This window comes from Plasticicumulans acidivorans (genome assembly GCF_003182095.1).
GTDB classification, from domain to species: domain Bacteria; phylum Pseudomonadota; class Gammaproteobacteria; order Competibacterales; family Competibacteraceae; genus Plasticicumulans; species Plasticicumulans acidivorans.
The window spans coordinates 23,436-81,106 of sequence record NZ_QGTJ01000009.1; the positions used below are offsets into that span (position 1 = coordinate 23,436).

Sequence of the window (57,671 nt, forward strand, 5' to 3'; positions counted from 1 at the left end):
GGCCAGCGTCATCGCCGTGTCCTCGATCATGTCCTCCTGACCGCCGACCATGCCGCGGCGGCCCATCTCGACGAGGATCTCGCGCGCCGGCACGCCGTACTTGGCCTCGGCACGCTTGGCGAACAGCAGGAAGGAGCCGTAGACGCCGGCGTAGCCGAGCGTCAGCGCGTCGCGATCGAGGCGGATCGGGAAGTCCATGATCGGGAACACCAGGTCTTCGGCGACGTCCTGGATCTTGAAGACGTCGACGCCGGTGCCGATGCCCATCAGGTCGCAGACGGCGACCAGCACTTCGAGCGGGGTGTTGCCGGCGCCGGCACCGAGGCCGGCGGCGGCGGCGTCGACGCGGCTGGCGCCGGCTTCGATGGCGGCGATGGAGTTGGCCACGCCCATCGCCAGGTTGTGGTGGCCGTGGAAGCCGAGTTCGGTCTCGGGCTTGAGCGCGGCGCGCACGGCGCCGAGTTTCTCGTGCACGTCGCCGGGCAGCATGTGACCGGCGGAGTCGGTGATGTAGACGCAGTTGGCGCCGTAGCCTTCCATCAGTTTGGCCTGCTTGATCAGGCCCTCGGCGCTGTTCATGTGGCTCATCATCAGGAAGCCGACGGTGTCCATGTCGAGCTTGCGCGCCAGGCCGATGTGCTGCTCGGAGACGTCGGCCTCGGTGCAGTGGGTGGCCACGCGCAGGGTGTGCACGCCGAGCTCATGGGCCATCTTCAGGTGATCGACGGTGCCGATGCCGGGCAGCAGCAGCGCCGAGACCTTGGCCTGCTTGAGTTTGGGGATGACGGCGCCGAGGTATTCCTCGTCGCTGTGCGCCGGGAAGCCGTAGTTGACCGAGCTGCCGCCGAGGCCGTCACCGTGGGTGACTTCGATCAGCGGCACGCCGGCGGCGTCGAGGCCGCAGGCGATGCTCTGCATCTGCTCCAGCGTCATCTGGTGGCGCTTGGGATGCATGCCGTCGCGCAGCGTCATGTCGTGCAGGGTGATGCTCTTGCCGCGAAGGGTGCTCATCGGTTCAGACTCCTGCCAGCGTGGCGCGGTTGGCTTCGAGGATCAGACGCCCGGCGAGGATCTCCTCGGCGAACATCTCGGCGGTGCGCGCGGCGGCGGCGGTCATGATGTCGAGGTTGCCGGAGTACTTGGGCAGGTAGTCGCCGAGGCCCTCGACTTCGAGGAACACGGAAACACGGTTGCCGTCGAACACCGGCCCGTTCTTGATGCGATAGCCCGGCACGTACTTCTGCACCTCGGCGAGCATGGCGTGGATCGAAGCGGTGATCGCCTCGCGATCGGGCTCGGTCTCGGTCAGGCAGTGCACGGTGTCGCGCATGATCAGCGGCGGCTCGGCGGGGTTGAGGATGATGATCGCCTTGCCGACCTTCGCCCCGCCGACCCGCTCGACAGCGCGCGAGGTGGTGCGGGTGAACTCATCGATGTTCTTGCGCGTGCCCGGCCCGGCCGACTTCGAGGCCACCGTGGCCACGATCTCGCCGTAGGCCACCGGCTGCACCCGCGAAATCGCCGCCACCATCGGGATCGTCGCCTGACCGCCGCAGGTGACCATGTTGACGTTCATCTCACCACGGCCGACGTGCTCGATCAGATTGACCGGCGGCACGCAGAACGGCCCGATCGCCGCCGGCGTCAGATCGATCATCAGCACACCGAGCGCATTGAGCTGGCGGCTGTTCTCGGCGTGGACATAGGCCGAGGTGGCATCGAAGGCGATGCGGATATCGTCCTCGCGCACGTGCGGCAGCAGACCGGCGACGCCCTCGGCGGTGGTCTTCATGCCCATGTCGCGGGCGCGTGCCAAGCCCTCGGAGGCCGGATCGATGCCGACCATCCACAGCGGCTCCAGCACCGGGCTGCGCTTTAACTTGTAGAGCAGATCCGTGCCGATGTTGCCCGGACCGATCAGGGCGCATTTGAGTTTGCTCATGCTTTTGTTCTCCCTTGGGGTGAATTCGCTGGATGCGCGGGCGTAAGCCCGGCTCAGGCGCTGGCGAAAGCTGCGCAGACCGAGCCCAGGCCCTCGACGCGGGCGGTGAAGACGTCGCCCGCGTGCACCGCCGCCATCGGCCCGAGCGCACCGGAGAGGATCGTGTCGCCGGCCTGCAGCGGACGGCCGACCTGCGTCATCACCTTCACCAGCCACAGCGCGGCGTTGAGCGGCGAGCCCATGCAGGCGGCGCCGTTGCCGCTGGAGACGGTTTCACCGTGGCAGTCCATCGTCATCGTGCACAGCCGCGGCTCGAAGGCGTGCAGCGGCAGCGGCCGCGAACCGAGCACGTAGAGGCTCGACGAGGCGTTGTCGGCGATGGTGTCGATCAGCCGGATGTCCCAGTCGCGGATGCGCGAACCGACGATCTCCAGCGCCGGCACGGCGTAGTCGATGGCGCGGAACAGATCGGCGACGGTCGGCTGCTCAAGCGCCAGATCACGGCCGAGGACGAAGGCGATTTCGGCTTCGATCTTCGGCTGCATCAGGTCGGCGAGCGCGATTTCCTCGCCTTCGCCGCGCGCCATGTCGGCGAACAGCATGCCGTAGTCCGGCTGGTCGACCCCGAGCTGCTTCTGCACCGCCACCGAGGTCAGGCCGATCTTGCGGCCGACCAGACGGCGGCCGGCATCGAGCGCGCGCTGAGTGTTGATTTCCTGGATGGCGTAGGCGCTGGCGACGTCGCTGGCGGCGAACGCCTCGCGGATCGGCGCACAGGGCTCGCCGCTGCTCGCCGCCAGGTACAGCTGACCGGCGGCTGAGCGGATGATTTCACTGGATGAAGACATCGAAGAACTCCCGGGCGGATGAGGCTTCAGGCGGCGGCCTTGATGCGGCTCGTGGCGAGCTTGCGCAGGTCCTGCTTGATGTCGAGCAGCGCCTCGGCATCGCCCAGCGGCACCGCGGCGGCGATCAGCTGCTTGGCCGGACGCATCTCGCGACCGTTGTCGAAGGTGATGGCACCGACGATGCGCCCGCCGCTGACGCCGAACTGCGTGTAGCGGCCGGTCGACTCGCCGCGCGTCAGCCACTGCTCGGCCTCGACGGCGCCGGCGACCTGGAGGTTGTGGCCGTACTGGTCGGTCCAGTACCACGGCAGGTCCGGTTCGCAGGGCGTGCCGTCGACCATCGCGCGGGCGACACTGGTGGCCTGGTGCTGGGCGTTGCTCCAGGTCTCCTGGCGCACGTAGCGCCCGCTCGCCGGCTGCCACTGGCGGGCGACGTCGCCGGCGGCGTAGATGCCGGGCGCCGAGCTCATGCCGTACTCGTCGACGAGGATGCCGTCGTCGAGCTGCAGCCCGGCCTCTCTGGCCAGCTCGACGTTGAGCTCGACGCCGATGCCGTAGACCACCAGATCACCGTGGAACACGCGGCCGTCGACGCCGGTCAGCGTGATCTCGCCGTCGTCGGCCTTGCTCGCCGAGGCCAGTTCGGCGCCGAACTCGAAGTGCACGCCGTGTGCGGCATGCAGTTCGAGCAGCGACTGCGCCAGATGCAGCGGCGCGGCGCGACCCATCAGCCGCAGGCAGCGCTCGATCACCGTCACCTCGGCACCGAGCGTGCGCGCGCTGGCGGCGACTTCGAGACCGATGACGCCGCCGCCGATCACCAGCAGCCGCTTGCCCGGCAGCAGGCGTTCGCGCAGCGCCAGCGCATCGTCGAGCGAGCGCAGCGAGAGCACGCCATCGCCGAGCGCGTCGAGCAGCGGATAAGCACGGGCGCGGGCGCCGGTGGCGAGCAGCAGCTTGTCGAAGGCGATGCGCTCGCCGTCGGCGAGCGTGAGCACGCGCGCCTGGGCATCGAGGCCGGTGGCGGCGACGCCGAAGCGGCACTCGATGTGGCGATCGGCGTAGAAGCTGGCGTCGAACAGCGTGGTCTTCGCCGTCGCCGGCGTCACCAGCACTTCCTTCGACAGCGGCGGGCGCTCGTAGGGCAGGTGCGGTTCGTCGCCGACCAGCACGATGCGTCCGGCAAAGCCGGCTTCGCGCAGCGTGGCGACGGCGATCGCACCGGCCTGGCCGCCGCCGACGACGACGTAGCACGCTTCGCGTGCCGGATGGGGGGCAGCAGTCATCGTCTTACCCTCCTCTCAGGCCGCGGCCAGCGGTTCGGCGCTGACCATCGCCATGCCGACGATCCACTCGTCGATGGCGCGGTAGCAGTGCATTTGCGCCTGGTAGGCGCCGCAGGCGCGCAGCGCGGCGAAGGCGGCGATCCAGGCGCGGATTTCCTGACCGCCACGGCCGCCCTCGGCGAGGATTTCCGCATCGCTCATGGTCCGGAAGCGCTCCAGATCGGCGTTGACGAAGGTCTCCAGCAGGCTGCGGTCCCACTCCGGGTTGAGCAGCCGTGCCGCACCCTTCTCGCCAGCGGCCAGGCGACGGCCGGTGTCGATGACCTTCTGCTGGCGGCGATCACGGGCCTCCTCGCTCGGATTGCGCCCGGAAATCAGGAACTCCTCGACCTCCGGCGGCGCTTCGCCGAACTGCGGGGTTGGCGGATCGTGCGACAGGCCGCCGGAACCGATGATCAGCACCCGCTCCGGGCGCTGGGCGAGGAAGCGACCGACCTCTTCGCCGAGCTTGAGCACGCGGCGGCACGGCGGCAGCGGCCGCGCGGCGCCGTTGACGAAAATCGGGATCACCGGGTAGCGGGTGACATCACCGGCGAGCAGGCTCAGCGGCTGGGTGAAGCCGTGGTCGGCCTGCATGCGGTAGGAGTACGTGATGTCGAGATCCGCCGCCTGCAGCGCCCGCACCAGCTCCAGCGCGGTGGCTTCGGGGATGTCGAGCGTGCTGGTACCGAAGCCCCAGTCACCGGCGGCGGCGGCGCGCAGGCCGACGCAGAACGGCGGCATCAGGTCGTAGAAGAAACCGTTGAAGTGGTCCGGCGCGAACAGCACGATCAGCTCGGGATCGTAGGCGCGAACCTGCTCGGCGAGCGCGGCGAAGGTGCCGCGCACGTCGGTTTCGATGGTGTCGTCGAGAGGCACGAAGTCCATCATCGGCGTGTGCGAAGCGCAGATCAGTTTGACTGGCATCGGGTATTTCTCCGGTGTCGCCGCTCTGGCGGGCGGCTTTGGTCGGCGCGGGGGCGCTACAGCGTCAGGCCGCCGGCGACATGACGAATGCCGCGGATGCCCAGGCCGCAATCGGCGTTGATGGCCACACCGCTCAGCGTGCGGTTGTTGGCGCGCGAGGCGAGCAGCACGAAGGGGCCGGTAAAGTCCGCCGGGTCCGGGAAAAACTGCAGCGGCAGGATGGCGCTGATCGCCTCGGGGCTGCGCGAATCCATGATCGCCAGATCCTGCTGGCCGAGCGCCGCCGGGCCGCGCAGGTCGCTGGCCATGCCGCTCGGGCCGACCGCGTTGACGCGCACCTTTGGCGCCAGCTCGTAGGCCAGCTCGCGCATCAGGCCGAACACGGCGTGCTTCGAGGCCGTGTACAGCGGGCCGCCGCCGCCCGGGTAGAACGCCGAGTTCGACAGCGTGAAGATGATCGAACCCTGCGAGGCGATCAGCGCCGCCGCCGCCGCCTTGGCGCCGAGCAGACAGCCCTTGACGTTGATGGCGAACAGCTCGTCGAAGCCGGCATCGAGGCGATCGATCGGCGTGGCGGCCAGGCTGGCGCCGTGATCCCACACCGCGGCATTGCCGATGAAGCAGTCGAGCTTGCCGAAGCGCTCGACCATCGCCGCGACGGCGCGTTCGTTGGCGGCGGCGTCGGTGACATCACCTTCGACCACCTCCACCGCCCCACCGAAGTCGGCGCGCAATTGCGCCGACTTCTCCGCGGAACGTTCGAGCACGCCGACGCTGGCGCCTTCGGCGACGAAGCGCTCGACCAGGGCACGGCCGAGGCCGGAGCCGCCGCCGGTGATCAGACAGGCTTCACCCTGCAGCCAGCTCATGCGCCTTCCCCCTGAGCGACTTCGACGTAGACCTCGCCGTCCTCGACGCTGACGGCGAAGGTCTGCAGCGGCTCGGTGGCCGGCAGGCACAGCGCCGCTCCGGTCTTCAGGCAGAAGCGTGCGGTGTGGATCGGGCACTCGACGCTGCAGTCGTCTTCGAGGTAGCCCTCGGAGATCGACGCCGTGGCATGGGTGCACATGTCGGCGACGGCGTAGAACTCGCCGTCGACGTTGAACAGCGCGATCGCTGGCGTGGTATCGACCCGCCGCCCCTCCCCGGGCGGCAGATCGGCGACGGAACACACGTGGACGCGGGCCATGATCAGAACAGGATGCTGAGGTTGGGGGCCTGCAGCACGAACTCGTCGAGCGCGAGTTCGCGGCTGTAGACCTGCCAGCCGGCGCCACCTTCGACACGGCGCAGCGCGTCGTGGCGGGTGCCGACGAAGGTGAAGATGTCGCGCTGCTTGCTGGCCCGGTGGATCAGGTAGTTGCAGCTGGTCTCCACGTGCTCGTCGTCATATTCGAGCACGCGCAGATTGCTGACGAAGTGACGGGTGCGCGACGGCGGTTCTTCGGACCAGGCCATGCCGGTCTCCAGGCGCGCGACGCGGCGTTCGAGCTGGAACTTGCTCTCGTTGAAGATGTAGGTCAGCGGCGGCTGCTTGCTGCGGCGGCGGTCGCGGGTCTGCGCCTGGGTATTGGTCAGCAGCACGTAGCTGATGTCGTCGGACATCAGCTCCAGCCACTCGCGAAAACGCCACTCATCGAGCAGGGCAGCTTCGAGGTAGAGGAACTGCTCGACTTCATAGTGCAGGGCCAGCGGCGCGAGGACGGCCGGCTGCACCGTCGGGCGCAGGGGTTCGAGAACGGTGGCTGGCTCACTCATGGACGAGCTCCTTCTGATAAGCGGCGGACAGGGCGTTGATTTCTTCCCAGCTTTCGGCGGACATCATGTCGGCCCAGTGCTGGTAGAAGCCGCGTGCCGCGGTCTCGGCGAAGGTGTAATTGGTGACGCCGGGGATGCCGTCGTCGCGCCGCTCTTCGAAGCCCAGTCCCATCTGCACGCAGAAGTCGGTCTTGCGCGCCATGTGGCCCTGCAGCACCTTCTGCACCTCGACCCAGTTCTCCGAGTCGTCCTGCTCCAGGAAGCCGGCCGGACCGAAGGCACGGGCGTGGCTCTTGATCAGCGCATCCTTGACCTCGACCGGCGCGTCGCGATCGCAGATGCAGAATGCCCAGACCTCGATCTGGTTCGGCCCGCGCGGGTGCCAGACGCGCAGCGTCTGCGTGCCGTTGAGCCAGGACAGCGTCGGGAACATGGTGTTGTGGCCGGCCAGACGCAGCGCACGGACCTTGCCCAGACGCGCTTCGGCTTCCGCGTAGGTGTCACGGAAGTAGGCCGAGACGACGCCGTCGACCCAGACGTTGGCATCGGGCTTTTCAGTGAAGAAGAAGGCGCTGCCGTGGCCGTTGCCACCGAACTGCACGCCGCCGAGGGCATCGGCCCACACCGGACGCGGCGTCTGCCCGTCGCCGAGCGGCTTGCCGTCGCCCTTGTTGGCGGGGCTGGCCTGCAGCACCTGGATCGCCGAGGCGTGGGTATAGGGAGCGTGGTACTGGTCGCTGCAGAACTGCTCGGCGGCGAACTTCCAGTTGCACTCGATCACCCACTTGTGCACGCCACCGAGCACTTCGGTGCCGCCGTCGCGACGGTCGAGGAAGCCGTCGAGATACCAGGCGATGTCGCCCATGTAGGTTTCGAGATCGGGCGCTTCATTGTCCCAGTTGCCGAACACCAGGCCCTTGTAGGTGGACACGCGCGGCACGCGGGTCAGGCCCCAGCGCGACTTGTCGAGCTTGTTGCGGTAGGCCTGCTCTTCCAGCGGCACCGAGGTCAGGCCGCCATCGAGACCGTAGGCCCAGCCGTGATAGGCGCAGGTGAAGGCCTTGGTGTTGCCGCCGTCGGCATGGCACAGGCGCATGCCGCGATGCCGGCACTGATTGAGGAACGCTTCGATCGAGCCATCTTTCTGGCGCACGACGACGATCGGATCTTCACCCATGTAGGTGGTAAAGAAATCCCCCGCCTTGGGAATCATGCTTTCGTGGGCGAGGAATAACCAGCTGCGCGCAAATACGCGCTCCAGTTCCAGCTGGTAAATATCGGGGTCGGTATAGATTGCCGGTTTGATTTTGCCTTTTTTGGCATCGACCATCGTGCGGACATTAAGTCTGTCGTCCATCGCAGGTCCTCTCTCTGGTTTGATTTTAGTTAAACCACCTCTCGGGTGTGCGCAAATAATGGAAAAAACAGATGTTATCGTGAAATACTTTGTAACTTTCACAATAATAAGGAGGACGTCTTAATCATGGAGCTGAGACATCTGCGCTATTTCGTCGCTGTCGCCGAGGAGCTCAACTTCACCCGCGCCGCGGCGCGGCTGCACACCGCGCAACCCTCGCTGAGCCAGCAGATCCGCGACCTCGAAGCCGAGCTCGGCACGCCGCTGCTGCTGCGTTCCAAGCGTCACGTCGAACTGACGCCGGCCGGCCAGGTGTTTCTCGACGAGGCGCGGCTGGTGCTGGCGCAGGCGCAGCGTGCGATCGTGCTCGCGCGCCACGCCGCCGGGCCGCCGGCCAGCCGCCTCAGCATCGGCTTCGTGCCCTCGGCCGAGGTCAAGGTGTTCCCGCGCGTGCTGCCGATGATGCGGGCGCAGTTCCCGCGCACCGAGCTGAGCTTCCACAGCCTGACCACCGCCGAACAGATCGAGGCACTGCTCAACAAAAGCATCGACATCGCCTTCCTGCGCGGGCCGCTCAGCCACCCGCTGCTCACCAGTGAGGCGGTGATGAACGAGCGCCTGGTCGTGGTGCTGCCGGCCGACAGCCCGCTTGCGGCCTGCGAGCACATCGCGCCGCAGGCCCTGGCCGCGACCGACTTCGTCCACGTCAACGCCGAACAGGCCGGGCAGTCGCTGTATGCCGCGGTGCAGGCCTGGCTGCAGCGCAATCACCTCGAACGGCGCGTCACCCAGGAGGTGCACAACGTGCTGACGCTGCTGTCGGTGATCAGCATGGGCGGCGGCGTCACGCTGCTGCCCGACTACGCCGAGCAGATGGTGTTTCGCAACGTCGTCACCCGCCACCTGAGCGGGGACGAGCCCAGCGTGCCGCTGCTGATGGCCTGGCGGGCCGACGAGGCCTCGCCGGCGGCGACCTTCTTTCGTGAGCTGGTGCGCGAGGTGCAGCGCACGCCCGAGCCCGCCGGCGACCCCGGAAGAACCGTCGAATAATAGGTATCGCGTCTTAAATAAACGTTATTTAGTATTGGATGAAAATATCTTGTGCACTTAGCATGCGCGAACGCCTAATTAACTAAACCGAGCACACCAAGGGAGAATATTGCTGATGTCGCATTCGACCCCTGCGGGAAATTCAACCCAGCCTGAATTACGTTCGCTGTGGTCTGCCATTGCTGATGGCGAAGTCAAATTGCATTACATCGATGTCAAGGGTGTCAAAACCCGTGTCCTCGAATCCGGTAATGGACCGAAAACGCTGATCCTGCTGCACGGTATTGCCGGGCATCTGGAAGCGTACATGCGCAATATCCTGCCGCATGCCGAACATTTCCGCGTCATGGCCATCGACATGCTCGGCCACGGCTTTACCGACAAGCCGGATCGCGACTACGAAGTCATCGATTACGTCGAGCATCTGCACGACCTGATCGACACGCTCGGCCTTGACCGCATCCACCTGTCGGGCGAATCGCTCGGTGGCTGGGTCGCCGCGCGTTTTGCCGCCAAGTATCCGGAGCGCATCGACAAGCTGGTGCTCAACACCGCCGGCGGCATGATCGCCGACCCCAAGGTCATGGAGCGCCTGCGCACGCTGAGCCTCGCCGCCGTGCGCTCGCCGGACCGTGAAGCCACGCGCAAGCGCCTGGAGTTCCTGATGCTCGACCCGAGCATCGTCACCGAGGACCTGGTCGAGTCGCGCTTCGCCGTCTACCGCCAGCCGAGCATCGTCGGCGCGATGGAACGCATCATGTGCCTGCAGGACATGGAGATCCGCCTGCGCAATCTGCTCACCGAAGACGAGCTGGCGAAGATCCAGGCCGACACGCTGGTGCTGTGGACCACGCACGATCCGACCGCCTCGGTCGAAGTCGGCCAGCGCCTCGCCAGCTACGTGTCGAAGTCACGCTTCGTGGTCATGGAAAACTGCGGCCACTGGCCGCAGTACGAGGACCCGGATGCCTTCAACCGCATCCACATCGAGTTCCTGAAGGGCTGAACAGGCCTGCGGAAACGACGTTTAACGGTGGCATAACCCCCTTGGCGCGCCGTCCCGTCCCCTCTCGGGTCCGGCGCGCTTTTTTGCGTGCACCGTTCAGGACGAGACGCTGAAGCCGAGCATCATGCCCGAGGTCAAGTGCTCGCCGATGTGACAGTGCGCCATCCACTCACCGGGGTTGCTGTTGTCGAGCAGGATGTCGACGGTCGAACCGGCCGCGACCTGCACCGTATCCTTCCACTGCGTGTCGGCCGGCGCCTTGCCGTCGACGGTGAGCACCAGGAAGCGCTGGCCGTGGAAGTGGATCGGGTGCTGCATCGGGTGAACGCCGTCCGCCGGATTGACCAGGCGGATCTTCACCGGCTGGCCGCGCTGGAACTGCCAGTGGATCGCCATGTTCTCCTGCCCGGTAGCGAGGTCGCGCAGAATCCAGTGCGTATTGGCCGAGGTGCTGGCGGCATTCATCACCCCCATGCCGTCCTCCCATTCGACCGCCTGCATCGCGTGCCCACCGTGCCCGTGGCCCATCGCGGCATGGTCCATCCCCGCCATCGCACCTGACGTGGTCTCGTGGTTCATCGTCGAGTGATCCATCGCGGCCGGGGCGGCGGCATCACCGCCGTGACCCATCGCGGCATGGTCCATCCCCGCCATCGCGCCTGACGTGGTCTCGTGGTTCATCGCCGAGTGATCCATCGCGGCCGGGGCGGCAGCATCACCGCCGTGGCCCATCGCGGCATGGTCCATCTCCGCCATCGCACCTGACGTGGTCTCGTGGTTCATCGCCGAGTGATCCATCGCGGCCGGGGCGGCAGCATCACCACCGTGGCCCATCGCGGCATGGTCCATCCCCGCCATCGCACCTGACGTGGTTTCGTGGTTCATCGTCGAGTGATCCATGCCGGCGTCGGCCGTGGTTGTGTGCCCCATGGCGGCATGGTCGCCGTTGGCCGGGTCGATACGCAGGTCGAACTGCAGTGTCTTGTCGGGCGGCGTGTCGGCATAACGCGCGCGCAGCGCGGCGGCTTCGTCGAGCACCTCGCGGTTCTGGCGCAGGCTGTCGTCTGCGGCGGTGTCTGGTGCGGCGGCGACTTCGATATGGCCGAGCACGCTGCGGCCTTCCGGCGTGGCATTGGCCAGCTCGTAGCGGCCAGGGTGGTCGAAACGCGCCTCGACGATCATGCGTTCGGCCGGGGCGATGTCGACGCTCGGGATTTCGCGCTCGCTGCCGATGCGGCCGTTGTCACCACCGACCAGCCGCAGCGGCACGCCGAAGTCGAGGCGGAACGGACGCACGTTGGCGACGTTGGTCAGCCAGAAGCGCACGGTCTGTCCGGCCTGCGCCTGCAGCGTCCAGTCGCTCGCGCCGTTGACCAGCAGCTGGTTACCGAAGCGCCCCATCAGCGCATGGTCGGCGACATGTTCCCCGGCCGGCAGTGCGTGGCCGTCGCGCAGCATGATGTCGTCGAGCATCAGCACGGCCTCCTGCGCCACCGGCCGCCAGTAGCTCGCATCACGCGGCACCACCCACAGGTTGCCGTAGAGGCCGGCGTCCTGCTGGGCGTCTTCACGCACGTGCGGGTGGTACCAGTAAAGGCCGGCATCGGGAGCGTGGATGACGTAACGGGCCGAGCCGCCGGGCGCCACCGCCGGCTGACCGACACCGGGCACGCCGTCGTTGCGGTAATCGAGGCGCAGGCCGTGCCAGTGCACCGTGGTCGGCTGCGTAATGGCGTTGTCGAAGTCGATCGTCACCGTCGCGCCCTGCGGCAGCACCAGCAGCGGACCGGGCACGCTGCCGTTGTAGGCGAAGCCGTCGACCTCGGCCGCGCCGATATGCCAGCGGAACGGTGCGGCGCGCAGGTGGTAGTGGTCGCCGTCGGCCAATCGCACCAGCGCCGGCCCCGGCCCGGCGCTGCTCGGTGCGTCGGTGGCGAACACCGGCGCAGACAGCGCCAGCGCGACGGCAAGACTCAAGGGGGTACGCAGCAGCGGATTCATCGACGTGAAGATCTCGACAGGTTCAGGAGGGAACGTCGGGTAGATCGGCGCCGCTGCGGCGGGTTCCCCCGCTAGCCGCGAGGGCTGAACAAGGCCCGCGGCGTGGCGCCGAATTCGCGGCGGAAGGCCGCAATGAAAGCCGATACCGACTCATAACCGGCATCGAGCGCGACGGCGGTGACACTGCGCCCGCGTTCGAGCGCCGGCAGCGCCAGCAGCAGGCGCAGACGCAGGCGCCAGTCACGAAAGCTCAGCCCGGTTTCGGCGCGGAACAGCCGCGCCAGCGTGCGTGCCGAAACCCCGGCGCCCGCCGCCCAGTCTTCCAGCGTACGGCGCTGCTCGGGCTGCGCCTGCAGCGCCTGGCAGATCGTCGCCAGCCGCGCATCGCGCGGCAGCGGCAGTGACAGCGCCATCTCCGGCAGCCCGGCGAGCTGGTCGAGCAGCACGCCGACCAGCCGCCCGGCGGCACCGGCGGCGTCGTAATCGGCGGGCAGCGCACAGGCGGCGCAGATCAGCTCGCGCACCAGCGGCGTGACGCCGAGCACGCGGCAGTGGCGCGGTGCCCCGTCGGTGCATTCGCGGGCGATATAGAGCCCGCGCATCTCCGCCTGAGCGGTGGCGGTCACTTCATGCACCACGCCGGGCGGAATCCACACCGCGCAATGCGGCGGTGCGACGAAGTTGCCGCCTGCCGTGCGCACCTCCAGCACGCCGCTGACGGCATAGGACAACTGCACCCAGTCATGCGCGTGCGGGCGCACCCAGGAGCCGGCCGGCGCTGATTCGGCGCGCGAGTACACGGCGCGCGGCAGACGGCTGAAGGCCGGCAGGATGCGTTCGGGAATGGCGCGTCCGCTTTGCGACATGATTCGGCATTCTAGCGTTAGTCGGTCGCCCGCGGCGGCGGCAGACTGGGCATCCAATCCGGGCCAGCGCGGCCCGCCCCCAATCTGCTGCCGAGGTCCGCCATGCTCCTCACCCATCTGCGCCGCCTGTACCGGGACTGGTTCCTCGGCGGCATGATCGCCGCCGTGATTCTCGCCACGCTGTTGCCGCAGTTCGGCCGCAGCGGCGGCGTGCTGCATGCCGATGTGCTCTGCAACATCGGCATTTTCCTGATCTTCTTCCTGCACGGCATCGGCCTGTCCACGCAGAGCCTGAAGGCCGGCATGCTGCGCTGGCGCCTGCACCTGCTGGTGCAGTTGTTCACCTTCGTGGTCTTTCCGCTGCTGTGGCTCGGCGGACGGCTGCTGTTCGGCGGCTGGCTGCCGAGCGATCTGCTGCTCGGCTTCCTGTACCTGTGCGCGCTGCCGTCGACGATTTCCTCATCGGTGGCAATGACGGCGATGGCGCGCGGCAACGTGCCGGCGGCGATCTTCAACGCCACGCTGTCGAGCCTGCTCGGCATCGTGCTGACGCCGCTGCTGCTGGCGCTGCTCGCCGGCACGCAGGGCGGCAATCTGTCGCTGCTCGACGCCGTGCTCGACATCGCCCGCCTGCTGCTGCTGCCGTTCGCCATCGGTCAGGCGCTGCGTCCGCTGTGCGGTGACTGGTTCGCCAGGCGCAAGCGCTACACCTCGCTGCTCGACCGCTGCGTGATCCTGCTGCTGGTCTACGCCTCGTTCTGCGACTCGGTCGAGGCCGGTCTGTGGACCCGCTACGGCTTCGACACGCTGGCGCTGACGCTGCTCGGTTCGGCACTGATCCTCGCGCTGGTGCTGTGGCTGACTCAGCACCTCGCCCGCCGCTGCGGCTTCAATACCGAGGATGAAATCACCGCCGTGTTCTGCGGCTCGAAAAAGACCCTCGCCTCCGGCGTGCCGATGGCCAAGCTGCTGTTCGGTGCCCATCCGGCGCTGGGCGTCATCGTGCTGCCGATCATGTTCTACCACCCGCTGCAGCTGTTCGTGTGCTCGGTGCTGGCGGAGCGCTACGCCGCGCGCGCGGCGAGCGTCTGAGCCGGTCGCGCGCCGGGAAGTCCGTCGGGCTCACCTCACGGCGCGCGGCCCGACGGCGTTCAGCCGAGGTCGCCGCCTCCGGCCGGCAGGGTCACGCCGGTGATGTAGGAAGCTTCATCGGAGGCCAGAAAGAGGATCACGGCGGCCTGCTCGTCGAGCGTGCCGTAGCGCTTCATCAGACTGCTGGCGAGGGTCTGGTCGACGATCTGCTGATACCACTGCCGTTCCTGTGCGCTCGGCTCGGCCGTGTTGCGCGGGATGCGCCGGGGCGGCGCTTCGGTGCCGCCGGTGGCAACGGCGTTGACGCGGATGCCGCGTTCGGCGGTTTCAAAGGCCAGGCAGGCGGTCAGCGCGTTGACGCCGCCCTTGGCGGCGCCGTAGGGCACGCGGTTGATGCTGCGCGTGGCGATCGAGGAAACATTGACGATCGCCCCCTGCCCCTGCGCCAGCAGATACGGCAGCACCGCGTGGCAGCCCCACAGCGTCGGCAGCAGCGAGCGGCGCAGCTCGGCTTCGATTTCGTGCTCGCGATAGTGCTCGAAAGGCTTGGTCCAGATGGTGCCGCCGACATTGTTGATGAGGATGTCGATGCGGCCGAACTGCGCCTGCGTCGCCGCCATCACCCGCTCGCATTCGGCATTGATCTCAAGATCGGCGATCAGCGGCAGCACCGCGTGGTCGGCCAGTTCGGCGGCGAGTTCGTGCACCAGCTCGGAACGGTCGACGAGGACCAGCCGTGCGCCCTCCTCGGCCAGGCGCTCGGCGACGCGGCGGCCGATGCCCTGGGCGGCGCCGGTGACGACGGCGACCCGGTCTGTAAAACGTGGCTTCATCAGCATTCACCCGGACTGGCGGCCCGCCACTGGCGGGCCGCGCGGACATGATCGTAAGGAGGCGGGCTCGCGGCGCGGCTCAGTGGCTCGGCGCGAACTTCTCGAAGTGGAAACCCGCCGGCTGGATGCCCAGCTCGCCGAGCCAGGCGCGCACCGAGTCGACCATCGCCGGCGGACCGCAGACGTAGAGATCGACGTCGCCGCCGTTCAGCACACCGGCGTCGAGGTACTGCGTGACGTAGCCGCGGCGCGGATGTGTGCTGTCGGCGTCGGCCACGCAGCTGATGTACTCGAAGCCCGGCAGACGCGCGCGCAGCGCTTCGAGCTCATCGAGGCAGACCAGATCGGCATCGTGCGTCACGCCGTAGCCGAGCAGCACCGGCTGCGGGCAGCCCTGCCCGGCCAGCGTTTCCAGCATCGACAGGAACGGTGCCAGTCCGGTGCCGCCGGCCAGCAGCAGCAGCGGTCGGCGCAGCTCGCGCAGGTAGAAGCTGCCATACGGCGCGCTGAAGCTCAGCGTGTCGCCGACTTTTGCCTGCTCGCGCAGGTAGGCGCTCATGCGCCCGTCGGGCACGTTGCGCACCAGGAAGCTCAGCGCGTGGCGGCCGGCCGGCGAGCTGAACGAATAGGCGCGGCTCAGCTCGCTGCCGGGAATCTGCAGGTGGGCGTACTGCCCCGGCAGAAACACCAGCGGCGTCGCGCGCTGTGGTTCGATGCTGAAACGCAGCGTGCTCGGTGACAGCCATTCGAGCGCCGTCAGCCGGCCCTGATCGCTTTCGACGGCGGTCTTGCAGGCGCTCGACGAGGCCTGGATGCGCAGCACGCAGTCCGCGCGCGGGCGCATCTGGCAGCTCAGCACGTAACCGGCGCGGGCTTCGTCCTCGCTCAGCGCCTCTTCGATGTATTCACCGCCGTCGTAGCGGCCGGATTCACAAAAACTCTTGCAGGTTCCGCAGGCGCCGTCGCGGCAGTCGAGCGGAATGTTGACCTTCTGGCGGTAGGCGGCGGAGGCGATGGTTTCGTTTTCGGCGCAGTCGATGAAGCGCGTGACGCCGTCCTCGAACTGCAGCGCAATCGTGTGGCTCATGCTCGTGATCTCGTCAGGTCTGCGGCACGGCGCACGGCGGCGCGGGGCGCGCGGACAGCGCCCCGGCCGCGTGCGGCGGATCAGACGTGGTAGATGTCGACGACCTGGTGGATGTAGTCGTTCTTCAGCACCGTCTGCTTGCGTTTGATCAGCGGCTGTTCGCCGGAGACGTCGAGCAGGTAATGCGAGGTGCCGAAGTAACTGTCGGTCGTGTGGTAGCGATGACTGAGCGTGTGCCAGTTGAAGCGCAGGCGGATCGTGTCGCCGTCGCGTTCGAGGATCTCGACGTTGGAGATCTGGTGGCTGGTGCGCGGCTCCGGCGTGCTCGCCGCCGAGCGTTCGGTCTTGATGCGGAACACGCGATCTTCCAGCCCGCCGCGATTGGCGTAATAGATCAGCGAGATTTCACGCTGCGGGTCGCAGGTCAGCGCATCGTCGTCATCCCAGGACGGCATCCAGAACTCGGCGTCGTCGGCATAGCACTGCAGCCAGTCGTCCCACTGCTTGTCATCGAGCAGGCGGGCTTCACGGTAGAGAAACGCGAGGATCGAATCGTGTGTCATGGCGGCGGATCTCAGGCGGACTCGGACTGGCAGGCCCGGCGCATCGCTTCGAGCCAGTAGCGGTGCTGCTCGGTGTACAGCCCCTCGTCTTCGGTCTTCACGCCGCTCAGCCGCGGGCGCAGGCCGATGTCGCGGGCGGCGGCATCAGCGCCTTCGATCCAGTGCGTGGCTCCGCGGCTCATATCGTTCCACGGCAGCGCCGCGGCGGCGAAGCCCTGCTGGCAGGCGCGGAATTCTTCGAGATCGTCCGGCGTCGCCATGCCGCTGGCGTTGAAGAAGTCCTCGTACTGGCGGATGCGCCGCGCACGCGCCTCCGGCGCCTCGTTCTTCGGCGCGATGCAGTAGATCGTCACCTCGGTCTTGTCGACCGCGAGCGGACGCAGCACGCGGATCTGCGAGCTGAACTGGTCCATCAGGTAGACGTTCGGGTACAGGCACAGATTGCGCGAGTGGCTGATCATCCACTCGGCGCGCGCCTCACCGCAGCGGTTCACCAGATCGTCGCGGTACTGATGCGCCGGCCGGTCCTCGGGATTGGCCCAGCGCGTCCACAGCAGCAGATGGCCGTGGTCGAAGGAATAGAAGCCGCCGCCGTTTTTCGCCCAGCTGCCGGCGTCCATCGCCTTGATGCCGTCGCCGCTCGCCGCCAGCTTGCGCTGCTGCGTGGTCGCCGCGTAGTTCCAGTGCACCGAGGTGACGTGATAGCCGTCGGCGCCGTTTTCCGCCTGCAGCTTCCAGTTGCCGTCATAGACATAGGTCGAGCTGCCGCGCAGCACTTCCAGGCCGTCGGGCGACTGGTCGACGATCATGTCGATGATCTTCGTCGCCTCGCCGAGGAACTCGGTGAGCGGCAGCACCTCGGGGTTGAGGCTGCCGAACAGAAAGCCGCGATAGCTCTCGAAACGCGCCACATGCGTCAGGTTGAGGCAGCCCTCGCGGTTGAAGTCCGTCGGGTAACCGGCATCGTTCGGGTCCTTCACTTTCAGCAGCTTGCCGCTGTTGTTGAAGGTCCAGCCATGAAACGTGCAGGTAAAGGTCGAACGCTTGCCGCGCTTGTGCCGGCACAGCGTCGCGCCGCGGTGCGAGCAGGCATTGATCAGCGCGTTCAGCTCACCGTCGCGGTTGCGGGTGATGACGATCGGCTGGCGCCCGATGTAGGTCGTGAAGTAATCGTTCGGCTCGGGGATCTGGCTTTCGTGCGCCAGATAGATCCAGTTGCCCTCGAACAGGTGACGCATCTCCAGCTCGAACAGCTGCGGATCGGTGAAGGCGGCGCGGTTCAGTTTGTAGACCTGGCGTTCGCGGTCCTCGACCAGCATCTCGTCGAGGCGTGTGCGCAAGCGCTCGGCATTGGCAAGGTTTTCCATCGATGTGCTCTCCACGGTCAGCGCGTGATGTCAGTGCGTCAGGCGGCGTGCAGACGCTGGCGAGTGCTGGAGAGCGGGCGACAAAGCCCCGTCGGTGCGGTGGTCCATGGTGTTTCTCCTCTCTTTGGTTTTAGTGGTACTGCCGTGAAACGCCGGCAACCGTCATGCGGTTGCCGTCAGTGCTCATCGCGACGGCCTACCGGGCCGGTCGCGTGCCATGCACGGCGCAAACCCCGCCACATTGCATGCTTTTAAGGCATCAGTGCCGATGGCTGCGCCTATCCGCCAATGCGCAGAAAACCGGCGTGAGCGACAACACAGCGTATGTTTCGCTGGTACTGCAGCGCCCTTCGATGCCTTGACATCGACATTGCACTGCAACATTCAATCTGCTGTTAATACAGCTTGTTAATGTGCAAGATCAGCCAATACAGGCTTGTCTTGCCAGATGACTCACCAGCACCCTGAGGATGGCCAACGGCTCATCCGATGCGCTGTCTGCAGGCGAATCTATGAACCGCTCGCGGCTGCGTCCAAGACAGAATTGGACTCGATCGATACTCAGGAGGTATTGAGTGGACTTTCGCCACCTGCGCTACTTCGTCACCGTTGCCGACGAGCGGAATTTCACGCGGGCGGCTGAGCGATTGCACATCTCGCAACCGCCGCTCAGCCGCCAGATCCAGCAGCTGGAAGACGAGCTCGGTCTGCAATTGTTCGAGCGCGACGCCAGACCGCTGCGTCTGACCGAGGCCGGGCGCTTTTTCTATGCCCGCGCGGTGCGGCTGCTCGAACAGGCCGAGGAAGCCATCGCCACCACCCGCCGCCTCGCCCACCTCGACCGCCGTCTGCTGATCGGTTTCGTACCGTCGACGATGTACGGTGCGCTGCCGCGGCTGATGCGCATGTTCCGCAGCGCCCGCCCGCATACCGAAGTCATGCTGCTGGAGATGTCGACCGTCGAGCAGATCGAGGCGTTGAAGGCCGGACGCATCGACGTCGGCTTCGGCCGCGTGCGCCTCGATGATCCGGCTGTGCAGCGCGAAGTGCTGCGCGAAGAACCCCTGGTGCTGGCGATCCCGGCCGATCACCCGCTGGCGCGCGAACGCGGGCCGCTCAGTCTGGCCGCCGCCGCCCCCTACCCGCTGCTGATCTACCCGCGCTCACCACGGCCGAGCTGCGCCGACCAGGTCCTGTCGATGTTTCGCGATCGCAGCCTTGAGCCGCTGACCGTGCACGAGGTGCAGGAGCTGCAGACCGCCGTCGGCCTCGTCGCTTCGGGCATGGGCCTGTGCCTCGTGCCGAGCGGCATCCAGCAACTGCGCCGCGACGAAGTCGTCTACCGCCCGCTGACCGACGCCGACGCCACCTCGCCGGTGATCATGAGCCGCCGCCTGCACGACGGCTCCGAGGACATCGTGCTGCTGCGCGCACTGATCGACGAGCTCTACCGCCAGCTCGTCAGCGAACGCCCGCATGAAGGCTATGAGCGTGCGGGCATGCTGCCGCAATGCTGAGCGCCGGCCGCTCGTTATGCTGCGGTTGGCATATGGCCGTAATGCTCACTGTTTCCGCGCCCGCACTTTCCTGACGCCGGCAATTCAATGCTGGTTTGCAGCGTATACAAATCTCTGCATGGATACACAGATCTAATAGCGGTCTAAAACGAATATGATTTTTGTACCCGAATCATGTATGGAGAGCCGATCTCCAGAAAAACACCATGATACCGATCCATTGTAATTTTCGACATTTAACTTATAACAGCCTTTATCTACGGATATGACTGTGTAAGCTTGAATGACTGAACCATCGCCGATGTCAGGCATGCGTATGATGATATTATTTTCTGTCATTTCAATTGAAGCATGTTCATAAGCCAGATGCATGGCATCTTTGTACGTGTGTGATGCACCCTGTGGAAAGGTTTTTTTCAGCGTTTCATCGATATTGATCTTCCAGTGACCCAGACGCTCATTGGATTTTCCGCAGCCTGCCATCAGCGTCAGCAGCACCGAACACAGCACAGCGCTGAAAACCCGCTTTTTTGAGTTTGAAATCATTGCAAACATATGACAAGCCTCGCTGCTTTGACATTTAAATCAATGCAACAGTAGCCTCGCCACTTCGTTTTAGTGTGTGCGCCATATCACGGCACGGGAAGGCAAAACGTCAATATCGATCAGTCACAGCGATTGCAATCAAATATTCACAATATTATTCAACGTCAACTGTTGACTGAGTAATCGAGCCTACAATCAGGCAATAGGCATCACACAATAAAAAGCCCTGCATGGGCAGGGCTCTGAATCCGCTACGGCCCAATCATCGGCTCATGTGCGCAGCCGAATCGCCAGCATCTCGCCTTTTGCGCAGATGCCGTCGTTACCCGTCAATGACAGGTCCACCCAGACCTTGCGACCGTCGATACTGCGCAGTTTCCCGCGCACGACCAGCTCGACGCCCATCGGGGTCGGCTTGAGAAAATCCACCTTCAGCGACGCCGTAACGAAGCGCACCGGATCACCGCCATCGCCCATCTCACGATTCAAGGCGCGATAGGTGAACGCCGCTGCCGAGGCCGTGCCGTGACAATCCAGCAGTGAAGCCACCATGCCGCCATAAACATGCTCGGGCACGCCGCCGCTGTATTTGGCATCCGGCGTAAAGCGGGCAATGGTTTCCTCACCGTCCCAGTAACTCTTGAGATGATGTCCCTGAGGATTTTGGCTCCCGCAGCCATAACAGTGGCTGAACTCATCGGGATAAAAATCCTGGAATGCAGCTGTCATCTTTGACTCCGTTTTTAAAAACGACTCACGATAAAAACAGCTTGTTGTTATCCATGATCGATGCTGATCACACAACCGACAAGCCTGTCTGGCAGATAATCACTCATGAGTAGGTTGGCTGCGTTAAATCATTGACAAAATAACACGCATAATGCAGGCAAAGCCTGTGTTATGCCATAACGTACAGAATCATGAGTTGTGGCACAAATTAGTGACATTGCTTACGCAACTGGATAAACATTTTCACTTGCGTGAAATCACAGCATGCGATTTTTGCCAGCCAGCAATGCCGATATTTCAATATTTGATGGTGCCCGATCGTGACAAACAGCAGATTTTTCGCACATCTGCTGTGTGCGACACCGGCATTGGACATTACCGGCATTGGACATTGGCTGCTGGCGAGCGCTGAGCAATAAAATTAAAATATGCGAATGATTACGTCTGCAATTTATGTAACCACCAGTAGTGTCTCTAGATGATTTTTATAAAAATTTACTTGGCTGAGACAATTCAATATTGCCAGATCGTTAAATTTTATCGTGTCCAATGACGGGGCTGGGCTGAAGTTGATTTATTACCAGAATATTTTTCTGGTACCAGCCTCATGGTTATGGCGATTTTATGGCATTGTAAATCTGGTCGGACAATGCTGAATAGTGGTATTAATCACAACGCTTTTTCAAGCGAGAAGGAACCCATTGGCGCTCACGATCAAAGTTATTTTTGATGAATTCATATTAAGAATCCATCTCTGCGCAGGGCCTGAATTTCACTGCGGCCAGCTAGTTGGTGGCGTTCACACCCAGCACCTCCATTTTAGCGAAATTTTTTTGTTATTTAAGCTTAAGCCACTCTTCCTGAAGGAAGAGAAAGCAGCAACTGATTTTCTTTGGATTGAATAAGAATTTCTGCTTTTCTTTCGATTTGATGAAAGATTTTAGCCTTACTGCCTATGCTTCCGCGAATCAAACTGCGGTGTTGTTCATTTAAAAAATTTTTATATATCTTCATAGCGTTTTCGTATCGCTCAGCACCGTCTATCAAAATTTGCTCAGCCAGTTGAGGTTTACCTACTCTGGACGTGAGTAGATACTCAGTGTGTATACCTAACGGCATAATTTCTAACATCATATGAGCAAAATTAACAATTAATTCATAGTGCTTGTTCGTAAGATCATCATGGTTACGCACTAGGTTTAGCACATTATCAACAAACGATAATGCATGATTTCTTTTTGCCGTCACTGTCGCCAAAAGCGGGAAAGAAACTTCCATAATCTCATGTGCGATAGTTCTATCCCTTAGTAAAGTCCTAGCGACTTCAATACCCCCGATGTAGTCTGTCATTTTGTCCATATAGTAGATGATGTTTTGTGAATGAAGTTCTTTGGCTATTTCATCGACAGCTATTTGAATTTTATCTAATTTTGCGGCCAGATATTTTGTTTGAATGATTAGCGCGCCTAATATAATACAAGTTGAGGCCGCAGTAGCCATAGTTGTTGTCATTTGAGCGAACCTAATCGCGTCATCTGCCGACTCAAACGTCGCTTCTTTAAATGGAAGATGCTGAATTATCCCTGTTTTCCCACTTCCCTTTGCCCAATATGACACACCGTCATGGATTACAGCCTTTCCTTGAAACAAGGCGTCGCGCAATGTTTTTGATAGTAGTGACTCATCAATGACCCAGATTTTTTCAAAAAAATCAGCAGGCGCATTCATTTAAAACGATCCTCTTGTTCATATTTTCTACGCATATAAGCTATTTGAATAGCAGATGGAGTGGTAACTTGATATGCAGCCCTACTTATCAACGGCACTACGGCCAAGCCAATAAAACCAAAGTGCGCCGTACGACTAAATGCCAGCAAGGTTGACTGAGCCAGCCAAGATGACAATTTAAAAAATCCGATCTTTCTTGAATCAATCAAGCTCATGCCTATAATAAAACTGAGCGGAACACCTAAAAAGCCATAAGAAATCCCAATAAAATCAAAAAATTTTTTCTTTTCTCCTTCTGACATTTTATTCCAAAAAACTTCAGAAATTTTTTCTATCAAAAGACTTTCAATGTCATAAGTAGAGCTCTTTTTATCAAACCCTATCATTAGATTGTCACATACATCACAAACTATCTCTTTATACAAGACACCATTTCCACGAAAAAAATTTACAACTGAATCTCCACCAAAATGTTGCAACTCGCCAGCAACAAGTTTCCATGAAGCTCGCCACTTGTCTGGCTGACCATCAAGTGATTTAAATTTTTCATCGTTTAGGATTTCACTTGTACTCCTTTTTTGCCCATCACCATCATATATTAAGTATCTAGCTAATTGGTGTATGTCTTCTTCGGAGCAATATTGCAGGAATTCTAGATCATCATCTTCTCTATACACAATTCCCATTTAATAGCCCCTCCTGAAGTAAATTGCAGCAAAACGAATATGCCATCGTGACATGCCAAGGCTGAAAGTCAGCCGTAAACCTAAATTAGTTCCTATCACTCGTGAACAGGACATCATATAGATAGTATAAAAACATGGGTGGTATCACTCATTGAGCTTTTTGGCACAGACTCAGATTGTACCAAGCAGCTTTCGCCAATGGCAGATACGTCTCGAAATCGGCGGGCGCTAATTCATTTTCAAGAGCCGCTGCGCTCTTGATGCGGTAAGCCAGGGTCGGCTCCAGCGTCCTGATGCAATCCGCTGCGCGGCCGAGGTGGTATTGCGTAATGGCGAGATCATTACGGATTTCAGTATCCTCAACCCCGTCGACCACGTCTTTGCAGCGTGCCAGCATGTCTTCAAGGATCGGGGCCGCCTGGTCATAATGTTTGCTGCGATACAACGTACTGAATGCGTCACGCCGCTGCTTGCGCTCGGCGTAGCTGCAGCCTTGCGGCGGGCGCAGATAATCGCCGTCGTAGCCGGCGCGCATTCCGCAGAATACCTGGCAGGCCGAAGCATCACTCATCGACACGGAAACGCCGCCATTCTGCAGCGGCGTGAAGCTCAGCTCGCAGCGACCGTCTTCGTCGTCGCTGACTACGGCGCGGGCATTTTTGATATCGCCATCGAGATCGCAGATATGGCCATTGCCACCCACGGTGGAAATCTCGAAGTGCAGCGTGTTGTGCGCAGCCCGGGTCACCCGCAATGAGCCGTTGCCACCTTTGTAGATATATTCCCCGGAGGCGGGAAACTGCTCGGCGGCCGCGATGCCGCCGCAGCCGACGGATAAAACCAGGGTCATGCCGAGTAATGACTTTTTGTTGTGCAGTTTGAGCATTTCCATACAGCCCCAATCCAAATGACGGCGTGACGCTAACGCCAGCCAGCATTTGGCGATGTGTTCGCGATCACCATGCCTGTCCTGCCAATCGGCACGCACGCTGGCAAAACAGGGGCAGTCGGCATGGCAGCCATGTGCGAATTTCCGAGCAATCCGCGGAGTGTCCCGGCCTGCCCTGCCCGCCTAAAGTGGCCTCCATCGACTTCAACGGAGGGCAGCGAGATGGCCCGGCAGGCTGATCGACTGGCAGCACAGACGCTCGCCGACCCGCGCTGGGCGGCGGTGCTGGCGCGTGATGCGCAGGCGGATGGTTCGTTCTATTACGCGGTGAGCAGCACCGGCGTGTACTGCCGGCCTTCCTGCGCGGCGCGCACGCCGCGGCCGCAGAACGTGCGTTTCTTCACCAGCACAGAGCAGGCCGAACAGGCAGGCTTTCGGCCGTGCCGGCGCTGCAAGCCGGATCAGCCGGCGCCGGCACAGCAGCAGGCGGTGCTGGTGGCCGAGCTGTGCCGTCACATCGAACAGGCGGCGCAGCCGCCGACGCTCGCCGAGCTGGCGCAGCATTGCGGTCTGAGCCGTTTTCACCTGCTGCGGGTATTCAAGGCGGTGACCGGGATGACGCCGCTCGCTTATGCGCGGCAGCGGCGGGCGGCGCGACTGCGCGAGCAGCTCGACAGCGAGGCGCGGGTGACCGATGCGATCTATGCCGCCGGCTATGCCTCCAGCGGTCGCTTTTATGAGGAATCGACACAGGTACTGGGCATGACAGCAAGTCGCTATCGCGCCGGCGGTGAGGCCGAGCGCATCCGCTTCGGCGTCGGTGAATGCTCGCTCGGCGCGATCCTGGTCGCTGCCAGCGCGCGCGGTGTCTGCGCGATCCTGCTCGGCGACGATGCCGAAGCGCTGACCCGGGAGCTGCAGCAGCGCTTCAGCAAGGCCGAACTGATCGGCGGCGATGCCGAATTCGAGCAGTGGATGGCGCAGGTCATCGGCTTCGTCGAGGCGCCGCGGCGCGGTCTCGAACTGCCGCTCGACGTGCGCGGCACGGCCTTCCAGCGTCGGGTCTGGCAGGCGCTGCAGGCGATTCCGGTCGGCAGCACGCTGAGCTACAGCGAGCTCGCCGAGCGCATCGGCGCACCCAGCGCCGCGCGCGCGGTGGCCGGCGCCTGCGCGGCCAATGCGCTGGCGGTGGCGATTCCCTGCCACCGCGTCGTGCGTCAGGACGGCAGCCTGTCCGGCTACCGCTGGGGCATCGAGCGCAAGCGCGCGCTGCAGCAGCGCGAGGCCGAATCATGAGCGCGGCAGCGGGTGATACGGTGCCGGCTGACTGGAACGCCGTCGAGCAGGCGCTCGATGCGCTCGGTCACGCCGTCCTGCCCGGCCTGCTGACGGCCGCAGACTGTGCGCAGCTCGCCGCGCTGTATGCCGATGCTGAGCACTTCCGCCGCCGCGTCGTCATGCAGCAGCACGGCTATGGCCGCGGCGAATACCAGTACTTCCGCTACCCGCTGCCGCCACCGGTGGCCCGGCTGCGCACGGCGCTGTACGCCGGACTGGCGCCGATCGCCAACCGCTGGTACGAGCGTTTGCAGCGGCCGGTGCGCTTTCCGCCCGAACATGCGCAGTTCATCGAACGCTGCCACGCCGGCGGCCAGCAGCGCCCCACGCCGCTGCTGGCGCGTTACCTCGACGACGATCACAACGGCCTGCATCAGGATCTGTACGGCGAGCACGTGTTCCCGCTGCAGGCGGCGATCCTGCTCGCTGCGCCGGGGCGCGACTTCTGCGGCGGCGAGTTCATCCTCAGCGAGCAGCGACCGCGGCAGCAGGCGCGGATCGAGGTGGTGTCGCTGGCGCAGGGTGACGCGGTGATCTTCCCGGTGCAGCAGCGACCGGTCGACGGCGCGCGCGGCGTGCAGCGGCTGCAGGTCCGCCACGGCGTGGCGCGGGTGCGCAGCGGGCTGCGGCACACGCTCGGTCTGATCTTCCATGACGCCAGCTGAGGCGCTGCCGTGCACGCTGGCGCTGCCGGCGAACTTCCGTGTCGCCGAGCTGCTGGCCTTCCACCGCCGCGACAGCCAGGCGCTGGCCGAGCGCGTCGAGGCGCAGCAACTGCGCAAGGGCTTGATCTTGCACGGTGAGCCGGCCTGCCTGCAGCTCGAATTCGACACGACGCAGGTGCACGCCGAGCTGCGCTGGCAGCACCGCGCCGGCCACGCCGATGACGGCGCGCTGGCGGCGCTGCTGCGTCACCTGCTCGGTCTGCAGCAGGACATCGAAGGCTTCGAGGCGCGCCACGGCGGGCATCCGCAACTCGGCGCACTGCTCGCCCGCCAGCGCGGCCTGCGCGTGGCCCAGGCGGCGACGCCGTTCGAGGCGCTGAGCTGGGCGATCACCGGCCAGCAGATCAGCCTCGCCGCGGCGTTGAGTTTGCGCCGGCGGCTGATCCTCGCCTGCGGCGTGGCGGCCGGCCACGGCCTGCTGTGTTACCCCGACGCGCGCGCCGTGGCCGCGCTGCCGGCCGAAACTTTGCGTCAGGCCGGTTTTTCCGCGAGCAAGACCCGCACGCTGCAGAGCGTGGCGCAGCAGGTGCTCGATGGCACGCTGGCGCTCGACGACTGGCTGCAGACCCGGCCGATCGAGGTCATCCGCCAGCGGCTGCTGGCGGTGCGCGGCATCGGGCCGTGGACCGTCGACTACACGCTGCTGCGCGGTTACGGCTGGCTGGATGGTTCGCTGCACGGCGATGCAGCGGTGCGGCGGGCGCTGCAGGGCCTGCTCGGCAGCACGCAGCGCATCGAGGCGGCGCAGGCGCAGGACTGGCTGGCGGCGTTTGCGCCGTGGCGCGCGCTGCTCGCCGCGCACCTGTGGGCGATGTCGTCGACTGCCGCCTGAAACCTCGAAAAAAGAACGGAGCCGCCACGGGGGGTACGTGACGGCTCCGCAATGCCGGCGAATCAGGAGGGGATGCGCCGGCAGCAAGCCCGGTTCACGCGGCTTTTTTCGCCAGGCCGAGATAGCTCTCGACGATGCGTGGATCGTTGGCCAGCACGCGGCTGTCGCCTTCGAGCACGACGCGGCCGGTCTCCAGCACGTAGCCGTAGTCCGACACCTGCAGCGCGGCGCGGGCGTTCTGCTCGACCAGCAGGATCGATACGCCGCGGCTGCGCAGCGTGGCGATGATGTGGAAGATCTCGCGCACGATCTTCGGCGCCAGCCCGAGGCTGGGCTCATCGAGCATCAGCAGCTGCGGCCTGCCCATCAGCGCACGGCCGAGCGCGAGCATCTGCCGCTCGCCGCCGGAGAGCGTGCCGGCGGCCTGCCGCAGGCGCTCGCGCAGCCGCGGGAACAGCGCGTAAACCTCGTCGAGATCAGCGCGCAGCTCGGCGGCGCGGGCGCGACTGCGGTGGAAGGCACCGAGGCGCAGATTGTCCTCGACGCTCATCTCGCTCCACAGCTCGCGGCTCTCCGGCACCAGGCACAAGCCCTGGCCGACGCGCTGCTCGACGGCGATGCGCGCCTGCGCCTCGCCGCGAAAGTGCACTTCGCCGCGGGCCGGCAGCAGCCCCATCAACGCGCTGAGCAGCGTGGTCTTGCCGGCGCCGTTGGGGCCGATCACCGAGACGATGCGCCCGGCGTCGATGCGCAGGCTGACGCCGTGCAGCGCCTCGACCTTGCCGTAGGCGACGTGCAGATCGTCGACGGCGAGCAGCGGTGAGCGGGTGGTCGGCTTCATTCCACACCTCCGAGGTAGGCTTCGAGTACGGCGGGGTTGTTCTGGATTTCCAGCGGCAGGCCCTCGGCGAGCTTCTGGCCGAATTCCATCACCACCAGGCGGTCGACCAAGTTCATCACGAAGTCCATGTCGTGCTCGACGATCAGCACGCTCATGCCCTCGCCGCGCAGGCGGTCGAGCACCTCGGCGAGCGCCTGTTTTTCCAGGTGGCGCAGGCCGGCGGCCGGCTCGTCGAGCAGCAGCAGCAGCGGATCGGTGGCCAGCGCCCGGGCGATCTCGACGATGCGCTGCTGGCCGAGCGACAGGCTGCCGGCCGGCCGGTGCATGTCTTCGGCGAGGCCGACGCGCTCGATCTGGCGGGCCGCCTCGTGGCGCAGGCGCGCCTCGGCCTCGCGATCGAGGCGCAGCATCGCCGCGCCGATGCCGACCTGCAGGCGACTGTGAGCGCCGATGGCGACGTTCTCCAGCACGCTCATCTCCGGGATCAGGCGCACGTGCTGGAAGGTGCGGCCGATGCCGCGGGCGAGAATCTCGCGCGAGGGCAGCTGGTCGATGCGCTCGCCGCGGAAGCGGATCTCACCGGAGGTGGCATCGAGCACGCCGCTGATCAGGTTGAACATCGTCGATTTGCCGGCGCCGTTCGGCCCGAGCAGGCCGACGATCTCGCCGGCGGCGATGCGAAAGTCCATGTCGCGCACGGCGACCAGGCCGCCGAATTCCTTGCGCGCGGCGGCGACGTCGAGCAGCGGCTCGCCGCGCGCCGGCTTGGGCTGCAGCGGCAGCGGCTCGGCCGGCGGCACCACGGTGATGCCTGCCGCCCGCCGCCACGGCCACCACCGGCACAGCGCCGGCCACAGCCCGTCACGCGCACACAGCAGCACGACGATGATCAGCACGCCGAAGACGATGCCTTCGAAGTTGCCGCTCTGGCCGAACAGCAGCGGCAGCCAGTCCTGCAGCTGCGTCTTCAGCAGCGTGATCAGCGCCGCGCCGAGCAGTGCCCCCCAGACGTAGCCGGCACCGCCGACGACGATCATGAACAGGTACTCGATACCGGCGTGGATGCCGAACGGCGTCGGATTGACGAAGCGCTGCATGTGCGCATACAGCCAGCCGCTCAGCGCCGCCAGCAGCGCGGCGAGGATGAAGATCGCGGTCTTGTAGTGACGGGTGTCGACGCCGCAGCTCTCGGCCATCACCACCCCGCCCTTGAGCGCGCGGATCGCCCGCCCCGGCCGCGAATCGAGCAGGTGGCGGATCGCCAGCACGCTGAGCAGCACGATGCTCCAGATCAGCCAGAACCAGCTCGACGGCTCGCGCAGCTCGAAGCCGAACAGCTCCAGCGACGGAATACCCGACAGGCCGCCGTGGCCGCCGAGGAATTCGAGGTTGCCGAACAGGTAGTAGACGCTGATGCCCCAGGCCAGCGTGCCGAGCGGCAGGTAGTGACCGGACAGGCGCAGCGTCAGCAGGCTGCCCGACCAGGCGGTCAGCGCGGTGACGATCAGCGCCAGCGGCAGCGTCAGCCACGGGCTGACGCCGTAGGCGGTGCCGAGCCAGGCGCTCAGGTAGGCGGCGATGCCGACGAAGGCCGCCTGGCCGAAGGAGGTCAGGCCGCCGATGCCGGTGAGCAGCACCAGCCCCATGCACACCAGCGACGACAGGCCGATGTAGTTGAACAGCGTCACCTGGAACTGCGGCAGCAGCAGCGGCAGCACGGCGATGAGCAGCAGCGCCAGCGGCAGGCCCCAGCGCCGGCGCGCCGGCGCCGTCGCGGCGGGTACGACGAGCGTTTCGACTTTCATTCTTCGCTCCCCCGGTCATGCGACTTCAGCGAGCGCCACAGCAGCACCGGAATGATCAGCGTGAAGACGATGACTTCTTTGAAGGCACTGGCGTAGAACGCCGAGCCGGATTCGAGCAGGCCGACCAGCAGCGCGCCGCCGGCGGCGAGCGGATAGCTGGCGAGGCCGCCGACGATGGCACCGACGAAGCCCTTGAGGCCGATGAGGAAGCCCGAGTCGTAATACAGCGTGGTGATCGGCCCCATCAGGATGCCGGCGACGGTGCCGACCAGCGCGGCGACGGCAAAGCTCAGCCGCCCGGCCAGATCCGGGCTGATGCCGACCAGGCGCGCGCCGGTGCGGTTGAACGCCGTTGCCAGCAGTGCCTTGCCGTACAGCGCCCGCTCGAAGAACAGGTACAGCGCGACGATCAGCACCGCGCTGACCAGCACGATCCACAGGTTCTGGCTGGCGATGAACATCGAGCCGATCTCGAACACCGCATCGCTGAAGGCCGCGGTGCGCACGCCTTCCGGGCCGAAGCCGAGCAGGTTGAGGCCGACCAGCGCGAAGTGCACGGCGATCGCCGCGATCAGCAGCACCAGCACCGAGGACTGCGCCAGCGGCTGGAACACCAGCCGGTACAGCGAGGGACCGAGCGGCACGACGATGGCCAGCGTCAGCAGCGCATGCAGCCACAGGCTCTGCGACAGCGGCAGCAGCCAGTGACACAGCGCCCAAAGCGCCAGCGGGTAACCGAGTTCGATCAGCAGCACGCGGCCGACGGCGTGAGCGCGGCCGCTGCGCAGGCAGGCGACGGCGTCGATCAGGCCGACGGCGCCACCGAGCGCCAGCAGCAGGTACAGCGTCGGCGGCAGATGGCCGGCCTGCAGGCTGGCCAGGGTCAGGGCGCCGAGCACGACGAAGTCGCCCTGGGGAATGAAGATCACGCGGGTGACGGCGAAGACCAGCACCAGTGCCAGCGCGAGCAGCGCGTACAGGGCACCGTTGGTCAGGCCGTCCTGGGTCAGCAGGATGGCAATATCGAAAGTCATGGGAAGCTCCCTCGCAGGCGGACGGACACGCTCCGGCCCCGGCGCATGAGCGCCGGGGGGACAACGGTCGACGACGGCGTCAGGCGGTGCTTACTGCACCGGACGCCACTGCCCGCCTTCGAGGCGGCCGAGCATCAGTGCCGAACGGTCGAGCCCGGCGTGGTCACTCGGCGAGAAGTGATACACGCCGCGAGCCCCGGCAAAGCCGCTGATCGTCTCGATCTGCGCGCGCAGCGCGGCGCGGAACTCCGCACTGCCCGGCTTGGCCTGCTGCAGTGCCTTCGGTGCCGCCTGCTGCAACAGCTGCACGGCGTCCCAGGCGGAGCCGGCGAACATATTGCGGCTGCCGGCGCCGTAGGCTTTTTCATAGGCCTCGACGAAGGCCAGCACCGCGTCGCGGTTGGCCAGTGTCGGCGGGAAATCCGCCTGCACCGCGGCCGGGCTGATCGGCGCATAGACGCCCTCGGCCTTGCTGCCGGCGATGCGCACGAAGTCACCGAAGGTCGCGCCGAGCGCGAGGTAGATGTCGCCGCGGTAGCCGCGGTTGCGCAGCTCCATCACCGGCAGCGCCGCCGGGCCGCTGGAGGCGCCGATCATCACCGCGTCCGGGCGGGTGGCGATGATCTTCATCACCTGGCCGATGACGCTGGTGTCGGTGCGCGCGTAGCGCTCGCGGGCGAGCAGCGTAAAGCCCTGCTCGGCCAGCATCGGCTCGGCGGTCTTCAGCCAGCCCTCGCCGAAGGAATCGGCGAAGCCGATGTAGGCCACGCGCTGCTTGCCGGTGGCTTTCATGTGCGCGAGCAGCGGGATCAGCTCGTGATCGTCGCCGGTCATGGTCTTGAACACCCAGCGGCGCTTGTCGTCGACCGGGCTGGTCAGCGCCAGCGCCGGCGCGAAGGTCACCATCGGCGTGCCGGTCTCGGCCATCACGTCGATCATCGCCATCGAGGTCGGCACCGTGGTCGAGCCGAGCACGATGTCGGCCTGGTGCTCGCTCGACAGCTTGCGGGCGTTGCGCACCGCGGTGGTGGTGTCGCTGCCGTCGTCGAGCACGATGTAGCGGACTTTTTCACCGGCGATCTCGCTCGGGCCCAGGGCGATGGCGTTTTTCTCCGGGATGCCGATCGAAGCGGCCGGGCCGGTGGCCGAGACCACGACACCGACGGTGATGTCGGCGCGGGCCGCGGTCGCGGCCAGCGCAAGGGCGAGCGCTGCGCTCAGGCGCAGTGAGGTCGTCATGGCGGGTTTCTCCTTTGGGGGATGCTTGCTTGTTTTGTTTTGTGCGCGCCGCCTCAGGCGGCGCTGGTCTTGCGCTCGCGCGCCAGCGTCATCGCCGTGTCCTCGATCATGTCCTCCTGACCGCCGACCATGCCGCGGCGGCCCATCTCGACGAGGATCTCGCGCGCCGGCACGCCGTACTTGGCCTCGGCGCGCTTGGCGAACAGCAGGAAGGAGCCGTAGACGCCGGCGTAGCCGAGCGTCAGCGCGTCGCGATCGAGGCGGATCGGGAAGTCCATGATCGGGAACACCAGGTCTTCGGCGACGTCCTGGATCTTGAAGACGTCGACGCCGGTGCCGATGCCCATCAGGTCGCAGACGGCGACCAGCACTTCGAGCGGGGTGTTGCCGGCGCCGGCACCGAGGCCGGCGGCGGCGGCGTCGACGCGGCTGGCGCCGGCTTCGATGGCGGCGATGGAGTTGGCCACGCCCATCGCCAGGTTGTGGTGGCCGTGGAAGCCGAGTTCGGTCTCGGGCTTGAGCGCGGCGCGCACGGCGCCGAGTTTCTCGTGCACGTCGCCGGGCAGCATGTGACCGGCGGAGTCGGTGATGTAGACGCAGTTGGCGCCGTAGCCTTCCATCAGTTTGGCCTGCTTGATCAGGCCCTCGGCGCTGTTCATGTGGCTCATCATCAGGAAGCCGACGGTGTCCATGTCGAGCTTGCGCGCCAGGCCGATGTGCTGCTCGGAGACGTCGGCCTCGGTGCAGTGGGTGGCCACGCGCAGGGTGTGCACGCCGAGCTCATGGGCCATCTTCAGGTGATCGACGGTGCCGATGCCGGGCAGCAGCAGCGCCGAGACCTTGGCCTGCTTGAGTTTGGGGATGACGGCGCCGAGGTATTCCTCGTCGCTGTGCGCCGGGAAGCCGTAGTTGACCGAGCTGCCGCCGAGGCCGTCACCGTGGGTGACTTCGATCAGCGGCACGCCGGCGGCGTCGAGGCCGCAGGCGATGCTCTGCATCTGCTCCAGCGTCATCTGGTGGCGCTTGGGATGCATGCCGTCGCGCAGCGTCATGTCGTGCAGGGTGATGCTCTTGCCGCGAAGGGTGCTCATCGGTTCAGACTCCTGCCAGCGTGGCGCGGTTGGCTTCGAGGATCAGACGCCCGGCGAGGATCTCCTCGGCGAACATCTCGGCGGTGCGCGCGGCGGCGGCGGTCATGATGTCGAGGTTGCCGGAGTACTTGGGCAGGTAGTCGCCGAGGCCCTCGACTTCGAGGAACACGGAAACGCGGTTGCCGTCGAACACCGGCCCGTTCTTGATGCGATAGCCCGGCACGTACTTCTGCACCTCGGCGAGCATGGCGTGGATCGAAGCGGTGATCGCCTCGCGATCGGGCTCGGTCTCGGTCAGGCAGTGCACGGTGTCGCGCATGATCAGCGGCGGCTCGGCGGGGTTGAGGATGATGATCGCCTTGCCGACCTTCGCCCCGCCGACCCGCTCGACAGCGCGCGAGGTGGTGCGGGTGAACTCATCGATGTTCTTGCGCGTGCCCGGCCCGGCCGACTTCGAGGCCACCGTGGCCACGATCTCGCCGTAGGCCACCGGCTGCACCCGCGAAATCGCCGCCACCATCGGGATCGTCGCCTGACCGCCGCAGGTGACCATGTTGACGTTCATCTCACCGCGGCCGACGTGCTCGATCAGATTGACCGGCGGCACGCAGAACGGCCCGATCGCCGCCGGCGTCAGATCGATCATCAGCACACCGAGCGCATTGAGCTGGCGGCTGTTCTCGGCGTGGACATAGGCCGAGGTGGCGTCGAAGGCGATGCGGATATCGTCCTCGCGCACATGCGGCAGCAGACCGGCGACGCCCTCGGCGGTGGTCTTCATGCCCATGTCGCGGGCACGTGCCAAGCCCTCGGAGGCCGGGTCGATGCCGACCATCCACAGCGGCTCCAGCACCGGGCTGCGCTTCAACTTGTAGAGCAGGTCGGTGCCGATGTTGCCCGGACCGATCAGGGCGCATTTGAGTTTGCTCATGAGGCGTTTCTCCTTCTTGATCTTCTGCTTAGGCGGGAGCGAAGACGGTCGAGACGGTGCCGAGGCCGGACACCTGGGCTTCGAAGGCGTCACCGGGCTTGACCGTGACCATCGGCCCGAGCGCGCCGGTCAGCACGATGTCGCCGGCGCGCAGCGGGTCATCGAGGCTGGCCATGCGCCGCGCCAGCCACACCGCGGCGTTGAGCGGGTGGCCGAGGCAGGCGCGACCGCCGCCGCTCGACACCACTTCCTCGCCGCGCAACAGGCTCATCTCGCAGCCCTTGAGGTCGAGGCCGTCGAGCCGGCGGGCGATGCCGCCGAGCACGAACAGGCCCGAGGAGGCGTTGTCGGCGACGGTGTCGAAAAAGCCGATGTCCCAGCTGCGGATGCGCGAGTCGACGATTTCCAGCGCCGGCAGCGCATAGGCGCTGGCGCGCAGCAGGTCGGCGAGCGTGGCGTCGGGGCGGTCGAGGTCGTGTTCGAGCACCAGTGCCACTTCGGCCTCGACCTTGGCCTGGATCAGCCGTCCGGCGGGAATCTCCTCGCCGTCGCCGAAGCACATGTCGGCGAACAGCGTGCCGAAGTCCGGCTGGTCGACACCGAGCTGCTTCTGCACCGCCGGGTTGGTCAGGCCGATCTTGCGGCCGACGATGCGCCGGCCGGCGCTGCACCAGTGATCGACGTTGATCTTCTGCACCGCGTAAGCGACGCCGGGATCGTCACCCGGCAGGGCTTCGCGGATCGGCGCGACCGCAACCCCGCTGGCCTCGGCTTCGCGCAGGCGGCGGGCGATCGCATTGATCGTGCTGTGGATGGTCATAGGCGGACTCCGGCGCGGCTTGGCGCGCCCGTTGAGGGGTCGGAAAGCGCGCTCAGGTGGCGAGCGGCACGGCGCTGGCGCAGGCGAAGCCGGCGATCCATTCGTTGATCGGCCGGTAGTACTGCACCTGCGTGCGGTACGGCCCGCAGGCATGCATCGCCGCGAAGGCCGCCACCCAGGCCTTGGTCTCGTTGGCCGAGCGCCCGGCTTCGAGCGAGATCTGCTCGTTGTCGAAGCCGTCGAGCGTGGCGAAGTCGGCCTCGGCGAGCAGGCCGAGCAGCTGGCGGTCCCAGTCCGGGTTGAGCGGATGCAGGCCGCTGCCGTCACGGCCGAAGCGCTCGGCGGCGGCGCGCACGCGCTCCTGGCGCGCGGCGCGCTGGTCCGGCGGCGGATTGCGCCCGGCGATCAGCTTTTCGACCATTTCCGGCGCGGCGTTGATCAGCTCCGGCACCGGCGGCTCGTGCGACAGGCCACCCGAGCCGACGAACAGCACGCGCTTGCCGCAACCCGCCGCCCAGCGGCCGATCGCTGCGCCGAGCCGGCGCGCGGCGCGGCAGCTCGGCATCGGCGGTGCGACGCCGTTGACGAACACCGGGATCACCGGGCAGGCATCGAGGCCGCCGAACAGTTGCTCCAGCGGCTGCGCGAAACCGTGGTCGACCTGCATGCGATAGGAGATCGCCACGTCGACATCGTCGGCGAGCACGCTGCGCGCGCACTCCAGCGCCAGCGCCTGCGGCACCGGCAGCGGGCCGGCGGCGCTGTTGAAGTCGCCGATGGCGCTGGCCTGCACGCCGATGCAGAACGGCGGCATCAGCTCGTAGAAAAAGCCGTTGTAGTGGTCCGGGGCGAACAGGATCACCAGTTCCGGGGCGAACGCGGCGATCTGCGCGCGGGCGCCGGCGACCGCGGCGTCGACCTCGGCAACGATCGCCGCCGGCGGATCGACCCAGCCGATCAGCGGCGAATGCGACAGGCACTGCAGCAGCGCCGTCATCTCAGGCCACCTTGCGCGGCGCTTCGGCGGGCGCCGCGGCCACCGGCCTGGCGGCCAGCGCGCGGGCCAGCTCGGCGGTCGCCGCCGAGGTCTGCGTCGGCAGCACCAGCGCGGCGACGAAGCGGTCGGGACGCAGGAACACCACCGAGGCCGACTGCGCGCCGAACCAGTCCTTGAGGCGGCCGTCGATGTCGCCGAGGCGGATCACGCCGGGCGCATCGGGCGCGATCGCTTCGAGGTGGCCGAGCTGCACGTCCGGCACCACGCGCACGAAGCAGGTGCCGAGCTGCTGCCACAGCGCCTTGTCGGCCGCGCTCATGCCGTAGGTCGGATCGGTGCCCCAGGCCAGCACGGCGAAGTTCGGGCCGATGGCGTCGTCGAGCAGGCAGACGCTGCCGTCGCTGCGGCGCACGCGCGGCTGGATGAACATGCGCCCGACCGGCGAAGTCGCACCGCTCTGGCCGAGCGGCGCCAGCACGCCCTTGGTGTAGCGCGGCATCGGCTTGAAGCGCATTTCCAGGAAGTAGCGCTTGACCGGCGGCACGGCGTTGAGCACCAGCGTCAGCGCATCGCGCAGCTTGCCGAGCAGGCGGCTCTTCGGCGCGAAGATGCGCCCGGCCAGCACCGACAGATCGATCATCGCGCGGGCATGGTCACGGCGCTCGGTGTCGTAGCTGTCGAGCAGCGCGGCGTCGGCCAGGCCCTTGACGACCAGCTCCAGCTTCCACGCCAGGTTGCTGGCGTCGCGCATGCCGCTGTTGTACCCCTGCCCCTGCCACACCGGCATGATGTGCGCGGCGTCGCCGGCGAGCAGCACGCGCTGCGTGCGGAAGTTGCGCGCCAGACGGGCGTTGTGGGTGTAGACGCGGCGGCGGATGACGTCGAGCTTGTCGCCGTTCGGCAGCACCTTGTGCAGCAGCTTGGCGAGGTTCTCCGGGCGACCGAGTTCTTCTTCGGTCTCGCCGGGCATCACCATGAATTCGAAGCGGCGGATGCCGTGCGGCAGCGCCGCCGAGACGTAGGGGCGTACCGGATCGCAGCACATATAGATGTTCGGCGTGCCGATCGGGTCATTGCGCACGTCGACGACGATCCACTGGTTCGGCGCGGTCTCGCCATCGAAGGGCACGCCGAGCGTGCGCCGCACGAAGCTGTTGCCGCCGTCGCAGGCGACCATGTACTGCACGCGGATGGTCTCGGCGCCGTGCTCGGCGTCTTCCAGCTGCAGCGTCACACCATCGGCGTCCTGCGAGAACCCCGTCATCTCGCGGGAGAACAGCACCTCGACGTTGGCAAAGCGCGCCAGCCCTTCATAGAGCACGCGGTCGGCATAGGGCTGCACGAAGGCGTTGCGGCGGGACCAGCCGAACTCGTCGGTGCGCGGCTCGATCGAGGCGAAGCAGCGCCCGCCCGGCGTCAGGAAGCGCATCCAGTGGTTCGGCGTGGTGTGCGGCAGCACCGCCTGCGCCAGTCCGACGCTCTGGAAGGTGCGCAGCGCCTCGTCATCGAGGCCGATGGCGCGCGGGTAGTCGATCAGCGTATCGAGCTTCTCGATGACGATGACCTTGAGCCCGGCCTGGCCGAGGCTGTTGGCGATGGTCAGGCCGACCGGGCCGGCGCCGACGATGGCGACGTCGGCGCTGCGCTGGCGTGCTGTCGGGGTGGTCGCTGCGGTGGTCTCGTTGCTCATTATCCTCTCGCTCCTTGGTGTCCCTGGCGGTATGGCGGGCGCAGCCGGGCTCACGGAGCGCGTCAGCGGCGCTCCGCTCGGCCAAAACCCTTGGAATGGATGCGCCCGCAACCCGGGCGCGCGACCTCAGCGGGTCGTTGTGGTGAAACGCATCAGTTGACCGGCGCGGCGCCGGCGACCTCGCGGCCGAGCAGGAAGTCGAGGTGGAGGCGGTTGAAGGTCTCGGCGTCCTCGAACTGCGGCCAGTGACCGCAGCCGTCCATCACCGTGAACAGCGCACCGGGGATCATCGAGGCGATGCGCCGGCCTTCGGAGACATCGGCGGTCGGGTCGTCCGAGGTCCACAGCACCAGCGTCGGCGCCTTGATGCGGGCGTAGTCCTCGGGGCGCATCAGGTTGCGCACGCGGGTGTCCATGTCCTGCAGCACCATGTTGTGGTGCATCGCCTGCGCCATGCCCGGCTGCGCGTAGATCGCCTGGCGGGTGGCGACCAGATCGTCGTAGACCTTGCTCTTGTCGGCCATCAGCCACTCGACGCGGGCCTTGATGAACTCCCAGTTCGGGTCGTCGGCGGCGCGCAGCGACAGCGTCTTCAGACCGGCCATGACCTTGGGATCGGCCTGCGAACCGCCGGCAGTGTTGAGCACCAGGCGTTCGACGCGGTCCGGGTGGTCGGCGGCCAGGCGGCTGGCGACCCAGCCGCCGAGCGATTCGCCGCTGAACGAGGCGCGGTCGATGCGCAGCGCGTCGAGCACGCGCAGCACGTGATCGACATAGGCCGGAATTTCGCGATCGCTGGCGGGCTTCGCGCTCCAGCCGTGGCCGATCATGTCGATCGCCCAGGTCCAGAAATGCTCACCGTGGGATTTCAGGTTGCGCACGTAGGCTTCGGCATGGCCGCCGACGCCGTGTAAAAGAATCAGCGGCGGATTCTTTTCATTACCCGACTGCAGATAACGCGTTTCCAGTCCATTGGCATCAAGCCAGCCCTGCGTGAAGCTGGTTCCGCGCAAATCCGCCCAAATGCTGCCGTAAGCAGACTGCGGCTTATTCGTCGACATTTTGATTACTCCTCCCGAGACAACGACGACGATGCTAGGGGTCGCAATGAACGCCGACAATAAAAAACTGACTTGCCGTGCACATAGTGCACATAGTTGTTTTTATTGTGTTTTATAAAACAATAAAAGCTGGCTGGACGACAGGCATTCTAAGTGTTTACCCTAGTCTCAAAGCTGCCGCGACGGGTTTCATGCCCGCGCATTGGCACCTCGCCGGGCTAATGATTCAACACGCACAAGGTCGCTTACCGTTATTTGCGGCTTTAATTATTGGTGTCATCATTAGCTGCATTCGATGTGCAAATGCAGCAAACGACAGATCCGCAACGCCGAACGACATTAGGTCGCGGCGTTGAAACGGACGCTTCACCAAAGGAGATGAACAAAATGCGCAGTACCCCACGCGACACGGAATACAAATCCGTGCAGGGTTTGGTTCGTGGTCTCGAAATCCTGCGGGAACTCAACCGCTGCCCCGGCGGCGGTGCGTTGACCGCCCAGCTGAGCGAGCGCACCGGGCTGCACCGCACCACGGTGCGCCGCCTGCTCGAAACCCTGCAGAGCGAGGGTTACGTGCGCCGCAGCGAGTCCGATGACAGCTTCCGCCTGTGCATCAAGACCCGCGAGCTCAGCGAAGGCTTTCGCGACGAACAGTGGATCAGCGAGATCGCCGTACCGCTGCTCGGCGACCTGCTGCAAAAAGTGGTGTGGCCGACCGATCTGTGCACCTTCGACGTCGACGCCATGGTGATCCGCGAGACCACCCATCGCTTCAGCCGGCTGTCGTTCCACCGCTCGATGGTCGGCCGCCGCCTGCCGATGCTGACCACCGCCACCGGCCGCGCCTACATCGGCTTCTGTCCCGATGACGAGCGCGAACAGATCCTGCGCCTGTTGTCGACCTACGAGGACGAGCAGTCGCGGCTGGCGCTCGATCGCGGCTACGTCGACGAGCTGCTGCTGAAGGTGCGGGCCCTCGGTTTCGGCTTCAATCACGGCCACTGGCGCGATGAGCTGAAGATCGCGGCGATCGCGCTGCCGGTGATGCACGGCGAGCACGTGCAGGCCTGCCTCAACCTGGTCTACGTCGCCAAGGCGATGAGCATCGACGACGCCGCGCGCCGCTACCTGCCGCATCTGCGCGAGGCGGTCAGCGTCATCGAGCGCAGCCTGGCGCAGCCGGCCGACTGCGTGCTGCCGGCGGCGCGCTGATACAACTGCGTACAGTTGCGGCCTGTACAGCGACAAACTCCGGGGGCTTTGTCACCACCGCGTCAGACCGTGTAAGTCGTGCGAACGCGGTGTGTAATTTCCGGTCCATCGCGGGACAATATTTTTTTTCGATTGCCGTCCGCCCGATCCTCTGGCGCGGTGCCCCCGGAGATTCTCCCCGATGCCCCATCGACCCCCCTTGCCGGCACTGCCGGCTTTGCTGGTGCTGCTCGCCAGCCTGGCGCTGCTCTACGCCTGCGACAAACCCCAGGCCGCCAGCCCGGCGGCCGCTCAACCCAAACCCGAAGTCGGCTTCGTCGAGCTGCAGCACGAAGCGCTGACGCTGAACACCGAGCTGCCCGGGCGCACCAGCGCTCATCTGATCGCCGAGGTGCGCCCGCAGGTCGGCGGCATCGTGCAGAAACGGCTGTTTCGCGAGGGTACCGAGGTCAAGGCCGGCGAGATGCTCTATCAGATCGATCCGGCGAGCTTTCAGGCGGCCTACGACAGTGCCAAGGCCGATCTGGCCAAGGCACAGGCCAACATCCGCTCGCTGCAGCTGAAGGTCGAACGCTACCGCGACCTGGTCGGCATCAAGGCCGTCAGCCAGCAGGACTACGACGACGCCAAGGCCTCGCTGCTGCAGGCCGATGCCGAAGTCGAAGCGGCCAAGGCGGCGCTGGAGACTGCGCGCATCAACCTCGATCACACCAGGGTCACGGCGCCGATCAGCGGCCGCATCGGACGCTCCGCGGTCACCGCCGGGGCGCTGGTCACCGCCGACCAGAGCACGGCGCTGGCGACCATCCAGCAGCTCGATCCGATCTACGTCGACGTCACCCGCTCCAGCACCGAATGGCTGCGCCTGCAGCAGGCGCTGGCCAGCGGCCGCCTGCAGCAGCCGGGCGACAACGCCATCAGCGTGCGCCTGCGCCTGGAGGACGGCCGCGATTATCCGCAGACCGGCCGCCTGCTGTTCTCCGAGGTCACCGTCGACGAGAGCAGCGGTGCGATCACGCTGCGCGCCGAGTTCCCTAACCCGCGGCAGCTGCTGCTGCCCGGCATGTACGTGCGCGCGCTGCTCGACGAAGGCGTCGATACCGCGGCGCTGCTGGTGCCGCAGCGGGCGGTCAGCCGCGATCCGCGCGGCGGCGCCACCGTCTACGTCATCAACGCCGACAACAAGATCGAGCTGCGCAGCATCGAGACCGAGCGCGCCGTCGGCGACCGCTGGCTGCTCAGGAGCGGGCTCGACGCCGGCGCGCATGTGGTCGTCGACGGGCTGCAGAAGATCCGCCCCGGTCTTGAGGTCAAGCCGGTCGCCTTCGCCCCGCAGCTGCCGGCAGCGACCGTCGCCGACGAGGCGCCCGCCGGCAACGCCGGCGCGGCCCGCTGAGGAGGCGCGCGCATGGCCCGCTTTTTCATCGACCGGCCGATCTTCGCCTGGGTCATCTCCATCGTCATCATGCTCGCCGGCCTGCTGGCGATCCGCACGCTGCCGATCGCCCAGTACCCGGACATCGCGCCGCCGACGGTGTCGATCAGCGCCAGCTACCCCGGCGCCTCGGCCAAGACCATCGAGGATTCGGTCACCCAGGTCATCGAACAGAAGATGAAGGGGATCGACCACCTCGAATACATCAGCTCGAACAGCGCTGCCTCCGGCTCGGCGCGCATCGAGCTGACCTTCAGTTCCGGCGCAGACCCCGACATCGCCCAGGTGCAGGTGCAGAACAAGCTGCAGCTGGCCATGTCGCAGCTGCCGCAGACCGTGCAGTCGCAGGGCGTGACCGTCACCAAGTCCGGCAGCAGTTATCTGATGGTGTTCGCCTTCACTTCCGATCGTGACGACGTCACCAACGCCGACCTCGCCGACTTCGTCGCCAGCCGCGTGCAGGACCCGATCAGCCGTGTCGACGGCGTCGGCGAGGCCAATCTGTTCGGTGCGCAGTACGCCATGCGCATCTGGCTCGACCCGGACAAGCTGGTGAAGTACGCACTGACACCGGCCGACGTGAAAACGGCGATCGAGGCGCAGAACACGCAGATCGCCGTCGGCCAGCTCGGCGACCTGCCGGCGGTCAATGGTCAGGCGCTCAACGCCACCATCAACGCCCGCGGCCGCCTGCAGACGCCGGAGCAGTTCAGCGCCATCGTGCTGCGCACCGGCAGCGACGGCTCGACGGTGCGCCTGAGCGACGTCGCCCGCGTCGAGATCGGCGCCGAGAGCTACTCGGTGCTGGCGCGCTACAACGGCCGCCCGTCGGCCGGTCTCGGCATCCGCCTGGCCTCCGGCGCCAATGCGCTGCAGGTGGCCGAGGCGGCCGAAGCCAAGCTCAAGGAGCTGTCGCGCTTCTTCCCGGCCGGCATGCATGCGGTGGTGGCCAACGACACCTCGCCGTTCGTGCGCCTGTCGATCGAGGAAGTGGTGAAGACGCTGGTCGAGGCGATGGTGCTGGTGTTCGCCGTCATGTACCTGTTCCTGCAGAGCTGGCGGGCGACGCTGATTCCGGCGGTGGCGGTGCCGGTGGTGCTGCTCGGCACCTTCGCCGTGCTCGAAGCCTTCGGCTTTTCGATCAACACGCTGACGCTGTTCGCGATGGTGCTGGCGATCGGCCTGCTGGTCGACGACGCCATCGTCGTCGTCGAGAACGTCGAACGGCTGATGGCCGAGGAAGGACTCTCGCCACTCGAAGCCACGCGCAAGTCGATGGACCAGATCAGCGGCGCGCTGGTCGGCATCGCCCTGGTGCTGTCGGCGGTGTTCGTGCCGATGGCCTTCATCGAGAGCGCCAGCGGCATCATTTACCGCCAGTTCTCGGTGACCATCGTCGCGGCGATGGCGCTGTCGGTGCTGGTGGCGCTGACGCTGTCGCCGGCGCTGTGCGCCAACCTGCTGCGTCCGCTCGATCCCGGCGGCCATCATGCCCACCGCGGTCTGCTCGGGCGCTTCTTCGGCCTGTTCAACCGCGGCTTCGAGCGCAGCGTCAGCGGCTATACCGCGGCCTCGCGCGGCATGATCCGCCGGCCGCTGCGCTCGCTGCTGGTGTATGCGCTGATCATCGGCGGCCTCGGCACGCTGTTCGCGCGCTTGCCGACCAGCTTCCTGCCGGATGAGGACCAGGGCTCACTGCTGGTGCAGATCACGCTGCCGGTCGGCGCCACCCAGTCGCGCGCGCTCAATGTCATCGGCCAGGTCGAGAAGTACTTCCTGGAAAACGAAAAAGACACCGTGCGCGGCCTGTTCGGCGTTTCCGGCTCCGGCTTCGGCGGCAACGGCCAGAGCGTCGGCATCGCCTTCATCAAGCTGCGCGACTGGAGCGAGCGCAACCGCGACGAGCTGCGCGCGCCGGCGATCGTGGCGCGGGCGATGAAGGCGTTTGCCAGCATCCGCGATGCGCGGGTGTTCGTGATGAATCCGCCGCAGATCCGCGGCCTCGGCAACTCCACCGGCTTCGACGTGCAGATGCAGGACAGCGCGGGTATCGGCCACGACGCGCTGATCGCCGCCCGCAACCGCTTCCTCGAACTGGCGCAGCAGGACCCGGTGCTGACCCGCGTGCGCCCGCAGGGCATGGACGACACGCCGCAGCTGCAGGTCGACATCGATACCGCCAAGGCCGGTGCGCTCGGCCTGGCGATGTCCGACATCAACAGTGCCCTCGGCACCGCGCTCGGCGGCAGCTACGTCAATGACTTCATCGATCGCGGTCGGGTGAAGAAGGTCTACGTGCAGGGCGATGCGCCGTTCCGCATGCTGCCGGAGGACATCAATCGCTGGTACGTGCGCAACAGCGCCGGGCAGATGGTGTCCTTCGCCGACTTCTCGCGCGCCTACTGGAGCTTCGGCTCGCCGCGGCTGGAGCGCTACAACGGCAGCTCCTCGATCGAGCTGGTCGGTGAGGCGGCACCGGGCTACAGCTCCGGCGAGGCGATGAACGCGGTCGAGCGCATCATGGCGCAGATGCCGCAGGGGATTTCCTATGAGTGGACCGGCCTGTCGCGCCAGGAGCGCATCTCCGGCGATCAGGCGCCGCTGCTGTATGCGATCTCGATCCTGGTGGTGTTCCTGGCGCTGGCCGCGCTCTACGAGAGCTGGTCGATCCCGTTCTCGGTGATGCTGGTGGTGCCGCTCGGCGTGTTCGGCGCACTGCTGGCGACGACGCTGCGCGGGCTGGAAAACGACGTTTACTTTCAGGTCGGCCTGCTGACCACCATCGGCCTGTCGGCGAAGAACGCCATCCTCATCGCCGAGTTCGCGCACACCCTGCAGCAGCGCGGCATGGATCTGGTCGAGGCAACGCTGCATGCCGCGCACCAGCGCCTGCGGCCGATCGTGATGACCTCACTCGCCTTCATCCTCGGCGTGCTGCCGCTGGCGCTGAGCACCGGTGCCGGCTCCGGCAGCCGGCGTGCGATCGGCACCGGCGTGATGGGCGGCATGATCTCGGCGACGGTGCTGGCGATCTTCTTCGTGCCGCTGTTCTTCGTGCTGGTGCGCCGCTACCTCGGCGGCCGCCAGCCGGCGCCGGCCGCCACCCCTTCGCCCATCCCGGCTTCCGGAGACGCGTCATGATCCGCCCCGCCCTGCTGCCGCTCGCGCTCGCCGTCGCGCTCGGCGGCTGCATCAACCTCGCTCCCGATTACCAGCGCCCGGCGCTGCCGGTAGCCGACGCCTGGCCAGGCGGCTCGGCGGCGCCGCAGGCCGACGCCGCCGAGCCGCCGGCGTGGCGCGACTACTTCGCCGATGCGCGGCTGCGCGAGCTGATCGAGCTGGCGCTCGCCAACAACCGCGACCTGCGCGTTGCCGCGCTCAGCATCGACAAGGCGCGGGCGAGCTATCGCGTGCAGTCGGCAGCCCTGCTGCCGGGCGTCGATGCCAGCGCCGGGCAGACGGTGACGCACACGCCGGGCTCGCTGACCAGCAGCGGCCAGTCGACGACCTCGCGCCAGTACAGTGCCGAGCTCGGCATCAGCGCCTGGGAGCTCGACTTCTTCGGCCGTCTGCGCAACCTGCAGGACGCCGCGCTGCAGAGCTACTTCGCCACCGCCGAGGCGCAGCGCAGCACGCAGCTGAGCCTGATCGCCGAGCTGGCCAATGCCTGGCTGACGCTGGCCGCCGACCGCGAGCGCCTGGCGCTGGCGCAGGAGACGCTGGCCAGCCAGCAGAACTCCTACGAGCTGACCCGCCGCAGCACCGAGCGCGGCGTCAGCTCCGGGCTCGATCTGGCGCAGGCCAGCACCAGCGTCGAATCCGCCCGCGCCGACGTCGCCAGCTACACCACGCAGGTGGCGCAGGACCACAACGCGCTGCGCCTGCTGGCCGGCACCGATGTCCCGGAGCGCCTGCTGCCGACGCGCCTGCCGGATGACGCCATGCGCGTGCTCGGCGAGCTGCCGGTCGGCCTGCCGTCGACGGTGCTGCTGCGCCGCCCCGACATCCTGCAGGCCGAGCACACGCTGGCGGCTGCCAGTGCCGACATCGGCGCGGCGCGCGCGGCCTTTTTCCCGACGATCACGCTGACCACGCGCGGTGGCAGCGCCAGCGACCATCTCAGCGGGCTGTTCAGTGCCGGCAGCGGCGTCTGGAGCTTCGCGCCGGCGCTGTCGCTGCCGATCTTCGACGCCGGCAGCAATCAGGCGAACCTCGATGCCGCGCGCGCCAGCCGCGACATCGCGGTCGCCGACTACGAAAAGGCGATCCAGACCGCGTTCAAGGAAGTCGCCGATGCGCTCGCCACCCGCGCCACGCTCGACGAGCAGCTCGCCGCCCGCCGTGCGCTGGTCGCCGCCAGCGAAGAGGCCTACCGGCTGTCCGAGGCGCGCTTTCGCCGCGGCATCGACAGTTACCTGACCACGCTGATCTGGCAGCGCTCGCAGTACGCCGCCCAGCAGAACCTGATCAGTGCGCGGCTGGCGCAGTTTGGCAATGGCGTGACGCTGTACAAGGTGCTCGGCGGCGGCGCCAGCGTCGACGGTGCGGCTCCGGTGCCGGCGGTGGCGGTGCGCTGAACCGTGCGCGGCGACGGCCGCCCGGCGCGGCCTTCGTTCGCCGCTGCAACTATCGCCGGCACACGGCCGTCCGTTAGCATGCGCCCGCATTTGCCTGCCCGTGACCCGCAAAGGACGCATCGTGAACGATCAACAGAGCGATTCACCGGACAACCCAGCCGGCGGCGCAACATGGGGGCAGCGCCTGCGCGCGCTGTTCACGCCGCAGCGTGCCGCGACCGACGAGGTTGCCGAGCACTGGCAGCGCGCCCTGCGCAAGATGCTCGAACCGCTGAACAAGCAGACCAAGGTACGGCCCGGCGCCGTTGATGACCTGCTCGCCTATGTCCTGCGCGGCGAAGCGGAGGCGGTACTCGGTGACAGCGCGCTGTGCGACGAGCTGGCGACGCGGCTGGAACTGCAGCGCATCAACTACAGCCAGCTCAGTCAGCCGCCCGCGCTCTACGACGGCTTCGAGCGGATCGATCTGGAGCAGGCGCAACGCTGGGTGCGCCTGCTGAACGCCGCCGCAGGCGCCATGCGGGCGCACACCAACGAGCTGTGTCTGGCCGACGGCACCCGCTGGCCCGGCGTGCTGCTGGCGCACGCCTGCGGGGCCGCCGTCAACGGCTGGGTGAACGTGAATGTCCAGTCGCAGGCCTGCCTGAGCGCGACCGCCATCGAGCGTCTGCTGCTCGCCGAGGAGCGCGATCCGGCGGCGCTGCTGCTCGCCGCCTTCTGTACGCCGGTCGACGGCAGCTACGGCATCGGCAACCGCCTGCAGCTGGTCACCCGCCTGAGCGACTATCCGGCGGCGCTGAACCGCCACATCGAAGTGCTGCGACCGCATCTGCTGCCGGCAACCATCGAACAGCGCCTGCACGTGCTGATGCTGCTGAGCACGGCCGATGCAGACGCCCTCGCCGCCTGCGCCGCAGAACTGGCGACACTTGCCGTCTCCGGCAGCAAGCAGGTACGCAACGCCGCCATGCCGCTGTTGCCCCACACCGGCGCCGCCGGCATCGCGGCGCTGCGGGCGCAGGCCACCGATGGCAAACCCGAGCAGCGGCAGCTGGCGCTGCGTGCCCTCGCGCGGCTGGCGGCTGCCGATGACGCCGAACTGCATGCCTGGCTGCGCGAGACGGCGCTCGCCGACAAAGCCGCCTCGGTGCAGGCGCTGGTGGTGGAATGGGACGCTGAGCGCGCCGCACCGACCACCGAGATCGCGGCGCTGGAATACGCGCGGCCGACGCTCGACTGGTCGCCGGCCGCGCCGTCGGTGCTGGCCGCACTCGATGGCCTGATCGCGCAGATCAACGAGGCCATCACCGGCCACCGGCAGTGGATGCAGCGCTATCACGGCAATCAGGGCGCGGTGCCGAGCTACACCGCCGAAGACCTGCAGCAGCTGCGCGCCTACCTCGGCAGCGATGCTCCGAGCGCGTCACCGATCCGTGGCAACCGCCGGGTTGCCTGGGGCTATGCACAGGAGCCCTTGCAACAGTTCTGCAAGCACACGGCAGCGCTGCGCCCGGTCGACGTGCTGCGCCTGCTGTATTTCTTCGATCTGGCGACCGATGCCCGCGGTGAACTGCTGCAGCCGGCCGTGGATCTGTTCAACATCTGCTTCCATGCCAGCGGCCGGCCGACGCTGCTGGAGCTGGCGCTGATGCTCGATGCCCACGGCGGCCACGGTGAAGCGCTGCTGCACAACTACTGCTACAGCTGGCGCGCCCGCGCCCTGGCCAGCGACTGGCCGGCCGAGGCGGTGTGGCCATTCTTCGCTCACCACCTCGATACCGCCCTGCACTGGCTGACACAGGGCGGGCCGCGTGAGTACTACTACGACCGCAGCCTGCTGTTCAGCGGCCTCGGCCTGCTGCCGCAGCGCCCGGCGGCACTGAACAACGCGCTGTTCACGCTGGCGCTGAGCGGCGGCAAGGTCGATCGCGCGCTGGCGCAGGACGCCATCGGCGAGCCCGGCGAGCAGGTGGTGCGCATCATCGCCGCACTCAGCGACGGCAAGGCCGATACCCGTCAGGTCGCCGCGCAATGGCTGGCGCGACTCGGTCATCAGCCGGCGGTGCCGGCGATCGAGGCGGCGCTGGCCAGGGAAAAGAACGACCTCGCCCGCGGCGCGCTGCTCGATGCGCTGTCCTCTCTCGGTCAGTCGATCGATCACTACTTCGATCGCGGAACGCTGGCCGCCAACGCCGGCAAGGTGCTGGCCAAGGGCTTGCCGGCGGCGCTGGCCTGGCTGCCGTGGGAGACGCTGCCGGCGCTGCACTGGGCCGATGACGGCGAACCGGTGGCGCTGCCGGTGGTGCAGTGGCTGCTGCTGCAGGCGGTCAAGCAGAAATCCGCCGAGCCCGGCGTGATGCTGCGCCAGTACTTTTCCCGCTTCAGCGCCGCCGACCGCGAGCCCTTCGGCCAGTGTCTGCTGGAACTGTGGCTGCATGAGGATGTGCGCTCGATCCCGGCCGAGCAGGCGCTGCAGCAGGCCGAGCAGCAGGCACGCTCGACGCACCAGTACATGCAGAGCCATCCGCAGTGGTACCAGAACGACCCGCTGTTCGGTCGCAGCGTCGAGGAACTGGTCGCCGCCTACCTGCCGGCACACCAGCGCCAACCGGCCGGTTCGGCGATCGCCAGCAAAGGGCTGCTGGCGGTGGTCGCGCTGTGCGCCGGCGGTCGCGTCGCGGCGCCGGTGGCACGCTATCTCAAGGACTGGTACGGCACGCGCGCGGCGCAGGGCAAGGCGCTGATCGTGATGCTGGCCTGGATCGAGCACCCGTCGGCGACGCAGCTGATGCTGTCGATCGGCAGCCGCTTCCGTACCAAGAGCTTCCAGCAGGAGGCCAGCGCGCAGGCCGAGGCGCTGGCCGAGCGCAAGGGCTGGACGATGGAGCAGCTCGCCGACCGCACCATCCCCACCGCCGGCTTCGATGAATCCGGCGTGCTCGAACTCGACTACGGCCCGCGCTGCTTCTACGCCAGGCTGGTGCCGCCGGAGCTGCGCGCCGAGCTGTTCAACCCCGAAGGCAAGGCGGTCAAGAGCCTGCCGACGCCGCGCCGAGAGGACGACGCCGAGCGCGCCGCGCTGGCAAAGAAGACCTGGGCCGCGGCGAAGAAGGAACTCAAGGAAATCGTCGCGCTGCAGACCACGCGCCTGTACGAGGCGATGTGCATCGGCCGCCGCTGGAGCGCCGAGGAATGGACGCAGTGCATGCACACCCACCCGCTGATGCGCCATCTGGTGCAGCGCCTGGTGTGGCTGCAGCTCGATGCCGACGGCCGCATCGAAGGCAGCTTCCGTCCGCTCGACGACGGCACGCTGAGCGACAACGACGACGGCAGCGTCGAGCTGCCGGCGACGGCGTGCGTGCGCCTGGCGCATGCCACGCTGCTCGAAGCCGACGCCCTCGACGCCTGGCGCACGCACCTCGATGACTATGCCGTGGTGCCGCTGTTCGACCAGCTCGGCCATGAGCCCTACCCACTGACGACCGAGCAAGCGGCAAAAACGGCGATCAGCGATTGCGAAGGCTATCTGCTGGAAGCCTTCGCGCTGCGCGGGCGGGCGCTCAAGCTCGGCTACACGCGCGGTGCCGCCGAGGACGGCGGCTGGTTCTACAGCTACGACAAGCCCTTCCCGACGCTCGGGATGGAGGCGGTCATCGAGTTCACCGGCAACGGCCTGCCCGAGGAAAACCGCACCGTGGCGCTGCGCAAGCTGTACTTCCGCTGCCGCCAGGGCGAGCGCTGGCAGTACTCCGAGCTGCCGCTGGCCGAGGTGCCGCCGGTGCTGCTCGCCGAGTGCTGGAACGACCTGCGCAACCTCGCTGCCACCGGCAGCGGCTTCGATCCTGACTGGCAGAAAAAGACCGAGTATTGAGCGATGAACGTTCCCGTCCTGCGTCCCCCGGCCGAACAGGTCTACGCCGATGAACTGGCCCGCCTCACCGAGACCGACAGCGGCCCGCGCCCGGCCGGCTGGCGGCTGTCGCCGCGCGCCGTGCGCCAGTTCGTGCTCGGCGACGAGCGCCTCGGCATCAAGCGCAAGTTCTACGGCGACGATGCGCTGATCGAGCGCTGCATCGTCACGCTGATGAGCGACCGCGCGCTGCTGCTGGTCGGCGAGCCCGGCACCGCCAAGTCGATGCTCTCCGAGCTGCTGTCGGCGGCGATCAGCGGTGATTCGCAGTGCACGCTGCAGGGCACGGCCGGCACCGGCGAAGACCAGATCCGCTACACGTGGAATTTCGCGCTGCTGCTCGCCGAAGGTCCGAGCCCGCAGGCGCTGGTGCGCAGCCCGCTGCTCGAAGCGATGGAGCGCGGCAGCCTGTGCCGCTTCGAGGAAATCACCCGTGTGCAGCCGGAAATGCAGGACTGCCTGATCAGCGTGCTCTCGGACAAGGCGCTGCACATCGCCGAGCTGCGCGACGACGACGCCATCGTCCATGCCCTGCCCGGCTTCAACCTGATCGCCACCGCCAACCTGCGCGATCGCGGCGTGCACGAGATGTCGGGCGCACTCAAGCGCCGCTTCAACTTCGAGACCGTGCGCCCGATCAGCGACCGCCGCCTGGAAATGCGCCTGGTGCGCGAGCGCACCGAGGCGCTGCTCGCGCATGCCGAGGTCGAGGTCGAACTCGCTCCCGACGTCGTCGAGCTGCTGGTCACCGCCTTCAACGACCTGCGCAACGGCGTCACCGCCGAGGGCACCGTGGTCGAGCGGCCGACGGCGGTGATGTCCTCGGCCGAGGCGGTGTCGGTCGGCTTCGCCGCCTGCCTCGACGCGCACTACTTCGCCGACGGCGAGGTCGGCGGCGAGCACGTCGCCCGCCAGCTGATCGGCACCGTGCTCAAGGACAACGCCGACGACGGCCGCAAGCTGCGCCATTACTTCGACGTCGTCGTCAAGCAGCGCGCGCAGCGCCAGCGCCAGTGGCAGCGCATGCTCGATGCGCGCCGTGAGCTGGACCGCTGAGCGGATGCTGCCCGCCTCCCCTGAACTGCGCGCGCTCGCCGCACGGCTGCACACGCCCGAGCTGATCGTCTATCCGGTACGCCATCACAGCCCGGCCTGTGCCTGGCAGCTGCAACGCCTGCTGGCGGCGCTGCCCAGGCCGCCGAGCGCGATCCTGGTCGAAGGTCCGCGCCGCTTCACGCCGCTGATCGAGGCGCTGACGCACCCGGAAGCGCGGCTGCCGCTGGCGATCTACGCCTGGGCCGTCGAGCGCCCCGGTGCCGGCGGGGAACCGCGCCGCCACGCCGCCTACTACCCGTTCTGCGAGCACTCGCCGGAATGGGTGGCGCTGCGCGCGGCGCGCACGCTCGGTGTGCCGGCGCGCTTCATCGACCTCGACTTCGGCGAGCAATGCCTGAGCGAGCGCGCCGCCGCTGACGACGACGCGCCGGCGGTGACGACACCGGCGCCGGCCCGCGCCACCACACCGGACGCCGTCTCCCTGCTCGACGAGCACCATTACCGGCGCAGCGCCACCCTGCGCGCGCTCGGCGAACGCCTCGGTTGCCGCGACCACGAAGAGCTCTGGGAGCATCTGTTCGAAGTACCGGCGACCACGCGCACGCTGACCGAACACCTCGCCGCGCTCGACACCTGGTGCCGGCTGGCGCGCCTCGACAGCCGCGAGGAGACATTGCGCACCGACGGCACGCTGGCGCGCGAGGCTGAAATGGCCTGGCACATCCGCAGCGCGCTGGCCGAGCGCAGTGCCGATGCCGGCCCGGTACTGGCGGTGGTCGGCGGCTTTCACGCCGTGGTGCTGCCGGAGCTGGTGGCGGGTGCAACGGCCCGGCCGCAGCTCGACAGCCGCGTGTTCAGCGAGGAGGACTGCGCGCTGATCCGCTACGACAGCGAGCGCCTCGACCGCCTCAACGGCTATGCCGCCGGCATGCCGGCACCGGCCTGGCAGCTGCGGCTGTGGCAGGGCCTGCAGCAGCGTGCCCGCGCCGGCCACGGCGAGATCGCCGACCTCGGCGCCAAGGTGCGTGACGAGGCCGCGCTGCTGCTGTTGTTCGAGATCGCCGCTACGCTGCGCGAGCGTCACAGGCTGCATCTGCCGCTGCCCAGCCTGCAGGCCGCGCACACCCAGCTGCGCCGCCTGCACCGGCTGCGCGGGCGGGCCGCCGCCGCCCACACCGATCTGCTCGATGCCGTGCAGAGCTGCTTCGTACAAGGCGAGATCGACGGTGCCGGGGCGCCGGTGCTGGCCGAGGCGCGGCGCGCCTGCTGCGGCCGCGAGGCCGGGCGCGTGCCACCGGGCACCGCGCGACCGCCGCTGCTGCAGGACGTGCTCAACCGCGCCCGCCGCCAGCGCCTCAAGCTCGACGAGGACGAACCGCGGCGCGCCGTGCTCGATCTCTACCGCCGCCCCGAGCACCGCGTCAGCAGCCGCCTGCTGCACGGCCTGATGCTGCTCGGCGTGCCCTTCGCCCAGCGCACGGCCGGCCCGGACTTCGTCCACGGCCGCGGCCTGGAACGGCTGCAGGAACACTGGGAATACCGCTACTCGGCGGCCACCGAGGCGGCGCTGGTCGAGGCCAGCGTCTACGGCCCGACCTTGCCGCTGGCGGTCGCCGCACGCTTCAACGAGCAGATCGAGCGCAGCCGCGAGGCGCGGGAAACCCTCGACGCGCGCAGCGCCGTCGCCCGCCTGGCGCAGGCCTGCGTGCTCGGCCTGCACGAGCAGGTGCCGCGCCTCGGCGGCCTGCTGCGCGAGGCGATCCACGCCGACACCGCGTTCGAGTCGCTGGCCGCCGCCGCCGGCCACCTCGGCCTGCTCGCCGCCGCCCGCGAGCCGCTGGAAGCGCGCAACCTCGACGATCTGCCGGGACTGCTGCAGGCCGCCTACAGCCGCGCGCTGTATCTGGGGCAGGCGCCGCTGGCGCTCAGCGACGACGGCAGCGGCGCGCTGCAGGCGCTGGCCCGCCTGCGCGAGCTGCTGGCCAGCGAGACCGGCCAGGCGCTCGACGCCAGCCTGTTCACCGCACTGCTCACCGCGCTGCACCGCGAGCATCCGCAGCCGCTGCTGCGTGGCGCCGCCGCCGGCCTGCTGCATGCTGACGGCCAGCTCGATGCCGACGCGCTCGCCGTCAGCCTGCACGGTCACCTCGACGGCCTGCTGGCGCCGCGCGAAGCGGTGGCGTTCCTGCGCGGCCTGCTGCACAGCGCGCGTGAGGTCGCCTGGCAGCAGCCGGCGGTGCTGGAGACGCTCGACAGCCTGCTCGGCGGCTGGGACATGCCGACCTTCCTCGCCGCGCTGCCGGAACTGCGCCTGGCGTTCGCGACGATGACGCCGCGCGAGACCGAACGCATCGCCCGTGCCGTCGCCGGCCGCCACGAGGTCGCCGACCTCGGCCCGCTGCTGCAGCGCGGCACCTCGCCCGAGCAGGTACAGCGCCAGCTCGCCGCCTCGCACAGTCTCGCCACGCTGCTCGCCGCCGACGGCCTCGGCGCCTGGCTGAGCGACTGATCCCGGCACCTCGATCGCAGGAACCACGCCGTGTCCGCATCCAAGCCCTCCTCCCCGTCGCTCGAACGCTGGCGCCTGGTGCTCGGCCGCTACGCCGAGACGCCGCTGCCGAACACGCTCGACGCCGAGCGCCAGCGCATCGACCGCGCGCTGGATTTTCTCTACGGCCGTGAATATCAGGGCCGCGGCCTGCGCGAGGAGCTCGGCCCCGGCTCGCTCGACGCCTCGCAGCCGACGCTGGTCGACTGGCTCAGTGAAGTGCGCACACTGTTCCCGCACGACACCGTCGAGCTCATCGAAAAGCACGCGCTGCAGCGCTACGGCCTCGACGAGCTGCTGACCGATCCGCAGACGCTGGCCAAGCTCGAACCCAACCAGGCGCTGCTGCGCACGCTGCTGACGCTGCGCGGCCATCTCAAGGGCGAGGTGCTCGAACTGGCGCGCGGCATCGTGCGCAAGGTCGTCGAGGAACTGCGCCGGCGGCTCGAAGCCGACATCCGCCCGGCGCTGGCTGGCCGCCTCAACCGCTTTCGCCATTCACCGCTGGCTGTGGCGCGCAACTTCGATGCCCTCGGCACGGTGCGTCGCAATCTCCAGCACTACGACGCCGAAAATCGCCGGCTGGTGGTCGAGCAGCTGCGCTTTTTCGAGCGCAACGCCCGCCGCCTGCCCTGGGACATCATCCTCTGCGTCGACCAGAGCGGCAGCATGGTCGACTCGGTGATCCACAGCGCGGTGATGGCCGGCATCCTCGCGGCGCTGCCGGCGTTTCGCGTGCGCCTGGTGGTGTTCGACACCAGCGTCGTCGACCTCAGCGACTACGCCGACGATCCGGTCGAGACACTGATGAGCGTGCAGCTCGGCGGCGGCACCGACATCGCCCAGGCGGTGCGCTACTGCACGCAGCTGGTCGAGAACCCGACGCGCACCGTGCTGGTGCTGATCACCGACTTCTGCGAAGGCGCGCCGCCCGGTGAGCTGGTGCGCGCCGTCGCCCGCCTCGCCGAGGCCCGCGTGCGCCTGCTCGGACTGGCCTCGCTGGATGAGCAGTCCAGCCCAGTCTACGACCGCCACATGGCCGAGCGCCTCGCCGCCTGCGGCATGGAAATCGCCGCGCTGACGCCGCAACGGCTGGCGCACTGGCTGCTGGAGGTGATCTCGTGAGCCTGCGCCAGACCCTGAGTGCGCAGCTCGCGCACTGCGACGACGAAGCGCTGGTGGCGCTGGCCAACCGCGGCCTGCTGCGCCGCGCGCGCAAAGACCTCGAAAGCCAGAGCGCCGAACTGCTGGAAGACGACGACAACGCGCTGGTGGTCGGCTTCGCCGGCCAGCGCATCCGCTTCGCCAGCGGCGTGCTCGCCCAGGCGCAGTGCTCCTGCCCGGCGAGCGGCGTCTGCCAGCACATCATCGCCGCGATCCTGTCGCTGCCGGCACTGCTCGGCGAAACCGCCAGCAGCGAGGCCGGCGACGCCGACACGCACACCGCCGGCACCGCCGAAAGCGTCGACGCCGAGGCCGCCCGCGCCGCGCTCTACGCCGAGCTGCTGGCGATCGAGCCGGAAGCGCTGCGCCGCCACGCCGGCACGGCGGGCTATCGCTGGGCGCACCAGTTCGTGCTCGATCTCGACGGCGACGGCATCGTCTGCGGCGGCGAGCGCCATCCGCTGATCAGCTGCGCGCACCCGCGCTTTGCGCTGCGCTACCTCGGCGGCGGCCTCGACGGCCTGATCGCCGACAGCGGTCAGCCGCAGCCCAAGCACGTCGTCGCCGCCGTACTCGCCTGCTGGCAGGCACACGGCCAGGCTCTGCCCGCGCCGCCGGCCGCACGCACCGGCAGCCGCAGCAGCAGTGACGAGCCACCGGCCCGCGCCACGCTGCGCGAGCAGGTGCGCCGGCTGTGCGCCGAGTGCGTCGAACTCGGCCTGACGCACCTGTCGCCCGGTATCCACGAACGCTGCGCCACGCTCGCCGTCGGTGCGCAGGGCTGCGGTTATCCGCGGCTGGCCCGCCTGCTGCGCCGCCTCGCCGATCAGGTCGAAGCGCTGCTCGAACGCAGCGCCGGCGCCGATACCCAGCGCCTGTGCGACGAGCTGGCGCTGGCCTACGCGCTGGCCGCCGCGCTCGACGCCGCGGCCGCCGAAGGGCGCACGCCGGTGCATCTGGCCGGGCGCAGCCGCGAAGGCTATGCCGAGGGCGGTCGCCTGGAGCTGCTCGGCCTCGGTGCCTGGCCGTGGCGCGCAGCGAGCGGCTACGTCGGCCTGACGCTGCTGTTCTGGGACCTGCAGGCCGGTGAATTCCTCTCCTGCACCGATGCCCGCCCGCAGAGCCTGCACGGCTTTGATCCGCGTGCGCGCCACGGCCAGCCCGGCCCCTGGCACGGTCTCGGCTCGCCGGCGCAGGCCGCCGGCCGCCGCCTCGCGCTGGCCAACGCCGCGCTCAGCGCCAGCGGCCGTCTGTCGGCAGCGGACTCGGTGCACGCCACGCTGCTCGCCAACGACGGCCAGTTCTTCGAGACGCTGGCGGCGGTGGCCGTCGACGACTGGGCGCAGCTCGCCGAGCGTCAGGCGCCGCGCAGCCTGCTCGCCGGCGACAGCCCGCTGCAGGACTGGCTGGTGCTGCGCCCGGCGCAGTTCGGCGCCGCCGAATTCGACAGCGCCCGGCAGACGCTGAGCTGGCCGCTGCTCGACGCCAGCGGCCGCACGCTGCTCGCCGAGATCGCCTACGACGCCTGCACCGCCCACGCCATCGGTCGCATCGAAGCGCTGGCCACCCAGCCGCCGCCAGCCGGCACGCTGCTGATCGCCCAGCTGCGCCGCACCGCTGCCGGCCTGCTCGCCGCGCCGCTGAGCCTGCTGCGCGCCGACGCCGCGCCGCTGCTCGACGAGCTGCACTTCAGCGGCCAGAGCAGCCGCCGCAGCGCGGCCCCCGCTGAAACCGTCGACCGCGTCGCCGAAGACCCGGAAGCCGGCCTGCCGGCGCTGCTGCGCGAGATCCGCGAGCTGCTCCTTGGCCGCGCCGAACGCGGCCTCGCCGCCGAATCCGCCCCGCCCGGCGCCTGGCCGAGCCTGTGCAGCCGCGCCCGCGATGAAGGCCTCGACGCCTTCCTGCGCCTGGCTGAAACAGGCAGAGCCGAACAGATGCTGCGGGCGCAGTTCCTCTGCATGCAGTACGCGCGGCTGCTGGGCTGAGGCTGCGCCGCACAACCAACAGCCAGGCCGGGTGAACTGCCGTGCCGCGCGCTCGTGGCGGCACGCAATACAGCGCTTTATCGGCAAACAGCAGCGTATTCGCCGCGAATAGGTGCGTTGCTGCACTTTCGTGCTGGACGCCGCTCACAAATCAACCCGATAGGCTAAAACTGCGTACAGGCTGTGTGGCAGACAGGCTGCATGACAGTGCCATTCCCCCGGCATCTGTCATGAATACAAAACCATTGAATCGGCACAGCCATTAGCACAACTCACGAAATCGTACAGCCTGCACAGGGCAAAAACTGAAGCTACCGTCCAGGTAGCTGCTGTCAGGTTTCGTATTCATTAATTTACGCAGTTGGGTGGCATGTCCATATGAATAAGCTCATAGCGCAGTTTGTCCAGAAGTCGGCGCGTCAAGCCGGATATGAAATCATACCGCGCTGGCGGCTCGATGATTTTCAGCAGGCTTTACTGTTAAGCAAGATTTTTCTGGATGCCAACATCATGTGCGTACTCGATGTCGGCGCCAATATCGGGCAATTCTATTCTTTCATCCGCAACAAGGTCGAATACGCCGGGCGCATCGTTTCATTTGAGCCGATTTCTGATTTGTGCGCCGAGCTGAACAGAAAATTATCTACGGATAAAGACTGGTCACTGCTGAACACCGCCCTCGGCCGCGACGAGGGGGCGATGGAACTCAACGTGATGAAATCCAGCGTGTTTTCGTCATTCCTGCAACCTAGCGTCCAGCAGACCAGGCAGCATGCCGAATACAATCGGGTCGATCGGGTGGAAAGTGTCTCCGTCAAACGTTTGGATTCAGTCCTGACGGATTTAAAAATCGATCTGAACACGACCAATACCTTCATCAAAATCGACACCCAGGGCTACGATCTGGAAGTGCTGGCAGGGGCCCCCCATGCACTGCCATTATTCAAAGCGCTGCAAACGGAAGTGTCGCTGATACCGATCTACGACGGAATGCCAACGCTGGTCGACACGATCGAGTTCATGCGCAATGCGGACTTTTCCCTGGCGGGCATGTTTCCTGTCAGTAGCGACGATGGGCATCGCGTTATCGAATTCGATGCCATATTTGTAAACAACCGGTTTTTCTGAGCGCCGCACATTCCGTCCCGAGGTCGCACTGTTTCACCCGCGATTCGCATGCGCTTGCCACAGTGCGTTTTTGTTCTCGTCGTCAGCAGCGCTTGTTTCGTTTGTTCAGCTGCCATAACGGATACCCCGCAT

General features: G+C 66.7%; 47 protein-coding genes. 17 read left to right on the top strand and 30 right to left on the bottom strand.

Going from position 1 to position 57,671, the window contains the following annotated elements; genetic code table 11:
* The 9 genes from dmpG (C7443_RS14705) to hcaE all read right to left on the bottom strand — a co-directional run.
* The coding region (dmpG, locus tag C7443_RS14705; protein WP_110019382.1) for a 4-hydroxy-2-oxovalerate aldolase at window positions 1-1,011 on the bottom strand (1,011 nt) is incomplete at its 3' end.
* 4 nt (window positions 1,012-1,015) lie between these two features.
* A complete protein-coding gene (locus tag C7443_RS14710; RefSeq protein WP_110019383.1) occupies window positions 1,016-1,942 on the bottom strand; it encodes an acetaldehyde dehydrogenase (acetylating) in 927 nt (308 codons plus the stop codon).
* Window positions 1,943-1,995: 53 nt separating this feature from the next.
* Window positions 1,996-2,790, bottom strand: coding sequence for a 2-keto-4-pentenoate hydratase (locus C7443_RS14715; protein WP_110019384.1), 795 nt, complete (start codon window positions 2,788-2,790; stop codon window positions 1,996-1,998).
* A gap of 26 nt (window positions 2,791-2,816) precedes the next feature.
* Complete coding sequence (gene hcaD / locus C7443_RS14720) at window positions 2,817-4,076, bottom strand: 3-phenylpropionate/cinnamic acid dioxygenase ferredoxin--NAD(+) reductase subunit (protein WP_110019385.1); 1,260 nt, start codon at window positions 4,074-4,076, stop codon at window positions 2,817-2,819.
* Between the two features lie 15 nt (window positions 4,077-4,091).
* Complete coding sequence (locus tag C7443_RS14725) at window positions 4,092-5,042, bottom strand: 3-carboxyethylcatechol 2,3-dioxygenase (RefSeq protein ID WP_110019386.1); 951 nt, start codon at window positions 5,040-5,042, stop codon at window positions 4,092-4,094.
* Between the two features lie 56 nt (window positions 5,043-5,098).
* Window positions 5,099-5,911: a 3-phenylpropionate-dihydrodiol/cinnamic acid-dihydrodiol dehydrogenase gene (hcaB, locus tag C7443_RS14730; protein WP_110019387.1), complete on the bottom strand. Its 813-nt coding sequence runs from the start codon at window positions 5,909-5,911 to the stop codon at window positions 5,099-5,101.
* The gene (gene hcaC / locus C7443_RS14735) at window positions 5,908-6,231 is read right to left on the bottom strand and encodes a 3-phenylpropionate/cinnamic acid dioxygenase ferredoxin subunit (protein WP_110019388.1); all 324 of its coding nucleotides are present in this window, start codon (window positions 6,229-6,231) and stop codon (window positions 5,908-5,910) included. Before hcaC ends, hcaB begins: the two co-directional genes overlap by 4 nt.
* 2 nt (window positions 6,232-6,233) lie before the next feature.
* On the bottom strand, window positions 6,234-6,800 hold the full coding sequence (gene hcaF / locus C7443_RS14740) for a 3-phenylpropionate/cinnamic acid dioxygenase subunit beta (protein WP_110019389.1): 567 nt from the start codon (window positions 6,798-6,800) through the stop codon (window positions 6,234-6,236).
* Window positions 6,793-8,157 (bottom strand): 3-phenylpropionate/cinnamic acid dioxygenase subunit alpha, encoded by a 1,365-nt coding sequence (gene hcaE / locus C7443_RS14745; RefSeq protein WP_110019390.1) that lies wholly within the window; start codon window positions 8,155-8,157, stop codon window positions 6,793-6,795. The genes hcaF and hcaE overlap by 8 nt, the downstream gene beginning before the upstream one ends.
* Before the next feature lie 126 nt (window positions 8,158-8,283).
* Between hcaE and C7443_RS14750 the strand changes: the two genes are divergently transcribed.
* Both C7443_RS14750 and C7443_RS14755 read left to right on the top strand, forming a co-directional pair.
* On the top strand, window positions 8,284-9,207 hold the full coding sequence (locus C7443_RS14750; protein ID WP_110019391.1) for a LysR substrate-binding domain-containing protein: 924 nt from the start codon (window positions 8,284-8,286) through the stop codon (window positions 9,205-9,207).
* 115 nt (window positions 9,208-9,322) lie between these two features.
* Window positions 9,323-10,213 carry an alpha/beta fold hydrolase gene (locus C7443_RS14755; protein WP_110019392.1) on the top strand — a complete coding sequence of 297 codons (891 nt, stop codon included), beginning with the start codon at window positions 9,323-9,325 and terminating at the stop codon, window positions 10,211-10,213.
* 96 nt (window positions 10,214-10,309) lie between these two features.
* Here C7443_RS14755 and C7443_RS14760 read toward each other — a convergent pair whose 3' ends face one another.
* Complete coding sequence (locus C7443_RS14760) at window positions 10,310-12,214, bottom strand: multicopper oxidase family protein (RefSeq protein ID WP_110019393.1); 1,905 nt, start codon at window positions 12,212-12,214, stop codon at window positions 10,310-10,312.
* 71 nt (window positions 12,215-12,285) lie between these two features.
* Window positions 12,286-13,080 carry an AraC family transcriptional regulator gene (locus C7443_RS14765; RefSeq protein ID WP_110019394.1) on the bottom strand — a complete coding sequence of 265 codons (795 nt, stop codon included), beginning with the start codon at window positions 13,078-13,080 and terminating at the stop codon, window positions 12,286-12,288.
* Window positions 13,081-13,182: 102 nt separating this feature from the next.
* On the opposite strand from C7443_RS14765, the gene C7443_RS14770 reads away from it, so the two are divergent.
* The gene (locus C7443_RS14770; RefSeq protein ID WP_110019395.1) at window positions 13,183-14,172 is read left to right on the top strand and encodes a bile acid:sodium symporter family protein; all 990 of its coding nucleotides are present in this window, start codon (window positions 13,183-13,185) and stop codon (window positions 14,170-14,172) included.
* 59 nt (window positions 14,173-14,231) lie between these two features.
* Here C7443_RS14770 and C7443_RS14775 read toward each other — a convergent pair whose 3' ends face one another.
* The 4 genes from C7443_RS14775 to benA all read right to left on the bottom strand — a co-directional run bounded on the left by C7443_RS14775 (window position 14,232) and on the right by benA (window position 18,022).
* Entirely contained in the window at window positions 14,232-15,005 is a 774-nt protein-coding gene (locus C7443_RS14775; protein ID WP_110019507.1) for a 1,6-dihydroxycyclohexa-2,4-diene-1-carboxylate dehydrogenase, read from the bottom strand.
* 79 nt (window positions 15,006-15,084) lie between these two features.
* On the bottom strand, window positions 15,085-16,092 hold the full coding sequence (benC, locus tag C7443_RS14780; protein WP_110019396.1) for a benzoate 1,2-dioxygenase electron transfer component BenC: 1,008 nt from the start codon (window positions 16,090-16,092) through the stop codon (window positions 15,085-15,087).
* Window positions 16,093-16,172: 80 nt separating this feature from the next.
* Window positions 16,173-16,655 carry a benzoate 1,2-dioxygenase small subunit gene (gene benB / locus C7443_RS14785; protein WP_110019397.1) on the bottom strand — a complete coding sequence of 161 codons (483 nt, stop codon included), beginning with the start codon at window positions 16,653-16,655 and terminating at the stop codon, window positions 16,173-16,175.
* An 11-nt stretch (window positions 16,656-16,666) separates the two neighbouring features.
* Window positions 16,667-18,022, bottom strand: a complete 1,356-nt coding sequence (benA, locus tag C7443_RS14790) for a benzoate 1,2-dioxygenase large subunit (RefSeq protein ID WP_110019398.1) — start codon at window positions 18,020-18,022, stop codon at window positions 16,667-16,669.
* A 575-nt stretch (window positions 18,023-18,597) separates the two neighbouring features.
* Here benA and C7443_RS14795 point away from each other — a divergent pair.
* Window positions 18,598-19,539 (top strand): LysR family transcriptional regulator, encoded by a 942-nt coding sequence (locus C7443_RS14795; RefSeq protein ID WP_110019399.1) that lies wholly within the window; start codon window positions 18,598-18,600, stop codon window positions 19,537-19,539.
* Window positions 19,540-19,671: 132 nt separating this feature from the next.
* On the opposite strand, the gene C7443_RS19950 is transcribed toward C7443_RS14795, so the two are convergent.
* The 5 genes from C7443_RS19950 to C7443_RS14815 form a co-directional block, all read right to left on the bottom strand.
* Complete coding sequence (locus C7443_RS19950; RefSeq protein ID WP_146213314.1) at window positions 19,672-20,094, bottom strand: hypothetical protein; 423 nt, start codon at window positions 20,092-20,094, stop codon at window positions 19,672-19,674.
* Window positions 20,095-20,355: 261 nt separating this feature from the next.
* Window positions 20,356-20,814, bottom strand: a complete 459-nt coding sequence (locus C7443_RS14800; RefSeq protein ID WP_110019400.1) for a PaaI family thioesterase — start codon at window positions 20,812-20,814, stop codon at window positions 20,356-20,358.
* Between the two features lie 846 nt (window positions 20,815-21,660).
* Window positions 21,661-22,542, bottom strand: a complete 882-nt coding sequence (locus C7443_RS14805) for a hypothetical protein (RefSeq protein ID WP_110019401.1) — start codon at window positions 22,540-22,542, stop codon at window positions 21,661-21,663.
* The gene (locus C7443_RS14810; protein ID WP_110019402.1) at window positions 22,539-23,228 is read right to left on the bottom strand and encodes a DUF3944 domain-containing protein; all 690 of its coding nucleotides are present in this window, start codon (window positions 23,226-23,228) and stop codon (window positions 22,539-22,541) included. The genes C7443_RS14805 and C7443_RS14810 overlap by 4 nt, the downstream gene beginning before the upstream one ends.
* Window positions 23,229-23,376: 148 nt before the next feature.
* Window positions 23,377-24,120 (bottom strand): hypothetical protein, encoded by a 744-nt coding sequence (locus C7443_RS14815; RefSeq protein ID WP_110019403.1) that lies wholly within the window; start codon window positions 24,118-24,120, stop codon window positions 23,377-23,379.
* Between the two features lie 219 nt (window positions 24,121-24,339).
* On the opposite strand from C7443_RS14815, the gene ada reads away from it, so the two are divergent.
* Genes ada through C7443_RS14830 form a run of 3 tightly spaced genes read left to right on the top strand, consistent with a single transcriptional unit; the run spans window position 24,340 to window position 27,012 of the window.
* Entirely contained in the window at window positions 24,340-25,413 is a 1,074-nt protein-coding gene (gene ada / locus C7443_RS14820) for a bifunctional DNA-binding transcriptional regulator/O6-methylguanine-DNA methyltransferase Ada (RefSeq protein ID WP_110019404.1), read from the top strand.
* The gene (locus C7443_RS14825) at window positions 25,410-26,120 is read left to right on the top strand and encodes a 2OG-Fe(II) oxygenase (protein WP_110019405.1); all 711 of its coding nucleotides are present in this window, start codon (window positions 25,410-25,412) and stop codon (window positions 26,118-26,120) included. The genes ada and C7443_RS14825 overlap by 4 nt, the downstream gene beginning before the upstream one ends.
* Window positions 26,107-27,012 carry a DNA-3-methyladenine glycosylase 2 gene (locus tag C7443_RS14830; protein WP_110019406.1) on the top strand — a complete coding sequence of 302 codons (906 nt, stop codon included), beginning with the start codon at window positions 26,107-26,109 and terminating at the stop codon, window positions 27,010-27,012. Before C7443_RS14825 ends, C7443_RS14830 begins: the two co-directional genes overlap by 14 nt.
* A gap of 94 nt (window positions 27,013-27,106) precedes the next feature.
* Here the strand turns inward: C7443_RS14830 and C7443_RS14835 are convergent, their stop codons facing one another.
* The 10 genes from C7443_RS14835 to C7443_RS14880 all read right to left on the bottom strand — a co-directional run bounded on the left by C7443_RS14835 (window position 27,107) and on the right by C7443_RS14880 (window position 38,521).
* Complete coding sequence (locus C7443_RS14835; protein WP_110019407.1) at window positions 27,107-27,853, bottom strand: ABC transporter ATP-binding protein; 747 nt, start codon at window positions 27,851-27,853, stop codon at window positions 27,107-27,109.
* Complete coding sequence (locus tag C7443_RS14840) at window positions 27,850-29,658, bottom strand: branched-chain amino acid ABC transporter ATP-binding protein/permease (protein WP_110019408.1); 1,809 nt, start codon at window positions 29,656-29,658, stop codon at window positions 27,850-27,852. Before C7443_RS14840 ends, C7443_RS14835 begins: the two co-directional genes overlap by 4 nt.
* On the bottom strand, window positions 29,655-30,692 hold the full coding sequence (locus C7443_RS14845) for a branched-chain amino acid ABC transporter permease (protein WP_110019409.1): 1,038 nt from the start codon (window positions 30,690-30,692) through the stop codon (window positions 29,655-29,657). Before C7443_RS14845 ends, C7443_RS14840 begins: the two co-directional genes overlap by 4 nt.
* A gap of 90 nt (window positions 30,693-30,782) precedes the next feature.
* A complete protein-coding gene (locus C7443_RS14850; RefSeq protein WP_110019410.1) occupies window positions 30,783-31,931 on the bottom strand; it encodes an ABC transporter substrate-binding protein in 1,149 nt (382 codons plus the stop codon).
* 53 nt (window positions 31,932-31,984) lie between these two features.
* Window positions 31,985-33,022: a 4-hydroxy-2-oxovalerate aldolase gene (gene dmpG / locus C7443_RS14855; protein WP_110019411.1), complete on the bottom strand. Its 1,038-nt coding sequence runs from the start codon at window positions 33,020-33,022 to the stop codon at window positions 31,985-31,987.
* 4 nt (window positions 33,023-33,026) lie between these two features.
* A complete protein-coding gene (locus tag C7443_RS14860) occupies window positions 33,027-33,953 on the bottom strand; it encodes an acetaldehyde dehydrogenase (acetylating) (RefSeq protein WP_110019383.1) in 927 nt (308 codons plus the stop codon).
* A 28-nt stretch (window positions 33,954-33,981) separates the two neighbouring features.
* Window positions 33,982-34,767: a 2-keto-4-pentenoate hydratase gene (gene mhpD / locus C7443_RS14865; protein ID WP_425467096.1), complete on the bottom strand. Its 786-nt coding sequence runs from the start codon at window positions 34,765-34,767 to the stop codon at window positions 33,982-33,984.
* A gap of 58 nt (window positions 34,768-34,825) precedes the next feature.
* On the bottom strand, window positions 34,826-35,770 hold the full coding sequence (locus C7443_RS14870; protein ID WP_110019413.1) for a 3-carboxyethylcatechol 2,3-dioxygenase: 945 nt from the start codon (window positions 35,768-35,770) through the stop codon (window positions 34,826-34,828).
* A 1-nt stretch (window position 35,771) separates the two neighbouring features.
* Entirely contained in the window at window positions 35,772-37,460 is a 1,689-nt protein-coding gene (locus C7443_RS14875; protein WP_110019414.1) for a bifunctional 3-(3-hydroxy-phenyl)propionate/3-hydroxycinnamic acid hydroxylase, read from the bottom strand.
* A gap of 152 nt (window positions 37,461-37,612) precedes the next feature.
* Window positions 37,613-38,521 carry an alpha/beta fold hydrolase gene (locus C7443_RS14880; protein ID WP_110019415.1) on the bottom strand — a complete coding sequence of 303 codons (909 nt, stop codon included), beginning with the start codon at window positions 38,519-38,521 and terminating at the stop codon, window positions 37,613-37,615.
* Between the two features lie 378 nt (window positions 38,522-38,899).
* Here C7443_RS14880 and C7443_RS14885 point away from each other — a divergent pair, with 378 nt between their 5' ends.
* The 10 genes from C7443_RS14885 to C7443_RS20455 all read left to right on the top strand — a co-directional run bounded on the left by C7443_RS14885 (window position 38,900) and on the right by C7443_RS20455 (window position 57,539).
* Window positions 38,900-39,733, top strand: coding sequence for a DNA-binding transcriptional regulator (locus C7443_RS14885; protein ID WP_425467095.1), 834 nt, complete (start codon window positions 38,900-38,902; stop codon window positions 39,731-39,733).
* 181 nt (window positions 39,734-39,914) lie between these two features.
* Entirely contained in the window at window positions 39,915-41,129 is a 1,215-nt protein-coding gene (locus C7443_RS14890) for an efflux RND transporter periplasmic adaptor subunit (RefSeq protein WP_110019417.1), read from the top strand.
* Window positions 41,130-41,141: 12 nt separating this feature from the next.
* A complete protein-coding gene (locus C7443_RS14895; protein ID WP_110019418.1) occupies window positions 41,142-44,309 on the top strand; it encodes an efflux RND transporter permease subunit in 3,168 nt (1,055 codons plus the stop codon).
* A complete protein-coding gene (adeC, locus tag C7443_RS14900) occupies window positions 44,306-45,745 on the top strand; it encodes an AdeC/AdeK/OprM family multidrug efflux complex outer membrane factor (protein WP_146213315.1) in 1,440 nt (479 codons plus the stop codon). Before C7443_RS14895 ends, adeC begins: the two co-directional genes overlap by 4 nt.
* A 121-nt stretch (window positions 45,746-45,866) precedes the next feature.
* Entirely contained in the window at window positions 45,867-49,619 is a 3,753-nt protein-coding gene (locus C7443_RS14905; protein ID WP_146213316.1) for a DUF4132 domain-containing protein, read from the top strand.
* Window positions 49,620-49,622: 3 nt separating this feature from the next.
* Complete coding sequence (locus C7443_RS14910) at window positions 49,623-50,714, top strand: ATP-binding protein (protein WP_110019420.1); 1,092 nt, start codon at window positions 49,623-49,625, stop codon at window positions 50,712-50,714.
* Complete coding sequence (locus C7443_RS14915; protein ID WP_146213317.1) at window positions 50,698-53,223, top strand: DUF5682 family protein; 2,526 nt, start codon at window positions 50,698-50,700, stop codon at window positions 53,221-53,223. Before C7443_RS14910 ends, C7443_RS14915 begins: the two co-directional genes overlap by 17 nt.
* 30 nt (window positions 53,224-53,253) lie before the next feature.
* Window positions 53,254-54,387: a VWA domain-containing protein gene (locus C7443_RS14920; protein ID WP_110019422.1), complete on the top strand. Its 1,134-nt coding sequence runs from the start codon at window positions 53,254-53,256 to the stop codon at window positions 54,385-54,387.
* Window positions 54,384-56,411, top strand: a complete 2,028-nt coding sequence (locus C7443_RS14925) for an SWIM zinc finger family protein (protein ID WP_110019423.1) — start codon at window positions 54,384-54,386, stop codon at window positions 56,409-56,411. The genes C7443_RS14920 and C7443_RS14925 overlap by 4 nt, the downstream gene beginning before the upstream one ends.
* A 378-nt stretch (window positions 56,412-56,789) precedes the next feature.
* Window positions 56,790-57,539: an FkbM family methyltransferase gene (locus tag C7443_RS20455; RefSeq protein ID WP_110019424.1), complete on the top strand. Its 750-nt coding sequence runs from the start codon at window positions 56,790-56,792 to the stop codon at window positions 57,537-57,539.
* The last annotated feature ends 132 nt before the right edge of the window (window positions 57,540-57,671 follow it).

Coding starts and splice junctions, on each gene's coding strand:
- C7443_RS14710 (WP_110019383.1), bottom strand. CDS start 1,942: ATGAGCAAACTCAAATGCGCCCTGATCGGTCCGGGCAACATCGGCACG.
- C7443_RS14715 (WP_110019384.1), bottom strand. CDS start 2,790: ATGTCTTCATCCAGTGAAATCATCCGCTCAGCCGCCGGTCAGCTGTAC.
- hcaD (WP_110019385.1), bottom strand. CDS start 4,076: ATGACTGCTGCCCCCCATCCGGCACGCGAAGCGTGCTACGTCGTCGTC.
- C7443_RS14725 (WP_110019386.1), bottom strand. CDS start 5,042: ATGCCAGTCAAACTGATCTGCGCTTCGCACACGCCGATGATGGACTTC.
- hcaB (WP_110019387.1), bottom strand. CDS start 5,911: ATGAGCTGGCTGCAGGGTGAAGCCTGTCTGATCACCGGCGGCGGCTCC.
- hcaC (WP_110019388.1), bottom strand. CDS start 6,231: ATGGCCCGCGTCCACGTGTGTTCCGTCGCCGATCTGCCGCCCGGGGAG.
- hcaF (WP_110019389.1), bottom strand. CDS start 6,800: ATGAGTGAGCCAGCCACCGTTCTCGAACCCCTGCGCCCGACGGTGCAG.
- hcaE (WP_110019390.1), bottom strand. CDS start 8,157: ATGGACGACAGACTTAATGTCCGCACGATGGTCGATGCCAAAAAAGGC.
- C7443_RS14750 (WP_110019391.1), top strand. CDS start 8,284: ATGGAGCTGAGACATCTGCGCTATTTCGTCGCTGTCGCCGAGGAGCTC.
- C7443_RS14755 (WP_110019392.1), top strand. CDS start 9,323: ATGTCGCATTCGACCCCTGCGGGAAATTCAACCCAGCCTGAATTACGT.
- C7443_RS14760 (WP_110019393.1), bottom strand. CDS start 12,214: ATGAATCCGCTGCTGCGTACCCCCTTGAGTCTTGCCGTCGCGCTGGCG.
- C7443_RS14765 (WP_110019394.1), bottom strand. CDS start 13,080: ATGTCGCAAAGCGGACGCGCCATTCCCGAACGCATCCTGCCGGCCTTC.
- C7443_RS14770 (WP_110019395.1), top strand. CDS start 13,183: ATGCTCCTCACCCATCTGCGCCGCCTGTACCGGGACTGGTTCCTCGGC.
- C7443_RS14775 (WP_110019507.1), bottom strand. CDS start 15,005: ATGAAGCCACGTTTTACAGACCGGGTCGCCGTCGTCACCGGCGCCGCC.
- benC (WP_110019396.1), bottom strand. CDS start 16,092: ATGAGCCACACGATTGCGCTGCAGTTCGAGGACGGCGTCACGCGCTTC.
- benB (WP_110019397.1), bottom strand. CDS start 16,655: ATGACACACGATTCGATCCTCGCGTTTCTCTACCGTGAAGCCCGCCTG.
- benA (WP_110019398.1), bottom strand. CDS start 18,022: ATGGAAAACCTTGCCAATGCCGAGCGCTTGCGCACACGCCTCGACGAG.
- C7443_RS19950 (WP_146213314.1), bottom strand. CDS start 20,094: ATGTTTGCAATGATTTCAAACTCAAAAAAGCGGGTTTTCAGCGCTGTG.
- C7443_RS14800 (WP_110019400.1), bottom strand. CDS start 20,814: ATGACAGCTGCATTCCAGGATTTTTATCCCGATGAGTTCAGCCACTGT.
- C7443_RS14805 (WP_110019401.1), bottom strand. CDS start 22,542: ATGAATGCGCCTGCTGATTTTTTTGAAAAAATCTGGGTCATTGATGAG.
- C7443_RS14810 (WP_110019402.1), bottom strand. CDS start 23,228: ATGGGAATTGTGTATAGAGAAGATGATGATCTAGAATTCCTGCAATAT.
- C7443_RS14815 (WP_110019403.1), bottom strand. CDS start 24,120: ATGGAAATGCTCAAACTGCACAACAAAAAGTCATTACTCGGCATGACC.
- ada (WP_110019404.1), top strand. CDS start 24,340: ATGGCCCGGCAGGCTGATCGACTGGCAGCACAGACGCTCGCCGACCCG.
- C7443_RS14825 (WP_110019405.1), top strand. CDS start 25,410: ATGAGCGCGGCAGCGGGTGATACGGTGCCGGCTGACTGGAACGCCGTC.
- C7443_RS14830 (WP_110019406.1), top strand. CDS start 26,107: ATGACGCCAGCTGAGGCGCTGCCGTGCACGCTGGCGCTGCCGGCGAAC.
- C7443_RS14835 (WP_110019407.1), bottom strand. CDS start 27,853: ATGAAGCCGACCACCCGCTCACCGCTGCTCGCCGTCGACGATCTGCAC.
- C7443_RS14840 (WP_110019408.1), bottom strand. CDS start 29,658: ATGAAAGTCGAAACGCTCGTCGTACCCGCCGCGACGGCGCCGGCGCGC.
- C7443_RS14845 (WP_110019409.1), bottom strand. CDS start 30,692: ATGACTTTCGATATTGCCATCCTGCTGACCCAGGACGGCCTGACCAAC.
- C7443_RS14850 (WP_110019410.1), bottom strand. CDS start 31,931: ATGACGACCTCACTGCGCCTGAGCGCAGCGCTCGCCCTTGCGCTGGCC.
- dmpG (WP_110019411.1), bottom strand. CDS start 33,022: ATGAGCACCCTTCGCGGCAAGAGCATCACCCTGCACGACATGACGCTG.
- C7443_RS14860 (WP_110019383.1), bottom strand. CDS start 33,953: ATGAGCAAACTCAAATGCGCCCTGATCGGTCCGGGCAACATCGGCACC.
- C7443_RS14870 (WP_110019413.1), bottom strand. CDS start 35,770: ATGACGGCGCTGCTGCAGTGCCTGTCGCATTCGCCGCTGATCGGCTGG.
- C7443_RS14875 (WP_110019414.1), bottom strand. CDS start 37,460: ATGAGCAACGAGACCACCGCAGCGACCACCCCGACAGCACGCCAGCGC.
- C7443_RS14880 (WP_110019415.1), bottom strand. CDS start 38,521: ATGTCGACGAATAAGCCGCAGTCTGCTTACGGCAGCATTTGGGCGGAT.
- C7443_RS14885 (WP_425467095.1), top strand. CDS start 38,900: ATGAACAAAATGCGCAGTACCCCACGCGACACGGAATACAAATCCGTG.
- C7443_RS14890 (WP_110019417.1), top strand. CDS start 39,915: ATGCCCCATCGACCCCCCTTGCCGGCACTGCCGGCTTTGCTGGTGCTG.
- C7443_RS14895 (WP_110019418.1), top strand. CDS start 41,142: ATGGCCCGCTTTTTCATCGACCGGCCGATCTTCGCCTGGGTCATCTCC.
- adeC (WP_146213315.1), top strand. CDS start 44,306: ATGATCCGCCCCGCCCTGCTGCCGCTCGCGCTCGCCGTCGCGCTCGGC.
- C7443_RS14910 (WP_110019420.1), top strand. CDS start 49,623: ATGAACGTTCCCGTCCTGCGTCCCCCGGCCGAACAGGTCTACGCCGAT.
- C7443_RS20455 (WP_110019424.1), top strand. CDS start 56,790: ATGAATAAGCTCATAGCGCAGTTTGTCCAGAAGTCGGCGCGTCAAGCC.